The organism is Amycolatopsis circi (assembly GCF_003385235.1).
Taxonomy (GTDB): domain Bacteria; phylum Actinomycetota; class Actinomycetes; order Mycobacteriales; family Pseudonocardiaceae; genus Amycolatopsis; species Amycolatopsis circi.
On record NZ_PQIA01000057.1, the window covers coordinates 1 to 52023 of the forward strand.

General features: G+C 70.0%; 39 protein-coding genes and 1 pseudogene. 12 read left to right on the plus strand and 28 right to left on the minus strand.

What is annotated here, in order from left to right:
- Positions 1-577 precede the first annotated feature (577 nt).
- The 4 genes from lanKC (at position 578) to D0D37_RS23575 (ending at position 7513) form a co-directional block, all read left to right on the plus strand.
- A complete protein-coding gene (lanKC, locus tag D0D37_RS23560) occupies positions 578-3115 on the plus strand; it encodes a class III lanthionine synthetase LanKC (protein ID WP_116202741.1) in 2538 nt (845 codons plus the stop codon).
- A gap of 32 nt (positions 3116-3147) precedes the next feature.
- Positions 3148-3282, plus strand: a complete 135-nt coding sequence (locus D0D37_RS23565; protein WP_162834426.1) for a class III lanthipeptide — start codon at positions 3148-3150, stop codon at positions 3280-3282.
- Positions 3283-3945: 663 nt separating this feature from the next.
- Positions 3946-5598 (plus strand): ABC transporter ATP-binding protein, encoded by a 1653-nt coding sequence (locus D0D37_RS23570; protein ID WP_116202743.1) that lies wholly within the window; start codon positions 3946-3948, stop codon positions 5596-5598.
- A gap of 193 nt (positions 5599-5791) precedes the next feature.
- Complete coding sequence (locus tag D0D37_RS23575) at positions 5792-7513, plus strand: ATP-binding cassette domain-containing protein (protein ID WP_116202744.1); 1722 nt, start codon at positions 5792-5794, stop codon at positions 7511-7513.
- Between the two features lie 9 nt (positions 7514-7522).
- Here the strand turns inward: D0D37_RS23575 and D0D37_RS23580 are convergent, their stop codons facing one another.
- On the minus strand, positions 7523-8698 hold the full coding sequence (locus D0D37_RS23580) for an ROK family protein (protein ID WP_162834427.1): 1176 nt from the start codon (positions 8696-8698) through the stop codon (positions 7523-7525).
- A gap of 67 nt (positions 8699-8765) precedes the next feature.
- On the opposite strand from D0D37_RS23580, the gene D0D37_RS23585 reads away from it, so the two are divergent.
- On the plus strand, positions 8766-9401 hold the full coding sequence (locus D0D37_RS23585) for an HAD-IA family hydrolase (protein WP_116202773.1): 636 nt from the start codon (positions 8766-8768) through the stop codon (positions 9399-9401).
- Between the two features lie 51 nt (positions 9402-9452).
- Here D0D37_RS23585 and D0D37_RS23590 read toward each other — a convergent pair whose 3' ends face one another.
- Entirely contained in the window at positions 9453-9839 is a 387-nt protein-coding gene (locus D0D37_RS23590; RefSeq protein ID WP_116202745.1) for a hypothetical protein, read from the minus strand.
- A gap of 127 nt (positions 9840-9966) precedes the next feature.
- Here D0D37_RS23590 and D0D37_RS23595 point away from each other — a divergent pair, with 127 nt between their 5' ends.
- Together D0D37_RS23595 and D0D37_RS48095 are read left to right on the plus strand one after the other, a co-directional pair.
- Positions 9967-10650 carry a DsbA family oxidoreductase gene (locus D0D37_RS23595; protein ID WP_116202746.1) on the plus strand — a complete coding sequence of 228 codons (684 nt, stop codon included), beginning with the start codon at positions 9967-9969 and terminating at the stop codon, positions 10648-10650.
- Positions 10647-10814: a hypothetical protein gene (locus tag D0D37_RS48095; protein ID WP_162834425.1), complete on the plus strand. Its 168-nt coding sequence runs from the start codon at positions 10647-10649 to the stop codon at positions 10812-10814. The genes D0D37_RS23595 and D0D37_RS48095 overlap by 4 nt, the downstream gene beginning before the upstream one ends.
- 40 nt (positions 10815-10854) lie before the next feature.
- On the opposite strand, the pseudogene D0D37_RS48655 reads toward D0D37_RS48095, so the two are convergent.
- Positions 10855-11208 (minus strand): annotated as a pseudogene (locus D0D37_RS48655) (winged helix-turn-helix transcriptional regulator); the annotation flags it as partial.
- Here D0D37_RS48655 and D0D37_RS23605 point away from each other — a divergent pair.
- Positions 11199-12596: an FAD-dependent monooxygenase gene (locus D0D37_RS23605; protein WP_208720108.1), complete on the plus strand. Its 1398-nt coding sequence runs from the start codon at positions 11199-11201 to the stop codon at positions 12594-12596. The pseudogene D0D37_RS48655 and the gene D0D37_RS23605 overlap by 10 nt on opposite strands.
- 1010 nt (positions 12597-13606) lie before the next feature.
- Here the strand turns inward: D0D37_RS23605 and ligA are convergent.
- The gene (gene ligA / locus D0D37_RS23610) at positions 13607-15598 is read right to left on the minus strand and encodes an NAD-dependent DNA ligase LigA (RefSeq protein WP_116202747.1); all 1992 of its coding nucleotides are present in this window, start codon (positions 15596-15598) and stop codon (positions 13607-13609) included.
- Between the two features lie 277 nt (positions 15599-15875).
- Between ligA and D0D37_RS23615 the strand changes: the two genes are divergently transcribed.
- Both D0D37_RS23615 and D0D37_RS23625 read left to right on the plus strand, forming a co-directional pair.
- Positions 15876-16199 (plus strand): helix-turn-helix domain-containing protein, encoded by a 324-nt coding sequence (locus tag D0D37_RS23615; protein ID WP_244223643.1) that lies wholly within the window; start codon positions 15876-15878, stop codon positions 16197-16199.
- A gap of 554 nt (positions 16200-16753) precedes the next feature.
- Entirely contained in the window at positions 16754-18808 is a 2055-nt protein-coding gene (locus D0D37_RS23625; protein ID WP_116202748.1) for a HelD family protein, read from the plus strand.
- Positions 18809-19249: 441 nt separating this feature from the next.
- Here the strand turns inward: D0D37_RS23625 and cysC are convergent, their stop codons facing one another.
- From cysC to D0D37_RS46790, 22 genes are all read right to left on the minus strand, one after another.
- Positions 19250-21088 carry an adenylyl-sulfate kinase gene (cysC, locus tag D0D37_RS23630; protein WP_116202749.1) on the minus strand — a complete coding sequence of 613 codons (1839 nt, stop codon included), beginning with the start codon at positions 21086-21088 and terminating at the stop codon, positions 19250-19252.
- Entirely contained in the window at positions 21088-21999 is a 912-nt protein-coding gene (cysD, locus tag D0D37_RS23635) for a sulfate adenylyltransferase subunit CysD (protein WP_116202750.1), read from the minus strand. The genes cysC and cysD overlap by 1 nt, the downstream gene beginning before the upstream one ends.
- Positions 21996-23282, minus strand: coding sequence for a condensation domain-containing protein (locus tag D0D37_RS23640; protein ID WP_116202751.1), 1287 nt, complete (start codon positions 23280-23282; stop codon positions 21996-21998). The genes cysD and D0D37_RS23640 overlap by 4 nt, the downstream gene beginning before the upstream one ends.
- A complete protein-coding gene (locus tag D0D37_RS23645; RefSeq protein ID WP_162834429.1) occupies positions 23279-24739 on the minus strand; it encodes an amino acid adenylation domain-containing protein in 1461 nt (486 codons plus the stop codon). The genes D0D37_RS23640 and D0D37_RS23645 overlap by 4 nt, the downstream gene beginning before the upstream one ends.
- Positions 24736-25011: a phosphopantetheine-binding protein gene (locus D0D37_RS46785; protein WP_162834430.1), complete on the minus strand. Its 276-nt coding sequence runs from the start codon at positions 25009-25011 to the stop codon at positions 24736-24738. The genes D0D37_RS23645 and D0D37_RS46785 overlap by 4 nt, the downstream gene beginning before the upstream one ends.
- Positions 25012-25052: 41 nt before the next feature.
- A complete protein-coding gene (locus D0D37_RS23650; protein ID WP_116202753.1) occupies positions 25053-26321 on the minus strand; it encodes an MFS transporter in 1269 nt (422 codons plus the stop codon).
- On the minus strand, positions 26305-27075 hold the full coding sequence (locus tag D0D37_RS23655; RefSeq protein ID WP_116202754.1) for a sulfotransferase-like domain-containing protein: 771 nt from the start codon (positions 27073-27075) through the stop codon (positions 26305-26307). The genes D0D37_RS23650 and D0D37_RS23655 overlap by 17 nt, the downstream gene beginning before the upstream one ends.
- Positions 27072-28160: a M20/M25/M40 family metallo-hydrolase gene (locus D0D37_RS23660; protein WP_116202755.1), complete on the minus strand. Its 1089-nt coding sequence runs from the start codon at positions 28158-28160 to the stop codon at positions 27072-27074. The genes D0D37_RS23655 and D0D37_RS23660 overlap by 4 nt, the downstream gene beginning before the upstream one ends.
- Positions 28157-28978, minus strand: coding sequence for a [LysW]-aminoadipate kinase (locus D0D37_RS23665; RefSeq protein WP_162834431.1), 822 nt, complete (start codon positions 28976-28978; stop codon positions 28157-28159). The genes D0D37_RS23660 and D0D37_RS23665 overlap by 4 nt, the downstream gene beginning before the upstream one ends.
- A 5-nt stretch (positions 28979-28983) precedes the next feature.
- Positions 28984-29985, minus strand: a complete 1002-nt coding sequence (gene argC, locus D0D37_RS23670) for an N-acetyl-gamma-glutamyl-phosphate reductase (protein ID WP_116202757.1) — start codon at positions 29983-29985, stop codon at positions 28984-28986.
- Positions 29982-30851: a RimK family alpha-L-glutamate ligase gene (locus D0D37_RS23675; protein WP_162834432.1), complete on the minus strand. Its 870-nt coding sequence runs from the start codon at positions 30849-30851 to the stop codon at positions 29982-29984. Before D0D37_RS23675 ends, argC begins: the two co-directional genes overlap by 4 nt.
- Positions 30848-31963: a transketolase C-terminal domain-containing protein gene (locus D0D37_RS23680; RefSeq protein WP_116202759.1), complete on the minus strand. Its 1116-nt coding sequence runs from the start codon at positions 31961-31963 to the stop codon at positions 30848-30850. The genes D0D37_RS23675 and D0D37_RS23680 overlap by 4 nt, the downstream gene beginning before the upstream one ends.
- Entirely contained in the window at positions 31956-32798 is an 843-nt protein-coding gene (locus tag D0D37_RS23685; RefSeq protein ID WP_244223644.1) for a transketolase, read from the minus strand. The genes D0D37_RS23680 and D0D37_RS23685 overlap by 8 nt, the downstream gene beginning before the upstream one ends.
- On the minus strand, positions 32795-34045 hold the full coding sequence (locus tag D0D37_RS23690) for a DegT/DnrJ/EryC1/StrS family aminotransferase (protein WP_116202760.1): 1251 nt from the start codon (positions 34043-34045) through the stop codon (positions 32795-32797). The genes D0D37_RS23685 and D0D37_RS23690 overlap by 4 nt, the downstream gene beginning before the upstream one ends.
- Positions 34042-35088, minus strand: a complete 1047-nt coding sequence (locus D0D37_RS23695) for a BtrH N-terminal domain-containing protein (RefSeq protein WP_116202761.1) — start codon at positions 35086-35088, stop codon at positions 34042-34044. The genes D0D37_RS23690 and D0D37_RS23695 overlap by 4 nt, the downstream gene beginning before the upstream one ends.
- A 34-nt stretch (positions 35089-35122) precedes the next feature.
- Positions 35123-35668, minus strand: a complete 546-nt coding sequence (locus D0D37_RS23700; RefSeq protein WP_116202762.1) for a hypothetical protein — start codon at positions 35666-35668, stop codon at positions 35123-35125.
- Positions 35665-36243, minus strand: a complete 579-nt coding sequence (locus D0D37_RS23705) for a GNAT family N-acetyltransferase (protein WP_116202763.1) — start codon at positions 36241-36243, stop codon at positions 35665-35667. Before D0D37_RS23705 ends, D0D37_RS23700 begins: the two co-directional genes overlap by 4 nt.
- On the minus strand, positions 36243-37517 hold the full coding sequence (locus D0D37_RS23710; protein WP_116202764.1) for a cytochrome P450: 1275 nt from the start codon (positions 37515-37517) through the stop codon (positions 36243-36245). Before D0D37_RS23710 ends, D0D37_RS23705 begins: the two co-directional genes overlap by 1 nt.
- A 23-nt stretch (positions 37518-37540) precedes the next feature.
- Positions 37541-40114 (minus strand): thioesterase domain-containing protein, encoded by a 2574-nt coding sequence (locus D0D37_RS23715; protein WP_116202765.1) that lies wholly within the window; start codon positions 40112-40114, stop codon positions 37541-37543.
- Between the two features lie 33 nt (positions 40115-40147).
- On the minus strand, positions 40148-43405 hold the full coding sequence (locus D0D37_RS23720) for a non-ribosomal peptide synthetase (RefSeq protein ID WP_162834433.1): 3258 nt from the start codon (positions 43403-43405) through the stop codon (positions 40148-40150).
- Positions 43406-43477: 72 nt separating this feature from the next.
- Complete coding sequence (locus tag D0D37_RS23725) at positions 43478-45196, minus strand: prenyltransferase/squalene oxidase repeat-containing protein (protein ID WP_116202767.1); 1719 nt, start codon at positions 45194-45196, stop codon at positions 43478-43480.
- Complete coding sequence (locus D0D37_RS46790) at positions 45193-45363, minus strand: hypothetical protein (RefSeq protein ID WP_162834434.1); 171 nt, start codon at positions 45361-45363, stop codon at positions 45193-45195. The genes D0D37_RS23725 and D0D37_RS46790 overlap by 4 nt, the downstream gene beginning before the upstream one ends.
- A gap of 305 nt (positions 45364-45668) precedes the next feature.
- Here D0D37_RS46790 and D0D37_RS23730 point away from each other — a divergent pair, with 305 nt between their 5' ends.
- Positions 45669-48581: a helix-turn-helix transcriptional regulator gene (locus D0D37_RS23730; RefSeq protein ID WP_162834435.1), complete on the plus strand. Its 2913-nt coding sequence runs from the start codon at positions 45669-45671 to the stop codon at positions 48579-48581.
- 11 nt (positions 48582-48592) lie between these two features.
- A complete protein-coding gene (locus tag D0D37_RS23735) occupies positions 48593-49003 on the plus strand; it encodes a DUF302 domain-containing protein (protein ID WP_244223645.1) in 411 nt (136 codons plus the stop codon).
- Positions 49004-49154: 151 nt separating this feature from the next.
- On the opposite strand, the gene D0D37_RS23740 is transcribed toward D0D37_RS23735, so the two are convergent.
- A complete protein-coding gene (locus tag D0D37_RS23740) occupies positions 49155-49334 on the minus strand; it encodes a hypothetical protein (RefSeq protein ID WP_116202770.1) in 180 nt (59 codons plus the stop codon).
- Between the two features lie 27 nt (positions 49335-49361).
- Positions 49362-51950, minus strand: coding sequence for a type 2 lanthipeptide synthetase LanM family protein (locus tag D0D37_RS23745; RefSeq protein ID WP_116202771.1), 2589 nt, complete (start codon positions 51948-51950; stop codon positions 49362-49364).
- Between the last annotated feature and the right edge of the window lie 73 nt (positions 51951-52023).

The window sequence follows — 52023 nt, forward strand, 5'->3', positions numbered from 1 at the left end:
ACCGACCGGAGAACCCACAGTGGACACGCTGGTGCGACGCCAGCCACACCAACGCGTCCACCCAACGGGCACCACCCGCACACCCACCACCAAGATCAACAAAAACTCAACTCGGTGGATCCAGGTCTGATTCCCTCAAGGAGTCCTTCACGGAGCGGTAGACGGGGGGGCGCGCGGGTTGCTGACCCTTCTCCGGTAACGAATGCGCCACATTAGCGACGCGAATGCGCGGGCGCCTCCCCGAATGGACCAGTCCGGTCCGGGTCCGCCCCGGACGACGGGTGGAAGGCGGCTCACCGGAACGGGTTGATGACCTCCCGCCAATTTCTCCCACTCTTTCCGCGCCGACCTGGGCGGCCGACCGGTAAACCAACATCGTTACACCCCGATCGGGTAGGGATGACTCACGCGCAGTCCCCGTTATCGCGACCCGAACCCGCCCCTGTCACCCTGACGAGGAGCGGGGAACCCCCGGGTTGGCGGATTGGCCGGGGCACCCCCTCCGTGCGGGAATGGTGTCACCGTCCGACATCGGAGTCGCCCGGTTTTTCCCAGGGAAAGGGAAGGGTCCGTTTTCATGGATGTCCGGTACGAGGCTTTCTGCTTCGCCGATCCGCTGTTCTTCGACGAACCGCGGGAAACCCCGGGCGCGGCCGGCGACCTGGCCGCGAGCCTGCCGCTTCCGGGACCCGAGTGGACGGTCGAGAACCGCGGGATCTGGCATTCGCTGCGCCCGTCCGAGCGGAAACTTCCCGCCCAGGGCTGGAAAATCCACGTCTCCGCCGGTCTGGACAACGCCGGGGGCGTGCTGGCCAAGGTGCACCGGTACTGTGTGGAGCATCGGATCGCGTACAAGCACCTGCGCTCCCGGGCGATCCTGATCAGCCGCAATTCGAAATACGCTCCGCGCGAGGGAAGCGGCAAGCTCGTCACGATTTACCCGGAGTCCGAAGAGTCGCTCGCCCGGATACTGCGCGACCTTTCCGCCGAGCTGGAAGGCGAGCACGGAGCGTACATTCTGAGCGATCTCCGCTACCGCGAAGGCCCGCTTTACGTCCGGTACGGCGGATTCGCCGAACAGTGGACCGAACACGCCGGAACCCGGGTGCTGGCAATCCGCCGCCCGGACGGCGCGCTGATACCGGACCGGCGGGAACCGTCCTTTTCCACGCCGGACTGGGTGTCCATTCCGGCCTGTTTGTCCGACAGCCTCGCCGCGCGCAAGAACGGCGCCCGGTTCCCGTACCGGGTGACCGGTTCCCTGCACTTTTCCAACGGCGGCGGCGTTTATCTGGCCGAACGAGGGGACGACCGGAAAACCGTCGTGCTCAAGGAGGCGCGGCCGCACGCCGGGCTGGACCGGGACGGCACGGACGCGGTCGCCCGGCTGCACCACGAGCGCGAGGTGCTCGAACGGCTGGCGGACGTTCCGGGGATCCCCCGGGTGCACGAGCAGTTCACCGTGTGGGAGCACCATTACCTGGCGATGGAGCACCTGCCCGGCATCGCGCTGAGCAACTGGCTCGCCCGGCATTACCCGCTCACCAGCGGTTCCGGGGCCGAAGCCGACCTCGCGGGCTACCGCGACCGCGCGCTGGCCGTGCTGGCCCAGGTCGAGCGCATCCTGGCGGACATCCACCGGCACGGGATCGTCTTCGGCGACCTGCACGGGAAGAACATTCTGGTGGACGATCAGGACAGGGTGTCGCTGATCGACTTCGAACTGGCCGTCGAGGCCGATTCCGGCGACCGTCCGGGGCTCGGCGCCCCCGGGTTCCGCGCGCCTGCCGACCGGCACGGGTTCGAGATCGACGAGCACGCGCTGGCCGCGCTCCGGCTGTGGCTTTTCCTTCCGCTGGTGATGCTGCTCGAACTCGCGCCGAGCAAACTGCGCGGGATCGCCGACTTCGCCCAGCAGCGGTTCGACCTGCCGGACGGATACGCCGACCGCGTGGTCTCCGTGCTCGCCCCGCGCGGCAAGCCGCCCGCCGCGACGCACACCGCGCTCGACGAGCCGCGGCCGGACTGGTCGCTGGTGCGCAAGCAGATCGCGGAAGCCATCCTCGCGAGCGCCACGCCGGACCGCGTCGACCGGCTTTTCCCCGGCGACATCGAACAGTTCCGCTCCGGCGGCGCGGGTTTCGGCGTCGGAGCCGCAGGGGTATTGCATTCGTTGCATGTCGCCGGAGCCGGTCGTTATCCCGAGTACGAGCAGTGGCTGCTGGACTCGGTCCGACGGCAACCGCCCTCGCGGCCCGGATTCTTCGACGGCAGCCACGGCATCGCGTACGTCCTTGAAGAATTCGGGTACTCCGCGGAAGCCGACGAGTTGCTCGCCGCGACGCAGACGCTGGCCAGCCAGACGACCGACCACGGCCTGGAAAGCGGGCTGGCCGGGATCGGCCTCGCCCGCCTGCACTTCGCGACGACCCGCGGCGACAACGAATTCGGCCGCCAGGCCCTGGACGTCGCGGTCAAGCTCGCGACCGTGTTCGAGACCGCCGACCCGCCCGGCCGCTTCGCCCGGGCGGGGTTGCTGAGCGGCTGGTCCGGGCCGGCGCTGCTGTTCCTGCGCCTGTACGAACACACCGGCGAACCGTCCTGGCTCACCCTCGCCGACCGGGTGCTGGCCCGCGATCTGGAGGAATGCGCCCCGGCGTCCGACGGATCGCTGCAGGTCCGCGACGGCACGCTGCGCACCCTGCCGTACGCCGCGATCGGCAGCGCCGGAATCCTGATGGTCGCCGAGCAGGTCGTCCGGAGCCTCCCGGAGTCGGCGGCCGCCCAGAGCCTGCCCGGACTGCGCGCGGCGTGCCGCGGGGAGTTCGTGATCCACCCCGGCCTGCTGTACGGCCGGTGCGGGCTGGCCGCCGCGCTGTCCTTCGCCGACGAGCCGGACCGGGAGGCCATCGACCTGCACCTGGCGCGGCTGTCCTGGCACGGCATCCCGTACCGCGGCGGGCTGGCCTTCCCCGGCAACCAGCTGCTTCGCCTTTCGACCGACGTCAGCACCGGCAGCGCGGGGGTCCTCCGCACGCTCGCCGCACTACTGGACCGCGCGGAACTGCTGCCCTTCCTGGGCGCCGCGCCGTCCCCGCACACCTCCGGCCGATGAGCGCCGGCGGACCCCGAGAGAAGGGAACACCCATGGAAAACGTCCTGGAGCTGCAGGCGTTGGAGGCCCCGGAAGCCCTCGAAGGCCAGGGCTTGGACCACCACGGCCACAGCCACTACAGCGCGTACTGCGGCGACAGCACGCTCAGCCTGCTTCTCTGCTACTGATCGCGCTCGGGGCGGGAACGGCGCAGGCCAAGTGCGCCGTTCCCGCCCCGTCCATTCTGCACCGGCGGTCCGCACCCGATCGGGACGGGCCCGAAGACCGGGCGGCGGCGTGTTGCGGAGGTCGAGTTCGCTCGCTCGGGACCGGATGGTGGCGGTGCTGTGAGGCCGGATTCGCCGACGACCTGACAGAGCCGAAGCTGCCAAGTCACGTTCGCCGTCGGGAAGGGGACAGTGGCGGATCTGCGAGGCCAAGTTCACCGTCCGAGACCCGACAGCGGCCAAGCTGCGAAGCCGAGTTCACCGCCGACGACCGATCAAGCGCGGACCGGCGAGGCCGAGTTCGCCATAGACGACCTGACAGCGATGGTGCTGCGACGCCGGATTCGCCGACGACCTGGCAGGGCCCAAGCTGCCAAGTCGAGTTCGCCGCCGACGACCGGCCATTAGCGGCCCGGTGAGGCGAAGTTCATCGACCAAGACCCGACAGCGGCCGAGCTGCGAAGCCGAGTTCGCCGCCGATGGCCGACCAGTGGCGGACCGGCGAGGCCGAATTCGCCATGAACAGCCTGACAGCGACGGTGCTGCGAGACCGAGTCCACCGCCGAGGACCCGGCCGACCGTGCAGCGGTCCTGCGGCGCCGTCCACCACGCGAGGGGAGCGACATGGCCGGATCCGCCGATCGGCTGCTGACCTCGGCCGCGCTGCTGGACCGTCCCCGGCTGGCCGCGGTCGTCGTGACGTCGCTGATCTCCGCCGGCGCCGGACTGTTGCTGCCCGGCGCGCTCGCCGCCGCCACCGACGCGGTCCTCGGCGGGCGGAGCAGCACCGGCGCGGTGGTGTGGCTGCTGGTCGTGGGCGTCGCGGAGATCGCCGCGGACGCCGTCACCATGGTCCTTCCCGCCCGGCTGACCAGCAACGCGAGCGCCTGGCTCCGCCGCCGGATCACGGACCGGCTGCTCGCGCTGGGGACCGGCTCGCCGTTCGCTCCCGGCGACGCGGTCAGCCGGGTGACCGGCGACTGCGCGGCCGCCGGCGGCATCGCCGCGGTCGTGGTGCAGCTGATCGCGACCGGCCTCATGTCCTCCGGCGCGATAGTCCTGCTCGCGCTTTTGGACTGGCGGCTGGCGCTGGTCTTCCTCGGCAGCCTCCCCTTCGCTTTGCTGCTAGCGCGGTCTCACCTGCGGGGCACGGCGGCGGATGTCCTCGCGTACCAACGGGTTTCCGGCGAACTGTCCGCCCGGCTGCTCGACGCGGTCACCGGCCTGCGGACGATCGCCGCCTCCGGCACTGCCGACGCCGAAGCCGCCCGGGTACTGCGTCCGTTGCCACGGCTGAACCTCGCCGGGCAAGGCATGTGGCGGACCCAAGCCCGGATGGTGTGGCGGGCCGGTCTGCTGCTTCCCACGGTGGAAATCCTCACCCTCGCCGCCGCCGGTTTCGGTGTCCTGGCCGGACGGTTGAGCGCCGGAGACGTCCTCGCCGCGCTCGGCTACGTCGCGCTCGGCCTGGGCCTGGTCACGCAAATCCCGTTGCTCACCACGCTTTCCCGAATCCGTTCCGCTGCCTACCGGATCACCGAAGTCCTCGACACCGAGCCGCCTCCTCGCGGCGCCCTCGGACTGTTGCCCGGAAACGGCATGCTGGAACTCCGGGGGGCCACTGTGGACGGTGCGCTGGCCGACGTCGACCTCACCATTCCCGGTGGCTGTTTCGCCGCCGTGGTAGGGAGTTCCGGCTCAGGCAAGTCCACTGTGGTCTCGTTGCTGGCCGGTCTCCGCCGCCCCGACGCCGGACAGGCTCTGCTGGACGGTCGCGACCTCGCTGTGCTGCGCCCCGAGGAACTGCGGGCCGTCATCGGGTACGCGTCTGCTGAGCCCGCGCTGCTCGGCACCACTGTCGCCGATGCTGTTGCTTATGGTTCGTGGGCTAGCGTCCCGGCCGTCGATGCGGCCTGCCGGACCGCGCGGATCCACGACGTCCTCGCGCGGTTGCCGCAGGGATACGACACCTTGCTATCCGAAACTCCCTTATCCGGCGGGGAAAGTGCGCGGGTCGGCCTCGCGCGTGCGCTCGCGCGGAACCCGCGGGTGCTCCTGCTCGACGACGCCACCGCCAGCCTGGACACGATCACCGAACGCACCGTGACGGCCGAGCTGGGCCGCCGGACCCGGGTGATCGTGACGCACCGCGCCGCGATGGCCGCCCGGGCCGATCTAGTGGTGTGGCTGGCGGCGGGCCAGGTCCGGGCGGTCGGGCCGCATTCGCGGTTGTGGCAGCTGGCGGGGTATCGCGCGGTGTTCACGGAGGAGACGTGACCATGCTGGTGCGCTGGCGGAACACCGGGAGATGCCGCGATGAGGCGGGTCCGCGCGATCGGCCGCGGATGGAGCAAGAGCCACGACAAGCCGCCCACGCGCGCACCACGGCGGAAGCACCCAGGCACACGAACTCGACAGGCCACGCACTCTCCCCACCTCAGCGCCACCGAACCGCGCCCGTGGAGCGAGCATGAGCGTCGGCCGTCTCTACTGGAGCGCCCTCGCCGGGCAATGGCGCGGCGGACTGGTGCTCCTGGCCTGCTCCGTCCTCGAAGGGCTGCCCGCGTTCTTCTCCGGACGGCTCGTCGAACTGGCCGTCAACAGCGGGTTCGCCGCGGGCAAACCCGGCGTCGGCCTTGGCTGGCTCGGGGTGTTCGGCCTCACCGCGCTCGCTGGCGCGTTCGGGTCGCGGCTGGTGTGGCGGCAGCTCGGCAAGGTCGTCGAGCCGTTGCGGGACGCACTGGTGACCGCCGTCGTGCGCGGGGTCTTGCACGATCCCGCGCCGCCGCGGAGCGGTCCGGACGCTCGCGGGGTCGCGCGGATCACCCAGCACGTCGAGGTCGTGCGCGACGCCACCGGCGGGCTCTTGGTCCAGGCCCGCGGCATGATCGTCACCACCGCGGCGGCGATCGCCGGACTGATCACCGTCGCGGGGTCGCTGGCGTTGCCGGTCGTAGTCCCGGTGGTGCTCGCGCTGGCCGGATTCGCCGCGCTGCTGCCTTCCCTCGCGCGGCGGCAACGCGCGCTCACGCTGGCCGACGAGGGCACCGCGGGCACCACCGGGTCGATCTTCGCCGGGATGCGGGACGTCGTCGCCTGCGGAGCCGAACCGGTCGCCGCGCTGACCGCCGACCAGGCGGTGGACCGTCAGGCCGCCGCTGCGGTGCGGGTGGCTCGGTCGGGCGCGCTGCGGTCGCTGATCGTGGCGCTCGGCGGGTTCGTCCCGCTGGTTCTCGCGCTCGCCCTCGCCCCGTCGATGGTCGCCCGCGGTGAGCTGACCGCCGGGGCCGCGCTGGGTGCGCTCGTCTACCTGGCCACCACCCTCCAACCGGCGCTGCGGGGGCTCGCCGCCACCGCGTCCACGGTCGTCCTCCGGTTGCTCGTCGCGCTTCGCCGGCTCGCGGAAACCACCGCCGTGCCCGAACTTCCCGCAGCGACCGAGAGTCCCGCCGGACTCGCACTCACCGTGCGCGGCCTGACGTTCCGCTGGGGCGCGGCACCGGAACCGGTAGTCCGCGGCCTCAACCTCGACCTTCGCCCGGGTGACCATCTCGCGGTGGTCGGCCCGAGCGGAATCGGGAAATCGACTCTCTCCGGTCTGCTCACCGGTCTGCTCGCCCCTCAATACGGCGAAGTCCGGCTGGGCGGCGTGCGAGTCGGCGAACTGGCCGACCGGCCCCGGCACCTGGTGCTCGTCCCGCAACAGGCCTACGTCTTCGCCGGAACCCTGCGCGAAAACCTCTCCCTGTTCCACCCCGAAGCTTCCGACCGTCGCCTCGTCGCGGCCGCCGAAGCCGTCGGCGCCGCCCCGCTGCTGGCCCGTCTCGGCGGCCTCGACGCCGAACTCGGCCCCGGCGCGGAGGGCCTGTCCGCAGGGGAAGCCCAGCTCCTCGCGCTCGCGCGGGCCTACGCCTCGCCAGCCGGAGTCGTCGTCCTGGACGAGGCAACGTCCACTTTGGACCCAGCGGCCGAGGTCCACGCGGAACGCGCTTTCGCCGCCCGGGGAGGCACCCTGGTGGTGATCGCGCACCGGCTGTCGTCGGCGGTCCGGGCGCACCGCGTGCTGCTGATGGACGGACAGGACACGTTGTTCGGCCGGCACGACGAACTCCTCGCCACGGCCCCGCGGTATGCCGAGATGATGCGGGCTTGGCTGCCGGAACAGGCTCGGTCGCGGCTCGAAGCCAGTTGAACGGCGTCGCTAGACAGCCTCAGCCAGTAACCGCGGATAGGCCAGCAGCCGCTCGAACGCCCGCTCCGCCGCCCCGATCAACACCGGGCTCGCCACGCTCCCCGCCACCACCGTCGGACTCTGCGTCCTCGCCACCACTGACGCCGTCAATTCCGCGTGGATCCGGTCCGGCGCGATCCTCAGGTACTCCCCCAGCAATCCGCTCACCACAACGCGATCCGGGTCGAACAGGTTCGTCAAACTCGCCAGCGCTCGCCCCAGGTTCGCCGCCGCGGCGCCGATCCGGGCAACGGCTGACGGCTCACCCGCGGCGGCGCGGCGGAGCAGGTCCGAGACCTCTGCAGGGTCGCCCAGCGCACGGCCGTCGGCGGAAACCTCAAGGCAGCCGCGCATTCCACAAGAGCACGGCACGCCCGTCGGATCGACCACGATATGTCCCGCCTCGACCGCGTTCCCCGCTCCAGTGAACGGAATCCCTTGCTGCAGAACGGCTCCGCCGATTCCGACGTGTTCGCACGTCAGCATCAACAGGATCCGGGCCCCGCGACCAGCACCGCGATGGTGTTCCGCGAGCGCCGCGAACAATGCGTCCTTGCCGACCTCCACGCGGGGGATTTCCGGCAGCTCAGCGGCGAGGATTTCCTGCGCTGGGACTGATTTCCAGTCCAGGTGAAGGGCAGAATGGACCAGTCCGTCGGTCGCCCGGACCATGCCCGCCAACCCGACGGCCGCGCCCGCGCACGGTCTGCCGCTCTCGGCGACCGCCTCGCGCATCCATCCGGCCAACGCCGAGAACGTCCGTTTCGGGACTTTTCCCTTTGCAGTCAACGGGATTCGCCGCCGGTGGCCGACAGCGCCGCCTAAGCCGACCACCGCGAGTTCAGCCTCGCTCGAGTCCAGCCGCGCGGCGACGACGACCGGACCCGCCGGGTCCGGGTACAGCTGCGGGGACGGACGTCCGCGCGACGCACCGGCTTGTCGCGCGGGCGGACCTTGGGCGATCAGGCCCAGTTCGACCAACTCCCCTACCGCCTCGCTCGCGGTACTGCGCGGCAAAGCCAGCTGAGCGGTCGCCTCCGCCCGGGACACGCTGCCGGTCAGGTGGACCAGGTTGAGGAGCCGCGCGGCGGCGCTCTCGCTCGGTTGGGGGTATGCCGCCGCAGCCGGAACCCCTAATTTGTTCACCGAGCGAACATAACTGGAGGCGCCGGAATCTTCCAGTGCTTCACGGAGTTCGGCGTCTGGAGTGCGCGTGCCCATCACCCTGAACTTGCCCGACGGCGTGGTCCTGTCCTGCCGCGCCGTGCTGTTCGACCTCGACGGCGTGCTCGTGGACTCGATGCCGACGATCGTCCGGCAATTGCGGGTATGGGCGTCCGGGCGAGGGCTCGAACCGGACCGGGTCGTGGAACTGTCGCACGGACGCGGCAATCTCGACCTGCTCCGGCTCGTGGCGCCGGACCTCGACGCCGAGCGGGAGGCCCGGCTCATGGAGGACCGGGAGGTCGAGGACGTCGAAGGCATCACCGCGCGACCGGGCGCGCGGGCGGCGCTCGAAGCGTTGCCGCCGTCCGCGTGGGCGGTGGTGACTTCGGGCAACAACCGGGTCGCGCGGGCTCGGTTGCGGGTCACCGACCTGCCGGTGCCCGACGTGCTCGTCACGGCTGACGACGTCCGGAAGAGCAAGCCGGATCCCGAGGGATATCTCGCCGCCGCTGCTGGACTTCGGATGCGGCCGCGGGATTGCGTGGTGTTCGAGGACGCGCCCGCCGGGATCGCGGCCGCGCGGGCGGGCGGGATGCAGGTGGTCGGAGTGCTGGGAACGGTCAGCGAATTGGACGTCGAATACACGGTGCCGGACTTGGCCGCGGTCGGCGTGCAGCTATGACGGCGGCCAAGTCCGGCGGGAGTTCCCGAGGTTCCGCTGAGCGATTCCCGCTCAGACCTTGCGCGGCACCGACGCGATGAAGCTCTTGCTTCCGTTGCGGCCGAGGTAGATGTCCACCTTGCTGAACCCGCCAGACGGGCCGGGCTCGGTCCATCCGAACGTCTTCGCGTCGTCGGAGGCGGTGCGGGTCTGGACGTCGAGCAGGGTGCCCGCCTGCCGGAATTCGAAGGTGACCGTGGTGCTGCCCGCCGACGGGTCGTCGATGACGAACCCGGTGACGCCGACCGCGCGGTTGTACCAGGTCAGCGTGCCGCCGGTCCGGCCGCCGACGATGCTGCCGCCGAAGTCGGACGCCGGATAGCCCGCCGCGTCCGCGATCCCCGCGCCGCCGAGCGCGGCGACCGCGGACAGGACGAGGCCGATGGCGATGCGTTTCATGACATTCCCCCAATGTTGGTCGTTTCCGGGCGGAATCGTAGCTTGCCCACGCACTTGAAAGTGCCTTTTGCAAGCCTTCTTTCACTCACCCATGATGGTGTTACGCACTACTAGTGAGGTGAGGGAAATGGTCGAGCAGGGGGCACGATCCGAGGAGTCGCAGGTCGTCGTCGAGGTGTGGGCCGATCTGGGCTGCCCTTGGTGCTACCTCGGCAAGCACCGGCTCCAGGCCGCGATTTCGCGGCGGCCGGACGCGGGTCGGTTCAAGATCGTGATGCGCTCCTTCGAACTGGATCCGGGGGCGCCGCAGGAGCCGGAGAAGAACGAGGAGAGCTTCATCCGGACCCACGGCGGTGTCGCCGCTCAGGTCCTCCGGGCGGAGCGCCAGATGCAAGCGATGGCTCGGAAGGAGGGGCTCGAGTACTCGCTGGATCGCTTGAACGCCAACACGTTCGGCTTGCACCGCGTCGTGCAGTACGCCAACGATCAGGGCCTCGGGTTCGAGTTCTTCTCCGCCGTGCAGGACGGCTTTTTCGTTGGCGTGCTCAACCCCTTCGACGCGGACGCGCTGGCAGGCGTCGCGGAGTCGGTCGGGTTGGACGGGCGGCGAGTGCGCGAGGTCCTCGCGGGCAACGAGTACGCCGGCCGGGTGCGCGCCGACCGTCGCGAGGGCGTGGAGCTGGGCGCGACCGGCGTTCCCTTCGTTGTCCTCGACCGCCGGCTGGCCGCGCCGGGGGCGCAGAAGGTCGCTGTCTATGCCCAGTTGCTGGAGCGGGTGGCCGGGCCGGTGCCGAATGAGCGCGTGTCATGAGCGCGGCGAAGGACGGGCTTCAGATCGTGGCGGCTCCGGCGAGCGGGTGGTGCGAGCCCGACACCGGGGCGTGCCACCTCGGGCCTGCCGATGAGGCAGTGAACAACGAAGATGCCGAGGTGCTCGATGACGACCACCTGCGGGGCAGCCTTCCGAGGCACTGACGGCAGTTCGCTCGCTGGCGGCCCGCTCGCTGGCAGCCCAAGCAGCCATCGCCGTCACCGCGTCGATCAGTGACCGGCCCAGATCTGTCAGCTCGTAGTCCGCTCGCGGCGGGACCTCGGCGTACGCGGTCCGGGTGATCAGGCCGTCGCGTTCGAGGTATTTGAGCATCCGCTGGGAGATTCCCAGAATGCTCGCCTGGAGGTCGGAGTAGCGCACTTCGCGGATGAAGGCGCTGACGCCATCTCGATTCCTCTCCTCCGAGTGCATCCGCACTACCCGTAGGTAACGCCCGCTCTCGGACCACCGGAGCGCGGCTCTCACCCCACCCCGAAAGGAAACCCATCCATGTCTTGCCTGCTTGATTTCAGCGGAGAGTGCTGACCGTGAACGCATACGACACCGTGGTGGTCGGCGCGGGCCCGGCCGGGCTGTGGACGGCGGCGGAACTGGCCCTCGGCGGCGGGCGACCGCTGGTCCTGGAACGGGCCGAACAGCGCAGCCCGCACTCGAAGGCGCTGGTCATGCATCCGCGCACGATCGAGGTGCTCGCGATGCGCGGTCAGGAACAGGCCTTCCTCGACCGAGGGCTGCCCGTGCCGGAAGGGCACTTCGGCATGCTGCCTGCCCTCCTGGATTTCCGGGGATTGGACACGCCGTTCCCGTTCCTGCTCGCGCACCCGCAACTGCGCACCGAGGAGCTGATCGAACAACACGCGCTGACCCTCGGGGCGGTGATCCGGCGCGGGCACCAGGTGACCGGGCTGAGCCAGGACGAACAAGGCGTGACGCTGCAGGTCAGCGGGCCGGACGGCGAGTACGAGATCACCGCGGACCACGTGGTCGGGACGGACGGCGCGGGCAGCACCGTGCGCAAGGCGGCGGGCATCGAGTTCCCCGGCACCGACTCGACCGTCTTCGGCTTCCTCGGCGACGTCGAGCTGACCGACCCGCCGGAGCGTCCGGGCTACTGGCACAACGAACACGGCGGGCTGATCGTGGTCCCGCTCCCCGGCGGGCGTTACCGCGTCACCGGGTACTCCCCGTCCGCCCTTACTCCGACGCTGGAATCCCTGCGGGAGACGGCGAAACTGATCGCGGGCACGGACTTCGGCCCGCACTCCCCCGTGTGGCTGTCCCGCTTCGGCAACGCCACGCGGCTCGCGACGGAGTACCGGAAGGGCCGCGTGTTCCTGGCCGGAGACGCCGCGCACATGCATTTCCCGGCTGGTGGCGTCGGGCTGAACGTCGGACTGCAGGACGCGATGAACCTAGGCTGGAAGCTGGCCGCGGTCCAGCGAGGCCGGGCGGACGCAGCGCTGCTGGACACCTATCACGCGGAGCGTCACCCCGTCGGCGTGGCGCTGGGCGAACACACCAAGGCTCAGACCGCCCTGATCACCGCGACCACCGAGGAGGGCCAGTCCCTGCGGCGGTTCATGGCGGACCTGCTGCGCGCCCATCCCGACGTGGCGACCGCGTTGGCTAACACGGTGACCGCGCTGGACGTTCGCTATCCGGGTGTCCATCCTCTGGCAGGTCAGCGGCTCCCGGCTACGCGCGAGCAACTGCATCTGCTGCGCGACGGTCGGCCGGTGTTGCTGGCACAGGAGGGCAGTCCGGAGTTGAAGGAGCTGGCTGCTAGTACGGATCTTCAGTTGTACGAGACCGAACTGCCCTGGTCCGCGGCTGCGGTGCTGATGCGCCCGGACGGGCATGTGTGGGCTGCCGGGGACACGGCCGGGCAGTTGGCGGAGGCCATGGCGGAACTGCCTCTGGCGTGAGGTCGCGCGGCGGCCCCGGGAGATCCGCCGATACGGGGCTCGACGGCTGGGTTCCTCGGGGCCGCTGCGGGACCTTACTTCGCTCCGGAAAGGACGGAGTGAGCCGGGTTTCGGTGCTGCACCTGTCTGTTGGTGGTTGCGGATTGCCCTGCGGGACAAGAACATTCGCCTGCGGTCGTCTCGGCAGGGGTCAGGTTTGGGCTGCTGGCGCCTCGACTGTTTGCTGCGTCGGTGCCGACCACTCATGCGAGCCCGGCACCTTGCCACGGCGGCTTAGCGCGGGCTCGGGTTCCGGTTCGGCTGAAGTGGTGGCGGGCTCGGACCGCTTGGAGCGTGCGCGGCGAGGCGGGCACCGCGCGGATGGACTTAGCCAGCCCGGTGCCTGGTTTGGTGGTTCATTCGCGGGGTTCCCTCTTGGCGCGGGTTCGGCGGCCGGGCACCAGCAGTTCCGGGTAACGCGGCAACTCGCAACGCCGGGCACCGGCCGTTCCCGCCAACCAGCAACCCGCCCCGCCCAGCCGATCGCGCGAGCCCGGCGCGGCCAGCCGCGCCGGACGCCAACCGACCACGTAAACCCGGCGGCCAGTCGCGCCGGGCACCGACCGTTCCCGCGAACCCAGCAACCCGCCCCGCCAAGCACAACCGACCACGCAACCCGGCGCCCAGACACGCCAGGCACCACCGACCAGGCAAACCCGGCCGCCAGTCGCGCCGGGTGCTAACCGATCACGCGAATCCGGCGGCCAGTCGCCCCGGGCACCGTCCGGTCACGCGGACCCGGCAAAGACGCCACGTCGGGGCACCGGCCGAGCACGCGAGCCTCGCACCTCGCCCCGCTGGGCACCGATCGCTCCAACGCTCCCCTTGCCGCGCAACGGGTTCTCGGTCGTTCCCCGCGTCAGCACGGATCCGTCGCCTGCACACGGCGGCCTGCCTGCCGGAACCGCCGCGTTGGCGGTGGTGCGACCTCGCTGGCCGTCGCTTCCGCGAAACAGGGCCCGGCGGCGGGGTCAGACGACTCCGGCCGCGATCAACTGTTCCCAGATCACCCCCTGGTCCACTACCTCGACGCCGAATTTCTCGGCCTTCGTGAGCTTGCTCGCGCCGACGTCGGCACCGGTGATGAGCAGGTCGGTGCTTGCCGAGACTGACGACGCGGTGGTCGCGCCCGCTGTCTCGCACAGACGCTGGAAGGTGGGTCGCGGCACTTTCTCCCCGGATCGCGGGTCGCTGATCGCGCCGGTGACCACGACCGTCTTGCCCTCCAGCGGTGCGCCCGCGACGACCGCTGGCGGGAGGTCTTCCTCCAGCACGTCCAGGGAGACCCCGCGTTCTCGCAGGCGCTCGAGCTCCGGGCTCAGCCGGGTGAGGTGTTCCACCAGCGAGGCGGCGACCTTCGGTCCGATGTCCTCCACCGCGACCAGCCCGTCGACGCCTGCGTCCAGGACCGCTTCCAGGGAGGGGAAACCGGCGCGGCACAGGCGGGCGGCGGTGCCTTCCGACGCCATCGGGATCGCCAGCCCGATCAGGGCCCGGCGCAGGCCGACCTGGCGGCTGGCGTCGATGGACTCGATCATCCGCGTCGCGGAGACCTCGCCGATGCGGTCGAATTCCAGCAGGCGTTCCTTGGTCAGCGTGTAGAAGTCCGACGGGTGTTCCAGGATCCCGGCCTCGGCCAGCCGTTCGATCCACACGCCGCCGATCGCGTCGATGTCCGCGGCCGCCCTGGACGCCCAGTGGATCAGCCGCCGCACGGTCTGGGCGGGGCAGGAGACGTTGGTGCAGAACAGTTCCCGGCTGTTGCCCTGTTCGGTGAGCGGCTGCTCGCACGACGGGCACGTCGAGGGCGGCACGATCTCCTGCTCCGCGCCGGTCCGTTTCGACTCGTCGAGCACCCCGGCGACGAACGGGATCACGTCGCCGGCCCGGCGCACCAGCACGGTGTCGCCGATCTTGATGCCGCGGGCGCGGATGACCTCCTGGTTGGCCAGCGTCGCGCGGGTGACCGTGGTCCCGCCGACGAACACCGGCTCCAGCCACGCGACCGGCGCGATCTTGCCGGTCTTGCCGACGTCCCAGACCACATCGGACAGTACGGTCGTCTTCTCCTCGGCCGCGAACTTGTACGCCAGCGCCCCGCGCGGCGAACTCGAGCGGGTGCCCGCGGCGGCGTAGGCGGTGCGGTCGGCGAGGCGCAGGACGGCGCCGTCGATGTCGTAGTCCAGGTCGTTGCGCTGCTGTTCGATCGTGGTGATCACGGCCTGCGCGGAGGCCGCGTCGGCGCAGCGGCGCATGTCCGCCGCGGTGAACCCGAGCGCCAGCAGGCTGCTGCCCAAGTCCGTTTCCGCGCTGCCGGGCTCGGTGTCCAGGTCGAAGGCGAAGAACCGCAGCCGGCGCTCGGCGACGGCAGCCGGGTCTTTCGCGCGCAGGGTGCCCGCCGCGGCGTTGCGGGGGTTGATCAGCGGTTTGTCCGGGTGCGCGGTGTTGTAGGCGGCGAACGTCGAGCGCAGCATCACCGCCTCGCCGCGCACCTCGACCCGTCCTGGGGCGCCGACCTGGTGCGGGATGCCGTCCGCCAGCGCCCGGACCAGCATGGTCACATCGTCGCCGGTCGTCCCGTCGCCGCGGGTGACCGCCCGGGCCAGACGGCCGTCCTCGTACACCAGCGCCAGCGACAGCCCGTCGAGCTTGGGCATCACGACCACCGACTGGCCGGGGAACCGGTCGAAGAACGCCTCGACCTGCTCCGGCCGCGTCGCCTTCTCCAGCGACAGCATCGGCCGCGAATGCCGGATCGGCGCGTGCAGCACCGCGGGCCCGCCCACCTGGTCCAGCGGATTCGGGTCCGGCGCCAGCTCCGGGCTCGCCTCGATCAACCCGCGCAGCTCGTCCTCGATCGCGTCGTACTCCGCGTCCGCCACCACCGGCGAACCCCGGTAGTACGCGTCGCGCAGCACTACGACCTGATCGGCCAGCTCCTGAATACGTTCCCGAACGTCCACGACCCGGAACGCTACCTGGCCCCACCGACAAAACCCGGCTGCGACGCAACCGGCCGGTCAGGACGGCGGCCGGTTCGGCTGCGCCGCCATCGCCCGGATCTCGCCGGGCGGCCCGCCCCGCCGTCGGCGGCACTGCGACTGCGTCAGTGCGGCAAAGGAATATTCTCCGCACCATTTCCGGATTTCTCGATGCCCGTTCTCGCCGTCGACGATCTTGTTTCGGGAAACGTGTCACGAAAAGTTCCGGCTCGGCAATTAAACCGCGGGAAGACGGCGCGTGTTCTGGAATCCGGAGGGGATTGCCGATGGAACGCAAATCTGGCCGAAGCATGCTAGAGGGTGCTTTTCTGCGGCCGGAGGATCTGGCGCGAAACGGCGAGGCAGGGCCGACCGGCTGGCGGCCGCGACCGGGCTGCACAAGGCGACCGCGCACCGGTTGCTCGATCAGCTGGTCGGTGCCGGGGTGGTCCAGCGGATCGGCGGGTGTTACCGCGTCGGGTCGCGGTCGGGCCGCCGCTGCGACCCGTCGGACGAGCGTGAGCGTCGGCGTGCCTGCCGCCGATTCCGGACGGGTCCTGATCGGTTCCGGAATCCCCGGTGAAGCTCACGAGATCTGCGCAATGCGCGCAGTCCCTAAGGTCGGCGACGGAAATGTCCCTTACCGCTGCCAGGCCGCGTTTGAACCGCCGGAAAAATATTCTTGGCGAGAAAGGAAAAGCTGCCCGCCGAGGCTCGGGAACGGGGCATGGTGTTCGATTACCGCGACGGGGTATCGCCGTTGTGCTGCGCGGCCGCCCCAGCGCGGTCGGCCTCGGGCGAGGTCGTCGCGGCGGTGGGCGCCGTCGCGCCGGAGCAGCGGAGGCTGCCGTCGCTGGCGGAAGCGGTGCGGCGGGCTGCGAACCTACGGATCCGCTCGGTCTTGAGGGGACTGCTTGGCAGCAGCAGCGGAATCTTCCCGGGCTGTCCGGGCCGAAACCCCTCGGGCCTTGACAAGGTTTCCCGCAGCGCCCGCGCGGCAGTCAACCCGGCGGATTGGCGGCGCTTCTCGGCAAAAAGCCACTCGGCTGACGTCGCCGGGAAAGACAAGACTGTTCTTTCCCCGGATTGCCGCGCACCCTCGGTGCCATCGATCACCCGACAGCGGGGAGTCCAGGGGTGCCGACCGAAAATGATGTCGAGCGTGAGCTTGTTCTCGAGCAGGAGTACGTCAACGCCTTGTACGGCAGGCTCGACGCGTTGCGTGAGCAGGCGGCGAGAGGTTGTGAGAGCGAGGATCCGGAGGCGGCGGCGCGCTGGCAGGCGGAGTTGGCACGACTGCAAGCCGTCGAGGACGGGCTTTGTTTCGGGCGGCTGGAGATGCACGACGGGAGCCGGACGTACATCGGCCGGTTGGGGTTGTTCCAGGACGGGGCGGACGAGCCGTTGCTGCTGGATTGGCGGGCTCCGGCGGCGCAGCCGTTCTACACCGCGACCATGGCGGAGGCGCACGGGGTTCGAGAGCGGCGGCGGATCACCACCCGGGGACGGGTCGTGACAGCGCTCGACGACGAGCTGCTTGATCCCGACGTCGCTGATGCCGGGACCCTCGTCGGGGAGGCCGCGTTGATGGCGGCGCTCACGGCGGACCGGACCGGGCGGATGGGCGACATCGTCACGACGTTGCAGGTCGAGCAGGACCGGATCGTCCGCGACGGGTACTCGGGGGTGCTGGTGGTGCAGGGCGGGCCCGGGACCGGGAAGACGGCGGTGGCGCTGCATCGGCTGGCGTATCTGATGTACACGCGTCCGCAGTTGCGCACGCGGGGTGTGCTGGTGATCGGGCCTAGCGACGTCTTTCTCGACTACATCGGACAGGTGCTGCCCGGGTTGGGCGAGCAGGCTGTAGTGACCGCGACGGTTGCCCGGTTGCGGCCGGACGTCGAGGTCAGCCGGGTGGATCCGGTCGAGGTCGCGGAGGCCAAGGGGCGGGCGGAGGCGGCGGAACGAATCGCGGCTGCGGTGTGGGGCCGGGCGGGTGCGTCCGGCGAGGCGGTCGAGGTGGAGTTCGAGCAGCAGCGGGTGCGGCTGGAGTCAAGCGAGTGGCGGGGTGCGGTGGAGTCGGCGGTCGGCACGGGGTTGCCGTATCAGCAGGCACGGTTGGTATTTCAGCAGCGGATGGTGGAGCTTTTCGCGCAGCGGTTGGCCGATCAGATGGAGAACGTGGTGTTCACCGAGAGCGGTGCGGCCATCGACGGCGGGAGCGCGGACGGGCGGCTCGGTGCGGCGGATCTGCGGGCGCTGGCCGCGGCGGGGGTGGTGCTCGGGCCGGAGCAGGACGACGGGCCTCGGCGGTTGCTGGACGAGGTTGATCTTGCTGACCTGCGCAAGGCGTTGCTGGCCGACGTCGCCGTGTGCGGAGTGCTGGATGAGCTGTGGCCAGCGCTGACTGCGGAGGCGGTGGTGGCTGAGGTGTTCGGCGAGACCGGCGCGGCGGCGAAGATCGATTACGCACCGCGAACGGCCGCGTCGTTCGGCGAGGGCTGGAGTGCGGCGGACATTCCGTTGCTGGACGAGGCCGCCGCAGTGCTCGGCGAACCCACCGGGACGTTCGGGCACGTGGTGGTCGACGAGGCGCAGGAGCTGTCAGTGATGGCGTGGCGGATGGTGATGCGGCGCTGTCCGGCCAAGTCGATGACGGTGGTGGGTGATCTCGCGCAGACCAGCGATCCGGCGGGAGCCGCGTCGTGGGAGCAGGTGCTGGGGCCGCATGTGGCGGATCGCTGGCGGCTGGCGGAGTTGACCGTCAATTACCGGACTCCGGTGGAGATCATGGCGGCGGCGAGCGAGTTGTTCGGTGCGCAGCACCCTGATCTCCAACCGCCGCGGTCGGTACGGGCTGCTGGCGAATCGCCGTGGCGTCAGCAGGGCACGCTTGCTGAGGTCGGTGCTATTGCTGGTGAGCACCGTCGTGGGCAACTGGCGATCATTGCTCCGGCGTCTCATCTCGCCGAGTTGCGGGAGGGTTGCGCCGCGACGGTGCTGACGCCTGGGGAGGCGAAGGGGCTGGAGTTCGATTCGGTGCTGATCGTCGATCCGGCCCGGATTCTCGACGCTCCACTGGGCCGCAATGATCTCTACGTCGCGATGACGCGCGCGACCCGGCGGCTGGGGATCGTCCATTGTGGACCGGTGCCGGACGAGCTGGCGGGGATCCGGGAACGCGGGCAGTAGTTCAGAGAGCAGTGCCGCTATCGACTTCCTTGAGGGCACGGGCGGGTGAGGGGATTTTCTCCGGTAGGTTGGCGGACGGCGGGCCGCATTCCGCCGACGTGGGGGTTGTGCGGAGAAGTCGACGAGACTGGAGGTTCGTGGGCAGACGGCCGCTGCGCGGTGATCCGGCAAGACTTCCGACTGCGCCGAGGATCCGCCGTCAGCTCGGCGGAGGCGGACGTCCGGAAACCGAATCCGGCTGACCCGCGCCGAGCCAGCCGGTGCGGCAGGATTTCCGTCGGCGGGGACGACCCGCCGCCGCCCCGGCGGAGCAAGACACCCGGGAACCAGAACCGGCAGACCCGCACAACTCACCGGCATGGCCGAGCGGGCGGGATCTCCGTCCGCGCCGAGGATCCGCCGCCAGCCCGGCGGCCCAGGCCTCCGGGAAGCGAGCACCGCTCACCGTTCCAGCCAGTCCAGCAGGATCTCCGCCTGTGCGGAAGGCTCCCCGTCGTCCGGGCGCAGGACGACGTCCGGGCTGCGGGGCACCTCGTACGGGTCGTCCACCCCGGTGAAGCCGACGATTTCGCCCCGACGCGCCTTCGCGTACAGGCCCTTCGGGTCGCGGGCCGCGCAGGTCTCCAGCGGAGTGTCGACGAAGACCTCGACGAACCGCAGCCCGGCTTCCTCGTGGCTGCGGCGGACGGCGTCGCGGTCGGCGCGGTACGGGCTGATCAGCGTCACGACGGCCACGGTGCCCGCGTCGGCGAACAGTTTGGCGATTTCACCGGTTCGGCGGACGTTTTCCTGGCGGTCTTCGGCGGAGAAGCCCAGTCCGGCGTTGACGCCGTGGCGCAGGTTGTCCCCGTCCAGCAGGTAGGCGGGACGACCGGCGGCGACCAGCCGACGTTCCAGCTCGGCGCCCACAGTGGACTTTCCCGACGCGGACAAGCCGGTCAGCCACACGGTCATTCCCGACGTCGCGCGCCGGTTGCGGGTGACGGCCGGTTCGTGCCAGACGACCGTCGGCGCGATTTCCGCGGGGCCGATGATCATCCCGGCGGCGACCGTTTTCTTGCTGACCTCGTCGACGAGCACGAAGCTGCCGGTGTCGCGGTTGCGGCGGTACGGGTCGAAGTGCAGCGGCTGGTGCGTCCGCAGGCGGATCCGGCCGATTTCGTTCAGGGCCAGCGAATCAGCGGTCTGGTCGCGGTGCAGGGTGTTGATGTCCAGCCGATAGTCCAGCTGGCCGACGGTCGCGGCGACCTCGCGGGTCGTGTGGTGGACGGTGTAGCGGGCGCCGACCGACAGCGAGCTGTGTTCGGTCAGCCAGCAGACCATCGCGTCGACCTCGGCGGCGACGTGCGGGCGGTTGTTCGGGCGGCAGATCAGGTCGCCGCGGACGATATCGATCTCGTCGGACAGTTCGACGGTCACGGCTTGTCCGGCGAAGGCTTCTTCGATCGCGGTGCCGCCGGGGCCGCGGACGGCGGCGATCGTGGTGCCGAATCCAGACGGCAGGACGGTGACCTCGTCGCCCGGTTTGAAGACGCCGCCCGCGATCGTGCCCGCGTAGCCGCGAAAGCCTTGCCCCTCAGCGAATCCGTGGGCACGGATGACGTACTGCACGGGAAGCCGGGCGTCGATGAGGTTGCGGTCTGACGCGACGTGCACTTCTTCGAGGCGGTGCAGCAGCGCGGGGCCTTCGTACCACGGCATTTCCGCGCTGCGGTTGACGATGTTGTCGCCGTGCAGCGCGGAAACCGGCACGAAAGCCAGGTCGTGCACGTCCAGTTTCGCGGCGAAGCGGCGGAATTCCTCGACGATCTCGGCGAAGCGTTCCTGCTCGTAGCCGACCAGGTCCATTTTGTTCACGCACACGATCAAGTGCGGGACGCCGAGCAGGCTGGCGATGAAAGCGTGCCGGCGCGACTGTTCCAGCACGCCTTTTTCCGCGTCTACCAGGATGAGCGCGACATCGGCGGTGGAGGCGCCGGTGACCATGTTGCGCGTGTATTGGAGGTGGCCGGGAGTGTCGGCGATGATGAATTTCCGCCGTGGCGTGGCGAAATAGCGGTAGGCGACGTCGATGGTGATGCCCTGTTCGCGTTCGGCGCGCAGGCCGTCGGTGAGCAGGGCCAGGTCGGTTTGGACGTCGCCGCGTTGCGCGCTGGTGCGCTCGACGGCGGCGAGCTGGTCTTCGAAGATCGCTTTCGAGTCATACAGCAGCCGCCCGATCAGCGTCGACTTTCCGTCGTCGACGCTGCCCGCGGTGGCCAGCCGGACAAGGTGGCTCATCAGAAGTACCCCTCCTTCTTTCGGTCCTCCATGCCGGTTTCGGAAATCCGGTCGTCCGCGCGGGTGGCGCCGCGTTCGGTGACGCGGGTGGCGGCGACCTCGGCGACGACCTCGGCCGGGGTGGCGGCGGTGGATTCGACGCAGCCGGTGCAGGTGGCGTCGCCGACGGTGCGGAAGCGGACGGTCGCGGTGAACGGTTCCTCGTCGTCGGGGCGGCGGTGCAGGAAGCGGGTGTCGGCGAGCAGCATCCCGTCGCGGCGGACGACGGGGCGGCGGTGTGCGTAGTAGAGCGGCGGCAGGTCGATGGCCTCGGCCGCGAGGTAGGTCCAGATGTCCAGTTCGGTCCAGTTCGACAGCGGGAACACCCGGATGTGCTCGCCCTTGCGGTGGCGGCCGTTGTACAGCCGCCAGAGTTCCGGTTGCTGATTGCGTGGGTCCCATTGGCCGAATTCGTCGCGGAAGCTGAACACGCGTTCCTTGGCGCGGGCTTTTTCCTCGTCGCGCCGCGCTCCCCCGAAAACCGCGTCCAGGCCGTGTTCGTTGATTGTCCGCAGCAAAGTCACCGTCTGGAGCCGATTTCGGCCTGCTCGCAGGTCTTCCGTGACGCGGCCGCGGTCGATGTCGTCCTGGACGCGGCCGACGACGAGCCGCACGCCTAGCTTCGCGACGACCTCGTCCCGGTATTCGATCACCTCGTCGAAGTTGTGGCCGGTGTCGATGTGCACGAGCGGGAACGGGACCGGCGCGGGCCAGAAAGCCTTGCGCGCCAGGTGAAGCATGACGACGGAGTCCTTGCCGCCGGAGAACAGCAGCGCCGGGCGGGCGAAGGTGGCCGCGACCTCGCGGAAGATGTACACGGCTTCGGCTTCGAGGGCTTGCGGGTGGGTCAGTTCGTACGACGGCGCGGTCATCTGCGGGCCTCCAGCCGGTCGAGCAGGGTGCGCACGGGAAGGTCGAGGTCGCCCGAGACGAGCGACAGCGCGGTCAGCCACTGCTGCAGGACGGCGTACGCTTCGTCGGGGGTGAAGTAGTCGGTGGCGTAGTCGGCGCGGACCTGCCAGCTCTTGCCGTCCGCGACCACGTATTGCAGCCAGTCGAACTTCGCCGCCGCACCCGCGACGTACACCCGTTCGCAACGCAAGCCCGGAAGCTGCAATTGGCTAGGCGCTTCATCGAGGACCAAGCAGATCCGGCCCAGGTGCGAGCCGGACAGCACGCCGCGCTCCCGCGTGACGCCTCCGCCGAGCAGCGCGTACGGCACGTTTCGGTGCCGCAGGACCGCCAGGGACGTGCGTTTCGCGGCAGCGCAGACCTCGCCTGCCGTGGCAGTGGAGGGCACCTGATATCTCACCGGCAGCAGATCGGTCAGGCAGCCGATGACGTCGTCGAGGTCCGGATCGCCGCGGCGAGACATCGGGGTGCCGAGGACGATGTCGTCGTCGTTCACCGCGGCAGCGACAAAGGCCAGGCAGGCGCTCATCAGCACGTTCGCGGTGGTGCGCAGCGAGCGGGCAGCCGCGCGGACCGCGTCGCCCAGCTCGGCGGAGACAGTGCCGCGGACGCATGCGCACTCGGTTCCCCGTCGTTCGGACAGCGGACGCGGGTGCGGCGGCAACTGGGACATCGCCCGCGCGCCGTTGAGATATGAGGACCAGAAGGTGAGATCTTCTTCCGCGATCCCGGCCGCTCGCTGACGGACGGCGTGCTCGCCCAGGGTCGACGCCGGACCATCGGCGGCCTTCTCCGCGTACAGCGCGGACAACTCGCGGTCGATCAGCACCAGCGAGGCGTCGTCCACGATGACGTGGTGAATCTGCAGCAGCAGGACATATTCATCCGGCCCGTAGTCGTACAGCGTCATCCGCGCCGGTGCCGACGTGAGGTCCAGCGGTCGTTGCCCGGCACGGCGCAACACCTCGTGCAGGTCTCCGCCGGGCCACGGCAGCCGTTCGAAAGGCAAGGTACCGACCGGATCGATGAGCTGGATCGGGCCAGTCTCGTCAAGGGTGAACCTTGTGCGGAACGCGGCGTTTCGGTCCACCAGCGCCTGAAGCGCGCGTTCCAGCGCCGGGACGTCGAGCGGGCCGGAGATGCGCTGGGCCCACGTTTCGAGAAATGGCGAGGGGTTGCCCGCGAACTGGTCAGCGATCCAGATCGCTTCCTGTTCGAAGGTCTGCGGAAAGACGGCCGTCATCGGTTCTCCAGCGCCGACAGGTCGACTTTGCCGTTCTCCCGGCGAGGAAGTTCTTCGACCAGTTCGAATCTCGTCGGGACCGCATAGGCGGGCAGCAGCGCGGCGAACTCCTTGCGCGCTTCCTGCGGGGACAACTGCGCGCCGTCGGCCAGCGTGTAGACCAAGGCGATCTGCGCGACCCGGCCGTCCGCGTCGGTCCGGCCGACCGCGGCGCACGTGCGGATCTGCGGGACCGCAGCCGCGGCGGCCTCGATGTCGCCGAGTTCGATCCGGTTCCCGTTGAGCTTGATCTGCCGGTCCCGTCGGCCGCGATAGTGCAGGATTCCTTCGGCGTCCAGCAATCCGACGTCACCGGTCCGGTAAACCTGGCGGTGCTCCCCCAGCGTCGGGAAACGCTCGCGCGACAGCCGCTCGTCACCGAGGTAGCCCAGTGCCACACCCGAGCCGAGCGCGACGATCTCGCCTGTTTCCCCGGTCGATGCGGGGGAACCGTCTTCGCGCAGGATGACGACCTCGGTGCCCGGAACCGGCACCCCGGCCGGAATTCCGCCGGGCACTTCGACATCGGACGGCGTCATCCGGTGCACGGTCGTCAGCATTCCGTTCTCCGCCGGACCGAAACCGTTCCAGAGCGGGATTTCCGGAAATCGGCCGAGAAAGATGCCGACGTGCCGGGGCGATTGTTTTTCGCCGCCGACGTAAAGCGTCTGAACGCCTTTGAAAGCGTCGAGATCCTCGTCGACGATCAGGTTGAACAGCGAGGTCGTCAGCCAGACCGTGTCCACGCCCTCCTCGGCGACGAGTTCGCGCAGCCGGCTCGGCATCAGGTGGCTTTCCTCGACCACGACACACCTGCCGCCGGTTGTCAGCTGACCCCACAGCTCGAACGCGTACATGTCCCACGAACCCGGTGCGACCTGCGGCGTGACATGCCCGGGCCCGAAACCGGGCAACCCGTCCAGGCCGAACATCCTGGTCACCGCGCGATGCGGCACCAGGACGCCTTTGGGGACACCGGTGCTGCCGGAGGTGAAGAACACCATCGCGATGTCTTCCGGCCCGGACAGAACCGGCGCGGCCTGAGCGCCCGAGGCGATCTCGGCCAGCGGCACCGGATCGAGCGGGCAGGTGACGCCCAAACCGGCACCCGGACGGCCGACGACGACCGGATCGTCCAATTGGGACAGAATCGACGCGATCCGGCTCTCGGGCCAGCGCGGGTCGAGCACCGCGTAGGCGGCGCCCGCCATCAGCACGCCGAGCTGGACCGCGATCAGCTGCGCACTGCGCGGCAGCACCAGCGGAACGATGTCACCCGGCCGTACTCCCTCCGCGGACAGCCGGTGCGCCAAGGCTTTCCCCGCCGCGACGAGAGTCCGGTAGCTGACCCGTTCGCCGCCGTGGACCAGCGCGGTCTCGTCGCCGGAGTGCCGGGCCACCGCGGCGTGGACGCTCACGGCGTGCCCTGCCGGATCTGCTCGACGAAATCGGCCAGCTCGTCGTGTTCGAGCAGCACCGTCGGGTCGAGCCGACAGCCGATCCTGCCCGCGATGCGCGCGCAGATCCGGATCGCCGCGAGCGATCCGCCGCCGAGGTCGTAGAAACTGTCGCGCCTGCCGACCAGGTCGACGTCCAGCACCGTCGCCATGATCGCGGCGACGCGCTCCTCCAGTTCGTCGGCGGGACGTTCGTACTCCGCGGGCGACAGGGCAACACGGCTTTCGGGCACGGGAACTCCTCTTCACAGCATTTTCGGGGCAAAAGCAGAACTCAGTCCGTTCCGGGGATCGGTTCCAGCGGGGCGGTCTTCGGGGTGTGACCGGCCTCCTCGGCTTCCTTCAGCCCGCGGGTCGTCACGCGCGACGCGAACACGAACGCGGCGAGCGTCAGCCCGATCGCGGCGGCGACGAAGGTGGCGGCCGTCCCCTGCCAGCGCGCCAAAGCACCGCCCAGCAGCGCGCCCACCGGCACGACGCCGAGCACGATCAGCCGGTACGCGGCGGTGACCCGGCCCAGCAGTTCGTCCGGCACCGCGGCCTGGCGGAGCGTGCTCACCACGATCTGGTTCAGCGCCGTCGCGATCGCGCTCAGGAACATCAGGATCTCGACCAGGACGACACTGTGGGTCAGGCCGAGCGCCGCGTAACTGGCGGCGGGCACGAGGGCGGCGAGCCAGGTCACCGGTCCGCCGCCGAGCAGCGGCACCGCCTTGGACGCGATCAGCGAACCGAGGATCGCGCCCGCCGCGGGCACCGCGATGAAGAACCCGTACCAGGACGTCGTCACGCCGAGCGGACCTGTCGCGAGCAGCACGAGCAGGCTGGCCGTGGCGGAGGAGAAGAAGTTGATCGAGGCGGAGATGAACGCGACCCGGCGCAGCAGCCGGTGTTCCCAGAAGTACGACCAGCCTTCCTTGATGCTGCGCACGACGTCGCCCGCCGAATGCGTGCTGCCGCTGGTGTCGTGCGCGGTCGGCAGCATCCGCGGCAGGGTCACCAAGGCCAGCGCGGCGAGCGCGAAAAGCCCGGCGCTGGTGGAAAAGACGAGCACTGCCGACATCGCGAACAGCGCCGCGCCCGCAGGCGGTCCGATGAAGCTGTGGATCGCCGACTGGGTGGCGAACAGCCGGCCGTTCGCCCGCTCCAGGTCCTTGCGTTCGACTAGCCGCGGCGGGACCGTCAGCGCGGCGTTGTCCACCAGGGTTTCGGCGGTGCCGGTCAGGAAGACCGCCAGGTAGAGGATCGCGATGCTGTGCAGCTGCGCGACCAGCATCACCACCAGCAGCAGGAAACCGGCCGCCCGGACCGCGTTGCCCCAGACCATGATGAACCGCCGGTCGACCCGGTCGGCGAGCGCTCCGGCGGGCAGGGTGAAGACCAGCCACGGCAGGAACTGCGCCACGGTGAGCCCGCCGATCAGCAGCGGGTCCCTGGTCACCAGCACGGCGAGCAGGGGCACGGCGGCGATCACCAGGCCGTCGCCCAAGTTCGACAGGACCTGCGACATCCACAGACGGGTGAAGCTACGCCCCAAGCTCATGTGCACTCCTCTGCGATCCTTGCCCGCTGGCTGGTTCCCTCTGCTCCGGATTCAGCGCCGCCCTGATCCGGTCGTGATACGGCAGCTGGTCGCGTTCGTATCTCTCCGCGACGAGCTGAAGTTCGGCGGGCAGTTCCTCCCGGGTGCGGGACGCGACGCCCAGCGCAGTCGACGCGCTCGCCCCGGCGTGCCAGCGTCCGGTGGTCCCCCAGCTCGGCGGCGGCTCCTTCCGGAACGCGAGCGAGCCGGGCACGAACGGGATGCCCATCGCCGCGCAGTACGCCGTCATCTCCTGCTCCGGGTCGCGGACCATCCGGTCGCCGTCGACCAGGTGCATCGGCATTCCGGCGGCGCGGACGGTGGCCACGATGTCCCACAGGTTCCGGAATCCCATCGCCCGCGATGTCGCGTCGGCCTGCATCACGAGGTGCGAGCGCACGGTGTCGCGCGGGTTCCGGATCATCGCCGCGTGCTGGCAGCGGCGCACGAAAGCCGGGTTCGCGCCGAGCCGGTCGAGGGGAAAGTCCGTGGTGTCCTTGAAGAACACCGGCCGCGTCGCCGCGGTTTCGAGGAGCGCGGCCATCACCTCGTCCTGGCTCGCGCAGGTCTGGTCGGCTACCTCCGCGGTGCCGAAATCGCACACGCGCGAGAACGGTTCGTGGACCACCAGGAAATCGCCGCGCTCGTACATCGCGCGTTCGAACGCGGTCGACCGCGACCGCGGCACGCACCACAAGGCCAGCAGTTCGGTCACGACTTCGCCTCCAGCAGCGAGTTGTCCAGTTCCCGCAGGGCCGTCCGCAGGATCCGGACGCCCGCGAGGTATTCCGCGATCGCGATGTGCTCCCCGTCGGTGTGGTTCTGATACGGGTCGCCGGGGCCGTAGGTGGCCATCGGAACGGTCCAGGTGCGGCTCAGCGTGTTCATGTCGCTGGTGCCGGTTTTGAGGCTGTACCGGGGTTTTCGCCCTTCGATGGCGATGGCGCGGGACAGCGCGCGCACGCACGGGGAACTTCGCGGTACGGCAACCGGCGGGACCTCGTATCTCAACGTCACCGCTATGTGCTCGCCCAAAATCGTCGAGACTTGCTGCCGCAGTTCCTCGGGCGACGTGTGCGGCGGAGTCCGGAAGGACAGCGAGCAACTGCTGGAGAACGGCTCGAAGCTGCCGTTCTTGACGACCATTCCCACGTCGGCGAAGTTCGCGTTACCGCGTGTCGAGAAGACATCGAGAAGCCGGGCCAGCGCTCCGATGAGCGTCTCGCTCGACTTCAACTCGGGCGTCGCGGTGTGCGTCCGCGTGACCTCGCACCGTACGTCGAGCTGGACCATTCCCTTGTAGCCCACCGTTACCGTCGACGACCCGCTCGGCTCCCCCACCAATACGGCGTCCGGCACCGGCACGGTCTCACGGACGTGCTCGGCACCGCGCGAGGACAATGCTTCTTCCTCGACCACGCCGATCCAGTGGACGCGCAGGCCGAGGTCGCGGCTGGTGAGCGCAGCGACCAGCATCGCGATCAGCGGCCCCTTGGCGTCAACAGCGCCGCGGCCGCGAATGTGGGTGTCGCCGTGCTCGAAGGGCACCTCGCCGGGAACGGTGTCAAGGTGGCTCAGCAACACGACCGTCCGCGCGCCGCACCCGACGATCGCGTGCACATTTCCGACGTCGTCAAGGAAACTCTCCGCGCCGAATCCAGTCGCGACGTCGCGCAACCGCTCGGCCAGCTGCCGCTCCTCGCCGGAGACGGACGGGATCGACACCGCCTCGGCCAGCAGCGCGACCGCCGCGCTGTCGACCAGCTCGCCCTCCCGCGTGCTGAAATCCTGAATCGTCATGCCGGGCCCAGCCCCTTCCCGATCAAGGTTCCGCTTCCGCCGAGTGCTTCCGTCAGCGGTGCTTCCCCGCGTCCGTCGCAGATCTGCACCGCCTGCAGCCCCTTGCCGAGCGCTTCCGTCGCCGCGGCGATCTTCATCCGCATGCCCCCGCTCAGCGTCGGGATCAGCTCCTCGGCGTCGGCCACGCTCAACTCCGCGACGGTGGACGACGGATCGTCCGGTGAGGCCAGCAATCCGGCGGTGTCGGTGAACAACAGCAGCCGGTCCGCGCGCCAGGCGGCGGCGATCTCGCAGGCCAGCCGGTCGGCGTCCACATTGGTCGGTTGCCCGTCGGCGGTCATGCCCGGCGGGCAGACAACCGGCACCATCTCCAGGGCGTGGACGGCGTCCAGCAGGCGAGGGTCCACGCTCACGACCCGGCCAGCCAGGTTGTCGCGCACCACCCGGGTGCGGCCGTCGGCCACCGCTCGGATCGCCGCTTTGCGCTCGGTGCGGACGAGTCCTCCGTCCATTCCGGACAGTCCGACCGCCGGGACGCCGCGCTCTTGCAGCGCCGAGAGCAGCCGCGCTTGCGTACGGCCGCGCAAGGCCATCATCACCGCGGTGAGGGTGGCCGCGTCGGTGTATCTCGTCTGCATTCCGTCCGGGGACTGCAGGGTGCGGCGCGGCAGGCCGAGTTCGCCGATGGTCTGGTCGATGTCCCGGGATCCGCCGTGCACCACGGTGATCCGGTGCGTGCGCCACAGCGCCGCGAGGTCGTCGGCGATGCCGGTCCCGCGCTCCTGGAGGCTGCCGCCCCACTTCACGACAATTCTCATCGCGCTCACACCGGGTGCAATCCGGGGAAGGCCAGCCCGCTGCTCTCGGGGAGGCCGAGCAGGAGATTCATGCATTGCACGGCGCCGCCGGCCGCGCCCTTCACGAGGTTGTCGAGGCTGGCCATCACGAGCGCGCTGCCCCGGTTGTCGACCGCGATGCCGATGTCGCAGTAGTTCGAGCCGAGCAGCACCTTCGGATCCGGATAGCGGAACGCGCCGCGCGAGCTGGTGAGCAGGCGGACGAACGGTTCCGAGCCGTAGTCCTCGCGGTACAGCCCGATCAGCTCGCGTTCGCTCAGGTCGACTGCCACGCGCGCCAGCGTCTGGACGCCACGGACCTGCGGTGTCGCGGTGACCGTCATCGAGGACTCCACGCCGAGCGCCTCGGTCACTTCCGCTTCGTGCCGGTGGCCGAACGGTGCGAACACCCGCAATACGCCGCTGCGCAGCGCGTGGGAGTTCGACGTATCGGTGGATGCGCCGGAACCGCTGCTGCCTGTTCGGGCATCGACCTGAACCGAGCGGAGGAGACCGCGCTGCGCCAGCGGTGCGAGGCTGAGAATCGCGCAGGTGGCCATGCAGCCGGGAACAGCCACCCGGTCCGCGTCCACGATCTGCTTGCGGTGCAACTCCGGCAGCCCCCGGACGAACGCGGGGTCGCCTTCGCGGTTCCAGCCGTAGTAGCGCTGCATGAGCGCGGCGTCCTCGATCCGGAAGTCCGCGGTCAGGTCGACGATCTTCGGGGCGTACGCGCTGACCTCGTCGAGAATCTTGCTCGTGGAACCGTGCACGCCCGCCAGGAACACGAGGTCCACCGGCTCCAGGTCGGCGCGCTGCCGGTACCGCAGGCCGCTCCCGCGCAGCGGCGGGTGCGCGGTCTCGACGGCCCGGCCCGCGTGCGTGTCCGAGGTGACGGCGACGACCTCGACTCCGGGGTGGTGGACGAGCAGCCGGAGCAGTTCGCCGCCCACGAACCCCCGGCCGCCCACCACCGCTATCCGCTTCATGCCGATTCCTTCTCTGCGAGTACGCCGCCCGCGCACAGGTCGACAATCCGAGCCGCGACGTCGACGCCGGTCGCGCTCTCGAAACCGCGGAACTCCGGCCGGGAATTCACTTCGAGCACCAATCGACGCCCGTCTGCGCCTTCGACCAGGTCCACGCTCGCCACCTGAGCGCCCACGGCTGCCGTCGCTTCGAGGCACAACCGGCGCACTTCGTCGTCGGGAGCGAGCAACTCGACCGCAGCGCCCCGCGCCACGTTGTTGCGCCAGTCCGTGCCCGAGCGGACGATCGCGCCGAGAAAGTCGCCGTCGACCACGATGCCCCGGAAATCCGGCGAACCGGGCCGGACCGCCTCCTGGACGATCGCGGTCCGCATCGCCGCCGACGGCAGTTCCGCGCAGTGTTCCAGCACGGCCTCGGCGGCGTAACGGTCGGTGATCAGGCTGACCCGCTTGCCCCACGACGAACCGAGCGGCTTGACGACCACCGGGTAGCCGATCGCTTCGATCGCCAGCAATCCCGCTTCGGGGGTCTGCGCGAGCAGCGTCGTCGGCGTCGGGATCCCGGATTGGCGGAGCCGCAGGTAGGTCGACCATTTGCTGCCGCAGATCCGGCTCGACGCGGCGTCGTTGACCGGGTACGCGCCGAACGCTTCGAGCGTCTCGGCCATCAGCAGCGCGCGCTGCGCGGAGATCTCGCGGTTGAGCACCGTGAGACCCGGCAGCCGGTCGAGCTGCTCCGGCGCGAACGACACGGCGCGGGGATCGATCCGGTGCACCGGAAGGCCGCGATTGTCCATTTCGGACAGCAGGCGGCGCTCCTCGTACCGGACGACCGACAGCACGATCCCCAGCGCTGCGGCGTTCATTCGCCCCAATCCTCTTCGGACTCGGGCGCGATCGCGAGCTTCAGCGGAGCGGTCGAGAAGATTTCCAGCTCCGCCGAGCATTTCGGGCAGCTGACGATCTCGCCCGGGTAGCTGTCCGCCTGGATCTGGACGTCCCCGGCGCAGCTGAGGCATTCGGTGGTCATGTGCGTCCCCTTCCCTGTCGGTTGAAGTTCTCCGGTGAAAGCCAGCACCCGGCGGAGAACGGAGCCGGCGTCGAGCCTGCCCGCCGCGAGCAGGTCCGCGTGCGAGCCGGGGGCCAGGAAGCCGTCGAGGCCGATCGGCAGCCAGCGGATCCCGCGTGCGCCGGCCGCCGCGGCGACCTGCGCGCCCATGCCGCCGGAGGGCCAGGCTTCTTCCAAAGTGACCAGCCATCGGCATGCGTCGGCGATGAGGTCGTCGACCGCGGCGGCCGATTCCGGATCGACCGTGTGCACGTTGATCACCTGTGCGCGGCAGCCCTCCGCCGTCAGCCCGCGCGCGACTTCCAGCGCCGTCAGCAGCATCTCGGGTCCGGTGGCGACCAGCGCGACGTCCTGCCCGGCGCGGACCTCTTGCGGCACACCGAGTTCGGGTTCGGGCAAGCCGCTGAAAACCGGCGAGTCCTTGCGTCCGAGCCGGAGGTAGGTCGGGCCGTCGTACTCCAGGCACTGCTCCAGCAGCGAGACTGTCTGGCGCGCGTCGGCCGGGACGACGACGCGCATGTTCGGCAGCGCGTTCATCAGCGCGAGGTCTTCGGCGCAGTGGTGCGTCGGACCGAGCCAGCCGCCGCTGACGCCGCCGTGCGTGCCGACGATGCACACCCGACGCCGCGGATAGGCGATGTCGAGCTTGATGAACTCGAAGGCCCGGCTCGCCGAGAACGCGGCGAAGGTGCACACGAGCGCGCGCCAGCCGAGGTGCTCCGCGCCCGCGGCGAGGCCGATGGCGGCGGATTCCGCGATGCCGACGTTGAGATATTCCATCTCGGGAGTTGGCGTGACAGATCCGGTGTCCGTGTCGACCACGAGCACGTTGTGCCGTATCGCCAGTTCCGGCAACGCGGTGGTGAAGGCGGCCCGGGTGCTTTTGCTCTCCGTTTTGGTGTCAACCACGGCCCGCGCCTCCCCGCCGCATCCCGGCTTCGACGCGTCGGCGCTTCGCCGCGTCGAGCCGGACGAAATGCGACACTGCCCGGCCCGCGAGGAGCCCTGCGCCGTTGCCCTTCACCGTCCGGCACACCACTGCCGTCGGCTCCCCCGTCGCCGCCGCGTCTTCCAATGCCGCACAAAGCGCAGACAGGTCGTGGCCGTCTGTTTCGACGGTGTGCCAACCGAAGCCGGACCACCGCTGGGCAGCCGGTGCGCCGTCGCTCACGTCGTGCACGGAGCCGGTCTGCTGGAAATCGTTCGCGTCCACGACCACGACGAGGTTGCCCGCGTCGACCGCCCGGCTCACCTGCGCCGCCTCCCAGACCGAACCCTCCTGCAGTTCGCCGTCGCCGACAAGGACGAAAGTCTTCGCGGAGCCAGCCTTGCGCTGCGCCCACGCCACGCCGTTCGCCAGCGCGAGTCCGTGACCGAGCGAGCCGGTGGCGAATTCGACGCCGGGGACCGCGACGTTGCCGTGAGTCGCCAGGCGGCTGCCGGGGTGGCAGAAGGTGGGGATCTCTTCCGGCGGGAAGAACCCGCGTTCGGCGAGTGTCGCGTACAACGCCATCGCCGAATGTCCCTTGCTCAGGACGAAAACGTCGCGGTCTTTCGCTTCGGCGTCGGCAGGATTGTTGTTCAGGACGTGGAAGAACAGCGCGACCAGGATCTCCACCGAGGACATCGAACCGCCGAGATGCCCGCCCTCGGGTCCGGAGCACATCTCGACGATGTGCTCGCGGATGCGGTCCGCGCGGGCTTCCAGAGCCTCGACGTCCGGCTTGCGCACGGCTGTGGTCACGAGGCCGCGCCTTTCTCCAGAACAGCGAGGTTCGACCAGACCTTCTCGACGGCGTCGGCGAACCTCTGCAGCAACGGCCCGGCGTCCGGCGGCAAATGCCGTTGCTGGATGGTGAAACTCCGGTCGATGACGTCCTGGGTGACCGGCCAGGCTGGCTCCTGCCGGCAGAGGGACCGCAACGCGGGCTGGTCGGCCAGCGGCATCATCTGGTACCGGGTCGCGGGCACGCCCTCCGCGCGCAGCGCCCGGATCAGCAGCGTCCGCGCCGCCGCCGTGCTCAGGTCCGGGAAAAGCCGGTCCAGGTCGACGACGAAGCGCAGGATGTGCCAAGCGTGCTCGTACCCGTCCGGCTCACTCGGGCATACCAAACCGGGCAGATTCCCCAGCCGGGCAAGGAAAGCCGCGACGTTCTTCCGCCGCGCCGCGTGATACTCCGGGAATCGCTCCAGCTGACTGCCGGTGTACGCGGCTTGGACGTTGCTCAGTTTCGCGTTGAAACCCAAGCGGTGGCTGACATACCGCCGCGGCTGGTCCGGCCGGATCAGCTCGCCGAACTGCCGCAACTGGACGAGACTGTCCGCGACGCTGTCGTCGTTGGTGACGACGAGACCGCCTTCGCCGCAGGTCGGGAGGTTCTTCGTCATCTGCAGGCTGAACGTGGCCGTGTTGCCGAACGCGCCGCTCAAGACGCCGTGGTACCTGGCTCCGTGCGCCTGTGCGGCGTCCTCGATCACCGCACAGCCGTGGCTGCGGGCGAGGTCGGTGATGGCGGCGAGGTCGGCGCTGAGCCCATGCAGATGAACGGGGATGACCGCCCTCGTGCGCTCAGTGAACACCGCGCTCAGGCTGCGCGGTGACATCGTGAAGGTGACCGGATCGACGTCCGCGTACACCGGCGTCGCGCCGACATGCGTCACTGCCATTGCCGTCCCGACGAACGTCAGCGCCGGGACCACGACCTCGTCGCCCGGGCCCACACCGTGGGCGAGGAGCGCGAGTTCGATCGCCGTGGTCCCGTTGCTGACGCCGACACAGCGGCGCACGCCCAGGAACTCGGCCCACGACCGTTCCAGCCGCTCGACCGCGGTCAGTCCCGCACGGTCGGACACGAGGACGTTCGACTCCAGCACCGCGAGCACCGCGGCCCGGTCCGCGTCGGTCGTCCTCGGCCAGTCCACCGGCGCGAGCGACGGCAGGACCGGTTCCCCGCCGACGAGCGCCAGCTCGCCACCGCCTCCGGCATTCATCTGGCCTCAGCCCACCCTCTCGACAACGCGAGCCGCCATTCGACGGCCAACTGCTCGTACGCGTGCACCAATTCGTCGCCGCGCCGCAGAATCAATTCCGGCACCCGCGCGAGTTCGGCCGCGTGCGCGCTCAGCAACCGCAGGTTCGACCATGCCGACATCACGCTGTCCGCCGCCGCGGCGATTCCGGACAGATACGGCAGACCGACCCGGCGAGCGAACTCCTGCGTCAGCCGTCCGTGCAGGAAAGCTTGTGCCTGCATCGCCCAGCCGAACGTGTAAGCGGGCCGCAATTCCGCCGGATCGCCGCTGTGTTCCTGCAATCGCTGCACGAATCGGCGCACCCCGGCCCGGCCGGTCCACACGCGATCCGTTTCGCCTGCCGCGCCGGCGTTCCAGCGCTCGAGATTGCCCTCGATCGCCCGGCCGAACCCGTCGGCGGTCAACTCCCCCGGCTCCGAGCCCACGCGAGCGGTCAGCAACCGGCCGGCGATCTCGCTGCTGGAGAAGAACACGTCCTGATGGTCGGCCGGATTGCCGGAGGTCCACGCGTTCATCAGGTGCCCGGCGGGCAGCCACCCCTGGAAACGGGGCGGCTGCGCGTCGGACACGTAGAACTCGGTTTCCCCGCCGACCTTCCGCCAGGCCGGAACCACGACCAGGTGTGCGGCATGGACGTCGTGATAAGCGGGACGGAACGGGAGGTGGTAATTGTCCACCGCCACGATCACGCTCGCATGCTTTTCGATCAGCTCGATCAGCTCGTCGGCATTCGTCCCCGAAGTCCATTCCGATTCCACGTCGTGATACGGACACAGATCGGCCGCCACGCCCCGGCTGCTCTGCGCGGGCCGGTAGAACTCCTCGCACATGATGTCCCGCGGCGCGAAAGCGAATTCGCACGCGAGGCCGAGCACCTCGACCGGGCGCAGGCCGTGTTCCAGCAGAATGCTGCCCACCGTGGTCTGGAGACAGCTCAACGGATCCTCGTACCATTGCGGATAGGTGCCGGTCGCACCGTCCCAGCCGCGTTGTCGTGGCATGCCGAAACCTTTCCGAGCTTTTCGGGAATGTCGTTCAGCGGCCCAGCAGCGTCATCGCGAACAAATGGACCGCCGGGTTCTCCGGCAGCGAAAGCGCGCACAGCGGCTGCCTGCGGGTGACCGGAACACGCTGGCACCACAGGGTGATGCCGATGCGTTCCTGCACATGCTGCGGATAGTGGATGGTGTCGGTGCGCAGCGCGAATTCCTCGCCGTAGTCCGAGCGGCCCTCCCACAGATCCGACAGCTCGAACCGGTCGCGGCTCGCCGATCCGTCGGCGAAATGCCAGGTCACGTAGTCCCGGACGCGCCGCTCGCCGCAGCCGATCACGTACAGCCAGTCCCAGCGCCGCCTCGGGACCTCGATCCATTGCCCCGAGCAGACCAGGTTGTCCGGCCCGTTGCCGTCCAGCCGCGTGCTGCGCAGCGGGACGCCGTCGACCACCCGCTCCAGCGGCCCGGGCTGCGCCGGGATCGAATTGCGCCAGACGTTCAGCCGGCCGTCGGCGAGGTTCGCCGGCGTGGTCGCCGCCTGGTTGTTGAGGAACGGTTCGAGCGGGAGCATTTCGTGGACTGTCACCGGAACTCCTTTCGCACCAGTGCTCTGCGCTGCAGCCGCGGCTCGACGACGGTGAAGCCGCACGCCTCGAAGGTGCTGACCCGGCCGTGGAAGCTGTAGGGGTCGAAGCCGGACGCCGGATCGCGGTCGTCCTCGGGATACGCCTCGATCAGGTCTGCCTTCTCCTCCCGCGCCCACTCGGCCGCCCGGTCGATCAGCTGCCGGAGCAGGCCGCGGTGCCGGTGCTCGCGCGCCAGGTAGACGCAGACGATCGACCAGATCCGCTCCGGGTCGTCGCCCGGAAGCAGTTTCGCCGCTCGCGAGCGCTGCAGCCGCGGGAAACCCAGCCGCGGACCCGCGCCGAGCCAGCCGACCGGAACGCCGTCGACCTTGCCGAGCACGCCGACCCGTTCCCCTTCCTGGACCAGATCGCCGAGCATCGTCTTGCGCGCGGCCGGGCGGCACGCGGAATAGTCCTTCGAGCCCAGCCGGAAATACATGCACCAGCAGTATTCGACGAGCCCTTTCGGCCCGAAGAACTCGTCGATCGCGGGCCAGTCGCCCGGTCCGACCACGCTCGTCGCCAGTTCGCTCATCAGTTCCTCCTTTTCGCGGCATCCCTGTCTCCGGCCTGGTTCCAGCCGACCGCGAGAGGCAGGCGCACGACGCCGTTCAAGAAGTTCGAGACGAGATGCCGCGGCGGTCCCGCGAGCGACAAGGACCGCACGTTTTCCCGCCACAGATCGAAAAACGTCTTCAACCCGGCGACGGCCACGTGCTGGCCGATACACCGGTGCACGCCGAGCCCGAAGGCGAGATGCTGGTTCGGGGAACGGTCGGGGACGAACCTGAACGGTTCCGGGAATACCTCCTCGTCCCGGTTGGCCGAGGCGGGCCAGGCGGTGACCAATTCCCCCGCCCGGACCTCGGTTCCGGCGAGCGTAGTGTTCGCGACCGCGCGCCGCAAAACGTGGTTGATCGGGCTCGCCCAGCGCAGCGCCTCGTCCACGAACCGCTGGTCCGTGCGCTCCTGGCGGACGAACCACGACCAGAGGTCGCTGTCTTCGGCCAGCAGGATGAGGGTCTGGTTGATGGTCTGCGGCACCGTCGGATTGGCCCCCATCAGGAACGCGTACGCGTTCAGCAGCGCGACGTCGCGGTCCGGGTCCCCGACCACGTCGGCGGCGAGCGGGCACCGGCCGCTCACCGTGTCCTCGGAAGGACCGGATTCCAGCACCTCGCCGAGCACGGTCATGATCGTCGTGTGCGCCTCGAAAAGGGCGAACCGGCGCTGCCGCTCGGATTCCGGGATGTCCGCTCCGCCCATCGCGCGGACCGTCGCCCGGCCGGTGACCGGCCATTCGCTCTCCGGAATGCCCATCAGCGGTCCGGTGATCGTCATCGGCAGGGTGATCATCTCTTCGCAGAAGTCGAAGGTCTCCTTGCCCCGGACGGCGTCGAACAGTTCGCGCATGCGCGCCTCGATGCCCACCTGGAGCCGCTGGGTCGCCTGCACGGTCATCAGCGGCGTGAAAATGCGTTTCAGTTCGGGATGCAGCGGCGGGTCGGTGAGGTGGATCGCCGCCCCGGCCGCGACATCGCCGTCGCCGCGCACGCTGAGCATGGTGCTGTAGGCCGAGGAGAACGTCTTGTGGTCGCCCAGAACCGCCTTGACGTCGGTGTGCCGCATCGCCGCGAGGAACTGCTGCCCGTCCGGAGTCCGCTGCCGGTGCAGGCCGCCCTCGGCTCGCATCCGTTGCCAGACCGCGTGCATGTCCTGGGCGGAGTACAGCGATTCGTCGTAGATCTCCGGCGAAGCCCCGTCCGGAACCTCGGAAGCGGCCTCGGAAACTTCGAGGGCGACCCGCATGAAACGTCTCCTTTGCGTGAAAGTCAGGCAGAAAGCCCGAGGTTCTCCGCGCACCGCAGGTAAAACCGCGAGGCGACCGACCACTCCGTGATGCCCTGTGCCCCCAGCACCTGCATCGACGCGCGCACCGCGCGCACCATGGCGTCCTGTTCGACCAGTTCGAACCGGCGCAGCGCCGCGTCGTCCAAGTCGGGCAGGGTGTTCGCGATCTCCTGGAGCCGGGTGCTCACCGCGCGCAGCTCGGCGTAGGACCGGATGAGCGGGAACATCAGCGCGTCGATGTCGACGAGCTTCCGGCCGAACTGCTCGCGACCGGCGGCGTGTTCCCAGGCGGTGCGGAACAGTCCGAGACCAAGACCCAGCACGTAGGCCGCGTGTCGCACCCGTCCTTCGCGGGATCCGGGCTCGGCCGAGGACTGGTAAGCGTTCTCGAACCCGAGGTATCCCAGGCTCAAGGTGATCGAGCAGCCGACGGCGAGGCCGAGACCGAGTCCGCCGTCGTCTTCGGGGGTTTCCACCTGGTCGAAGCCCAGCTCCGCCAACGTTTCCGCCAGCGCGCCGCGACGATCGGCGGAGTAACTGAACAACGGTTTCGCCTTGATCCCGGCCCCGACCGGTTCGAGCACCTCGACCACCGCGTCGGCGAGTTCGCCGCCGAACCGGTGCAGGATGTCGCGGCATCGGGTGGAGTAGTCCTCCTTGAGGTCCACCGAAAGCGTCGACAGCATGATCTCCGACGAACCGGCCGACAGCGTGAGTCCGGGCGATTCCGTGAGCCCGGACAACAGTTCCTCGCGGACCAGACCGTCGTGCGACTCGGTCCGGAGCGTCCGCCAGCGGCGCAGCACCTCGTGCCCCACCTGCTGACACGTCTCGCTGGTGTACAGCTTGGCCACCGCGGTGTCGGTCGCTGTCGCATCGGGGCGAAGGAACACCTCCGTAGCCGCGCGTGCCACTGTCGTCGCGCATTCGACTTGGCCTTCGAGCAGCTGCAGCTCATCCGGGCCGACCGCCGCCGCACGCAGGGCTTTCAACCAGCGCGCCGCTCGGACGACGTGGTCGATCCCGGTGCGTTCGATGGCCAGGGCACCGTCGAGCAAGGCCCAGCCGCGACCCTCTTCCCCGATCCGCCGCCAGCTCTCGACTTCGACGTCCTTCAGCCGGACGCGGCACATCTGCTCGGGCTGAATGGTCTCGACCAGCTCGACCGTCACGCCCGCCGAGGCGAGGTCGATGACGAAAAGCGTGATGCCGTCGTATTTATGGCCGTCATCCCCAGTTCGGGCGGCGACCAGCGCCGAGCCCGAGATGTGGCTGTAGATGCTGAACACCTTGACGCCGTTGAGGACATAACGGTCGCCTCGGCGGTCCGCCCGGGCGCGCAGCGACGCGAGATCGCTGCCCGCTCGCGGCTCGCTGTAGAGCACGGTGGCGAATTCCTCGCCCCGGCTGAGCCGCGGAAGCAGGTCTTGTTTCAGCCGGTCCGAGCCGGATTTCAGCACGAAGTAGCCGACGATCTGCACGGTGAGCGCGTACACGAGGTCCGGCAGCCCGGTGGCGATGAACTGCTCGAACAGCTCGATGCCGACCTTCGTCGACAAGCCCGCGCCGCCGAATTCGACCGGCCAGTCCGGCGTGAGCAGCCCGCGCCGGCCGAGTTCCCGGTAGGCCTCGGCGATCGCTTCCGGCTCCATTTTCCGGGCTCGCAGCACCAGATCGTGCCAGTGCGGCGTGTCGACCAGCTCTTTCAACGACGCGCGCAGATCGGGCTCGGCACCGGTGCTGACCACCGGCGTGCTCGTCGGAAGATCCAGGGCGCTCCGGATGATCTTCTCGATGGTGGCGAGGGTGTCGGCGTTCTGCAACAGGCCGTAGTGCTCGCCGGGCAACTCCTGGACATCGACCTCGCCCGAGGTCACCGTGCGCCAGTCCCGTTTGAAGGACTCCGCCGCGCGCACCACGACGACGTCCAGGTCGCCCGGCGTCGGCTTCCATTTGCGGAGAAGACGGCTGTTGTGGCCGAAGATCCGGAGACGTTCGGAGAAGGTCTCCTCGTCCATGCCGACGATCTCGGCCGCTTCGGCCTCGGTGCCCGCCGGGAACTCGCCGTCGTGCCCGCCGGACCGCAACGCGTCGCGGACGAACCACTCCAGTTCCTCGGCGTGCGTCGACTCCTCGTACGCGATGGTCGACCACGTCGAGTCGAGCAGCACCACCTTCGGCCGCTTGCCGCGAGCCGCCCGCAGATTGGCGATTTCCCAGGCCAGCGCGCCGCCGAAAGACCAGCCGCACACCAAATCGAGGTCCGGGCAATGCTCCGCGAGAACTTCCGCGTAGCGGCGGGCGAGATCCTGCATCGACTCCGTCGGCTCGCCGTCGTCGAGCACCGCCCGCGACGATTCCAGCCCCCAGCAGCGGTATTCCGGGAATCTCCGGACCAGCGGCTGATAGGCCAGCAGGCTGCCGCCGACCGGATGCGCGAACAGCAGGGCCTTCGCGCCGGGGGCCGACCGGCTCAGCTCGACCAGCCCCGGCACGCCCGGTGCCGCCGACCTCGCGCTGAGATAGCTGCTCAGGCGTTTGCCGTCACCGTCCATCTCTCCTCCTTTCCGGATGCGCTCCGCGTCCGCTCACTCGCCGGCCAGCAGCCGGGCGACGTCCTCTTCGGTCATCCCGGCGATGGCCTTCTCCAGTTCCTCGGCCGACAGCGAGGCCAGCCGCGCCCGTTCGACCTCCAGCGCCATGCTCTGCACGCTCGAATCGTTGAAGAACGCGGCGAGCGAGATCGTCGCCGAGAACAGCTTCTTGATCTTCGAAACCAGTTGCGCGGCTTGCAGACTCGTGCCGCCGAGGTCGAAGAAGCTCGCCGTTTTGGGGAAATCGGTGCGGCCGAGGATCGGGCCGAACGCGTCGGTCAGCATCGCCCGTTCGAGATCGGTGAGTTCCTCCGCGGGCGCGGCCTCGACGGTGAAATCGGCGTCCGGCAGCGCGCGTTCGTCGATCTTCCCGCTGCCGTTGATCGGCAGTTCGTCCAGCAGCACGAACGTCGACGGCTGCATCGTGGACACCAGCCGCTTGCGGCAGTAGTCCCGCAGCGAGCTTTCGCTCGCCTGCTTCGCTCCCCCGGTCGCGCAGTAAGCGACGATCCGCTTCTGCTCGCCGTCCTGGCGGATCTGGACGTACACGTTGCGGAGCCCCTCGGCGGCGCGGAGCACGCTCTCGATCTCGCCGACCTCGATCCGCACGCCGTTGATCTTGACCTGCCGGTCGCGCCGTCCGACGTACACCAGCCGGCCGTCTCCGTTGTGCCGCACCAGATCCCCGGTCAGATACACCCGCGCGGACGGATCGGGCCCGACCGGATCCTGGACGAACTTCTCCCGGTTGTCCTCGTCGCGGCGCCAGTAGCCCGGCGTCAGCCCGACCCCGCCGAGCGCCAGCTGCCCGATGACGCCTTGGGGCACCGGCCGGTTGCGCTCGTCCAGCACGTAGGCGACGTGGTTGTCCATCGGGCCGCCGATCGGCAGCCCGGCCGGCGGCAGCGGCTCTTCCAGTTCCTCGACGACGCTGGTCACGGTGCATTCGGTGACGCCGTAGCCGTTGAAAATGCGCCTGCCCTTGCCCCATGCGCGCACCAGCTCGTGCGAGAACGCCTCGCCGCCGACGAACACGATGCGCAGTTCGTTCAGCGGACCCGGGTCGAGCAGCTTCATCACCGACGGCGGCAGGTCGGTCACGGTGACCCGGTGGTCCTCCAGGAACTGCTGGACCTCCGCCATGCTCAGCCGCATCGCCGACGGCACGACGTGCAGCGACGCCCCGCTCAGCAGCGCACCGAACATCTCGAACACCGACACGTCGAACCCGCAGGACGCGTAGCCCAGCACGCGGTCGGCCGGGCTGAGTTCGAACAGCGTCCGGACGTTCCGGATGAAGCCGAGGATGTTGTCGTGGGTGATCAGCACGCCCTTCGGCTTGCCGGTGCTTCCCGAGGTGTACATCAGGTACGCGACGTCGTTGCCGCCGCGCGCCGGTTCGGGCAGGCTCGCCGGAACCGGGGCCTCGACCGGCAAGCGGCATTCCGCGCCGGGCGCTATGCCGGCTGTCGTCGCGTCGCAGACCACGCAGCGCAGGTCTGCGTCCTCGATGATCGCCTCGATCCGGCCGCGCGGGTTCATCGCGTCGATCGGCACGTACACCGCGCCTATCGCCAGCAGCGCCAGGACGGTCGCGGAGAAGTCGGCCGACGGTTCCAGCGCGACGCCGACCCGATCGCCCGCGCGGACTCCGGCTTCGGCCAAATAGCCGCGAAGCGCGTCCACCCGTTGGCGCAATTCCTGGTAGGTCAGGTCTTTTCCGGGACTGCTGACGGCCAGCCGGTCCGCGTGCTCGTCGGCGACCTGGCAGAAGTGCGCGTAGACGTTGCCGGTCGGCACCGGTGTCTGCGTGCCGATGCCGAGCCGGGCCTGGATCCGGCGGGATTCAGTGTCGTGGGCCCACAGTTCGCGCAGGCTGATGCCCGGTTCGGCGATCGCGCTGCGCAGCAGCCAGACGAACACCCGCTGCATGGTTTCGATCGTCGCCTGGTCGAAGATGTCGGTGTTGTAGGCGGTGTGCACCTCGAGGTCCGGGCCGCTGCGCGCGATCGTCCACTGCTGGAAGAACTTCGCCCGCGTCGTGGGGACCTCGACCTCCGTCGCGGACACGCCGTCGAGGCGCATCGGCTCGGTCCACTCGTTCATCGTCAGCGTGTACTGGAACAACGTGGACCGCGACGGGTCGCGCCGGACCTGCGCGCTCGCGATGATCTGCTCCAGCGGCAGGTACCCGTGCGCCTGCGCGCCGCGCAGCCGCTGCTGGACCCGTTTGATCGACTCCTGGAAGGTCTCCTCCGGGTCGAGCTGGAACCGCAGCGGCAGCATGTTGATGAAGAAGCCGAGGGTCCGCTCGGTTTCGACCTCGGCGCGGTTCGCGCTGGGCATGCCGAAGACGACGTCGCCGGACCCGGAATACCGGTGGTACAGGCAAGCCATCACCGTGGCGTAAACGGTGATCGGGGTGGTCGCGAGCGACGAGGCGAGCCGGTTGGCCTGGGTCGCGAGACCTTCGCAGGTCTGGACCACTGCGTAGCCGGGATAGGTCACCGCGGGCGGCAGCGGGCGGTCGCCGGGGATGTCCATCACCTCTACGTCGCGCAGCGCTTCCGCCCAATGGTCCGCGCTGGCCTGCCAGGCCCCGGCGCGCATCTGCTTGCGCTGCCATTCGCTGAAGTCGGCGAACTGGACGGCGGGCGGTTCCACGAGCGGCGTGGTGCCGGCCCGGCGCGCGTTGTATTCCTTCTCGAGTTCGTCGAAGAAGATGGCCGTCGACACCCCGTCGAAGACGATGTGGTGCACGACCAGGCCGAAGTAGTGCAGGTCGGGGCGGACCCGCATCAGATCCGCGCGCCACAGCGGGAACTCCGTCAGCGTCATCCCGACTTCGGCGAGTTCGTCCAGCATCCGGCGGGCTTCGGCCTCCGACGGCGCGGTCGACCGCGGGACGACGATCTCGGGATCCTCGACGATCCCCTGGAAGAATTCGTCGTTCTCCTCGAGCACGTAGGTCCGCAGTGCTTCGTGGCGGCGGACGATGCTGGCGAAGGACTCGGTGAGCGCGTCGGCGTCCAGGTCGCCTTCGAGGCGGAAGAGGAACGCGACGTTATAGGTCGATTTTCCGGTGGCGAGCTGGTCCACCACCCACAAGGTGTCCTGCGAATACGACAGCGGCACGTTGCCGCGGTCCTGGCGGGGCCGCGGTCCGTCGGTGATCTTGGCGCGTGCACGGGCCAACATGTCGGCAAGCGATTTCTTCTTGCCCTCCGCGGTACTGTCGTGCACTGTACTCACCCGTTGCTCCCTTCGCGGTGCTGAGCGGAATGCGGTTCCCGGCCGGCGCGCGCCGGCTCGGTTTGCCTTCTTTCACCAGTTCAAGGGCGGCAGCAGGGCCGCCGGATCGGTCAGCCACGCGCGCAGGAGTGCGCCGAGGCAGTCGGCGAGCGGCCCGGCCGCCGTGCGCGAACGCGGGCTCCAGGCGTAGTGCCCGTCGCCCAGTTCGACCCGGAAGAGAAAGCGGGCGACGCAGGCGCGGTCGGACTCGCGGCCGAGGCATTGGTCGGTGCGCACCACCTGGTAAGTGGTGGCGAGGTCGGGAAGCCCGAGCGCGGACGCGGCGTATCCGCCGGTCGCCCGGGCGTAGCAGGCCAGCCCGGCGTGCAGGTTCGCCGCGGCCAGCCGGGCGCCGAGCAGGTGCAGCACTCGGGCGGCTTGCGCGGCGGCACTGGCGGCGGCCGTACCGGCTGAGGCCGGATCGACCAGGCCGCCGTCGCGGCAGAGGGTCACGAAAGCGACCGCTCGTGCGCCGTCGAGGATCGTGGTGGGACGACCGCCGGTGAGCCGGTCGGCCAACTCGACTGCGGCGGCGGTGGAGACGAGGTCGGAGCCGCGGCCGAGCAGGTGCGCGAAACCGCCGTCCGGGTTCTGCAGCCGCGCGATCCAGCGGCGCAGGCGACGTTCGTCGAGACGGTGTCCGCTCGCCCGCAACGCTTCGAAGGCCCATTGCGTGCAACGGACTTCCGCCCCTTGGCCGGGCATGTAGACCACGCCGTCTTCCGCGGGCAGCTGCGCGTTCTGCAACCAGCGGACCAATCCCGGCGCGGAAGAACCGGACCGCGCCGACGTGAGCAGACCGGCCGCGGTGGCGAGGCTGTCCCCCGCGGCGTCCGGGCTTCGGTAGGTGTAGCCGCTGCCCGTCAGCCGGCAGCGGGCCACCGCTTCGGCGATCGCGTCCGCTTCCTCCGTCGGAAGGTCGTAGCCGAGCGCGGTGAGTGCGCCGACCGCGGAGAAGCACGCCCAGATGTCGGAACGGCCGTAGCCGGGCCAGCGTTCGTAGCCGCCTCCGGGGAGTCGCCGGTCGCCGATCCACGCGAGCGCCCCCGCTGGGTCGGGCGGTTGTGCCCCGAGGACGCGCAACGTCAGCACCGCGCGGAACGTCGCCCACAGGCAGACGGCCGAGCCGGGCGCGAACCGGAATCCGCCTTCGACGGTTTGCTGCTCGCACAGCCACGAGACCAGTGGTCCGGTCCGCCACGGCAATGGCGCGGTCGTTACTGCTCGCCACGCGCGCACGCCGTAGTAGCAGGCACGGGCGTCCGACGAGTTCGAGCCGGGCTGCCAGGCGAGGCCGCCGTCCGGGCGCTGCAACGCCGCCAGCCACCCGGCGTGCCGTGCCGGCTCTGGAGTGGCGGTGCCGGTGATCTCGACCAAAGTCTTTGTCGCGCACCAGGTCGCCCACACGTCCGGCGGCTGGCCCGCGGCCATCGCGAAGCCGCCTTCGACGGTGCCGGTGCCGGACACCCATTCGGCGACGCGGGCGGGTTCGTCGATTTCCTCGCCGAGGTCCCGCAGGACACGGGTGCAGCAGTAGGTGGCCCAGCCGTCCGACGGGAGGCCGCGTTGCCAGGTGTAGCCGCCGTCGCTGTTGCGGCGGGACCGCAGGAACCTCGCGATACCAGCGGGTTCGGCCGGGGTACGGCCCAGCCGGCGCAGGGTGCGGACCGCGGCGTAGCTGCAGGACAGGTCGGCTTCGCCTTGGCTGAGTCCGCCGTCGGCCAGAACCGCGGGGGCGGTGGTCGCGGTCATCGCTTGACCGCCGTAGTCCGGGTGCGCGGCAGATCCGCTTCGCCTTGCCCGCCGTCCGCCAGCACCACGGGAGCCTTTGTCGCGGCCAATCGGCCGCCCGCCGCATTAGTCTGATTAATCCGGATCCCCGGTGCAGTCTCGGTGAAGGACAGCCGGTTCGGCGTCATGGCGAAACGACCTCCTTCCCCGCCCGGGTCGTTCCCGTCCGCTCCACTCTTTCCCGGCGGGGGCGGCGGACGCATGGGTGCTGCGCACCCAAAGAGTCGCCGTCCGTCCACTCCGGGCGACGAAGAATGTTTCCGGCTGTGACTAAACGATTTCGGGCCGTGCGCACAATTGCGCCACAAGGTGGAACGGCGGTATTTCTGCCCCCACGAAAGCGGGCGCCTGCGTATAGCATTTCGCGGCGGGGGAGCAGACCGGCTGCGGGCGAAAGCCGTCGACCGCGAGCCGTTCGGCTGAAGGGGTGGAAATGCTCATCGGACGGGAGAGCGAACTGGCCGGGCTGGCCGGGTTCCTGAGCGCGGCCCGAGCCTCCTGCGGAGCCATGGTCGTGCTCACCGGCGAACCGGGGATCGGCAAGACCTCCGTCGCGGAAGCGGCCGCGGAACAAGCGCGGGCGGCGGGCATGGTGGCGGTGCGCGGGCGGGCCAGTTCGACGGGTCCGGCGATCCCGTTCCGGCCGCTGGCCGAGGCGCTGCTTTCGCTGGCGCGCACCGAGCGCCGCCCGGACGACGAACTGCTCGCGCCCTACCTTCCCGCGCTCGGGCGGCTGGTGCCGGACTGGGCGCGGCCGGAGCCGCGGGAGACGTCGCTGCTCGTGCTCGCCGAGGCGATCCTGCGGCTGACGTCGTGGTTCGGCCGCGACCGCGGATGCCTGCTGGTCGTCGACGACCTGCACTGGGCGGACCGGGAAACGCTGGCAGTGCTGGATTATCTCGCGTCGAACCTGCGCGGGCAGCCGGTGCTCGTGCTGGGCACCGTCCGGGTCGGCACGTCCGCCGCCGCGGACCTGGTGAAGACCCTGGCCCAGCGCGGCGACGCGACCCCGGTCGAACTCGACCGCCTCGACCGCGCCGGCGTGACCGGACTCGTCGCCTCGATCCTCGGCTGCCCGCCCGGCGAGATCAGCACGTCGGCCGCCGAGCACCTGTACTCGCAAAGCCGCGGGAATCCGTTCGCTGCCGCGGAACTCACCCGGCACGCGGTGTCCACGAAGGATCTCGTGCGCCGTCCCGCCGGCTGGCAACTCGTGGGCGGGAAGCGAAAACGGGTGCCGCTCAGCCTCGTGCAAGCGGTCGAACAGCGGGCCTCGCAACTCGGCCCGGACGGGATGCGGCTGCTGTCGGTCGCGGCGATCGTCGGCCGGACTTTCCCCTTGCCGGTCGTGCAACGCTGCCTCGGACTCGACGACCGCACCCTGCTGGCCCACGTCCGCGCCGCCGTCGCCGAACGCCTGCTGACCCGCGGCGACGGCACCCCCGGCTGGTACTCCTTCGAACATCCGCTGACCGAAGAAGCCCTGCTGTCCCTGACCACCCCGGCCGATCAGGTCACCCTCTCCGGCCGGGTAGCGCAAGCGATCGCCGAGCTGTACCCCGGACTGCCCGGCTCCTGGTGCCACCTCGCCGCCGACCTGCACCGGCGCGGCGGCGACCTGCCCGCCGCCGCCCGGCTGTACCTGGAAACGGCCCGCCGCGCATTGCACGCGGGCGGCCCGTCCACCGCGGTCGCCGTGCTCGACAACGCCCTCGACATGCTGTCCGAGGAGAACAGCTGGTGCCAGCTGCGCGGAGAACTCCTCGAAGCCCTGCTCACCGCGCTCGCTGAGGACGGCCAGTTCGACCGCGCCGCCGAGGTCGCCGCCGAGCTGCGGCTGGGAAATCCCTTGTGGAACACCGAAAGCCAGATCCGCCGGCAGGTCCGGATGGCGTGGGCCGCGCAGGTCGCCGGGCGCTGGGAGGACGGCGTGCGCCAGGTCGCCGCCGCTCGCGCCCTGTTGCCGCCGGAGGCGTCCGAAGCCGACACCGCGGTGATCGACGTAGTCGACGCTTACCTCACCTCGTGCCGCACCGGCGCGGACGCCGACCACGTCAGCCGCAGCGAAGCGCTGGCCCGGCGGGCGATCCGCGGCATCGATCCAGCCGACGATCCCGAGACGGCGTGCAAGGCTTGGTACGCAATCGGTTTCAGCACCCGCGGCCGTTCGCTGGCCGAGTCGGACGAAGGCTACCGGCGCACGCTGGCACTCGGCACCGAACACCAGCTGACCACCTGGCGCAACCACGGCCTCATCGGCCTGGGCGCCAACGCCTGGCTCGCCGAGGGCGAAGCTTCCGCCCTCGAGTACGCCTACCGCGAGACGTTGCGGTCCGGCTGTATCACGTTGGCCAGCAACGTATACGCGAACCTCGCCTACGCCGCGGTGCTGCGCGCGGACTACGACCAGGCCGAGCGGATCCTTACCGCCAGCCTGGCGGAATGCGGACGGCTGCGGCTGCACTCGGTGATCCGGTACGCCCTGATGCTGCGCGCCGTGCTCGCCGCGCACCGGGGCCGCTGCCAGGAGATGCGCACCGCCCTGCGGGAATTCCGCGCGGCCGGCGGCGAAAACTCCCGCGAGGCGCCGTTGACCAAAGGATTGGCCGAACTGTTCTGCGCGCTGCTTACCGAAGATCGCGAAGGCGCTCGGGCCTTGTCCGCCGAATTGATGGCAGAATACGGCGGACTGGAAGCCTATTTCCACTTTTCCGGTACTTTCGGATTGGTCCATTTGCTCAATGCGGTCGACGGCACCGGCGATCCGGCGGAAGTAGAACAGGCGGCCGGCGCCCAAGTCGGCCGGATGCGCTGGAACCGGCAATTCCTGGGCTTCGCCCGCGCGGTGCACCACGGCCGCGCCGGCCGACCCGATGCCGCCGAGCGGGAGATGGACACCGCCGTCGCCGCCTCGTCGGTCTTCCCGACCGCGCGGCACCTCGCCCTGCGCCTGGTGTCCGAAGCCGCCCTCGCCGACAGCTGGGGCAAGCCCGGCCAATGGCTGGCCGACGCGGAGAACCACTTCCACGGAAGCATCGACGTCCTGGCCGGCGCCTGCCGGTCGCTGCTGCGGCGGACGGGCACCCCGGTGCGCTACCACAGCTCCGGCACCGAACGCATCCCGCCGAAACTGCGCGGCATCGGCGTGACGCGGCGGGAGTTCGAGGTACTGCAGCTGATGCCGGAGCGGCTGGGGAACCGGGCGCTGTCGCAGCGGATGCACATCTCGGTGCGGACGGTGGAGAAGCACGTGGCGAGCTTGCTGGCCAAGACGCAGGCCCCGGACCGGACGACGCTGTGCGAGTACGCGACGGCGGTACTGGGCGATTCGGGGCCGGGCCGATGACCGGGCCCGGCATGATCACGACTGCCAGCGCCTGGCCGGTCCGGGAGACGATCGACCGGCTGGAGGCCGCGGTCGCCGAGGCGGGACTGCTCGTGTTCGCGCGGATCGACCACGCGGCCAACGCGGTCAACGCCGGAATGGCGCTCCGGCCGACGGAACTGCTGATCTTCGGCCACCCCCGGGGCGGCACGCCGTTGATGCAGGACCGGCAGACGAGCGGTCTCGACCTGCCGATGAAGGCTCTCGCGTGGCAGGATTCGTCGGGCCGGACCTGGCTGACCCGCGACGACGCCGAATGGCTGGCGTCGCGGCACGACCTGGGCGCCGAGAGCGCGGCCGCGGTCGAGGCCATTTCGGCGGGCATGGCGCGACTCGTCGGCGCGGTCGTCGCCCGGGAAGCGGACCCCAACAGTCCACAGTAGACACTCGGGATCCTCTCCCCCGGGCCGCGACGCGCCAGCCCGCCGCTCCCGTCACCGGCACGGTGAGATGGCCGAGTGTCCACAACAGACACCCGGCCACCCACCGAACCCCCGCCCGGTCTTCGCTCCCCCGCTGCCGGAGCCGTCCGCCTCAGCTGAGCCCGGCGACCGTGCTCGGGTCGCCGGCGATTGCGGCCACCGCGACCGCGCCGACGGTCATCCCGGTCAGCACCGCCGCGCGCACCCACTGCCGCTGCCAGGCAGGCAGCACCCGTTCGGCCTCCGCGGCGGTCTCCTCCGCGCCCGGGGCGGGCTGGACGTCCTCGTGCATTTCCGGTTCTCCTTCCGATGGGTTTTCCTAGTGGTGGTCGGGAACCGGCACCATCCCGGGTGCCGGTTCCAAGAGGGAAAGCGCCGGGACCCGGTCGGCGAACCCGAGCCGCAGCAGGCCGTGGCCGATCCCGGCCAGTCCGTGCAGCAGACCCGGCGCCGGGACCGCGCCCGGGGTTCCGCAGGCGAGTTCTCCGCGCGGGAGCCGGACCGGCGCGCCGACCGACCTCGCCGCGTCCAGGACGCCGAGTTCTCCGTGGCACAGCGAATGGTCCGGCGACGGATGCCGTTGCTCCAGCTCGGTCCGGAACCGGGCGACCAGACTGGGACGTGGATCAGCGAGGACGAGACCGGCCAGACCGGAGCACCAGCCGAGCCCCGTCACCTGCCCTTCGGATCCGGACGGGACGCGACCGGCCAGCCGCAGAGCGTGCGTCACCCCGGCCCGGCCGAAGAGGAATCCGGCCGTACGCAATGGAGAAAGCGCGGCCAGCCGCTCCCCCAACTCCTCGACCAACGCACCCGCGTCCGACGAACCATTCTCGACCGCCACCGCCGAGACAGCGAGCAGGGCCCCGGCCAGGCCATCGGCGACATCCGCCGCCTCGGCAGCCCGGGCCGCGGCCGCGGTCGCGCGCAACGCCGCGGGAATCAAGCTCTCGAACGTCGAATCCGCCAGCAAACCGGCCAGCCGCGTAACGGTGTAGGCAATCCCGCCCAACCCGCTGAACGCGCCGGGCCCGACGCCCACCGCCAGCGACGCGTAGCTGTCCAGCAACTCGATCAGTCCTGGCAGGGGCCGGACTGTCCTTGCCGCGGCGTCGAGGAAACGGTCCCGTCCGCTGATCTTTCCTAACTCCGCGAGGAACAGCGCCACTCCGCAGTACCCGCTGCCCAACGAAGCGCCCAGCTGCCGGACGCACCAGTCCCCGTCCTCGGCGATTTCCAGCGACGGCCAGTTGATCCGCACCGCATCGGCATTGCCCCGCCGCAGCAGGTCGTCGCCGATGCCCACTGCCAGGTCGAGCAATCGCGCCGGATCGGGGGTCTCCTGGGAAACCGCGGAGCCCGGAAGCAGGCGGTGACCGGCGAAGGGCGTCATCGTCGCCAACGCTGCCTCGGCGAACCACAGCTGGGCGCTAAGGTCCCGCTCCCCCAGGCTGGCGATCCGCGCTCGCGCCGCGGTCAGGCCGTCGGTTTCCAGCACCTCCGGAAGCCGTGCCCCAGAAGCAGTCCGGACCTCGCGTCCATCAACCGAAGCAGCGAAATACGGGATGTCCCCCGCCAGCAGGTCCGCCCGGGAAGCGTCGGCGAAGCGGGCGAAGTGCGGGTAAGCGGTGACCTCGTCGAGCGCGGCGAACGCCTTCGCCCGGCCGTCGATCTCGCGCAAGAACACCGGTTCGGTGGACTCGCGGAGCAAGTCGGCGTACCACTCGCTCGCACGCGGCACGATCCGCAGCTCGGCACCCGCGAACCGGTCCAGGCCGTGGAGCACGGTATCCCGGCCCGCGGCGAGCGAACGGTAAGCGGTGCGTAGGCCGTCCAGGAAAGCACCAGCGTAGGCGGCCGGATCGACTGACGGTGCCGGGAGATTCTGTCCGCCTGCGTACGGGGCGGGGCCGCGGACCAGGCGCATCCGGTCGGTGCCCGCCTCGGCCCAGACGGGCAGGTCGTGCGGGAACTGGCCGGGGCGGCCGCCGAATGCGGACAGGTCCAAGCGGCCGTGCGGGCCGAACACCGGTCGCGGCAGGACAAAAGTGTTCAGGACGGAGGTTTCCAGCGCCGTCAAGGCAGGATCGGAACCGCCGTCGGTGTGCGGGGTCCAGCGGGGCTGGAAGAGCGTTTCGACGTCCACCACGATCGGATGGTCGCCAGCCGCCACGACGTTCTCCGCGTGGATGTCGGTGGCGCCGAGGACGTGCAGCAGCGCGAGTTGCGCGCCCAGCCTGTGGTAGAACTGGCCGACGTCGGCGGCGGGCCGGGCGTGGACGTACTCGACCCAGCCGTATCCGGGGCGTTCCAGAACCGCCGCACCGGACGGGGCGAGGTCGCCGAGAAGCGGGGCGAGGTCGGCGAGCAGGTCGTTCCAGCGCGCGTGCAAGCCGACCGGGCGCGGGCGGTAGATCAGCCGGGCACCGGAGGCGAAGCCGAGTTCGCTGACGGTCCGGCCGCCGCAATGCGCGTCGCCGCGGCCGAACGCCACGGTCATTACCCGGCCGGGGTCGCTGCCGAGGAATCCGGCTATCAGAGCGCGGTCCTGGTCGAAGCGGGCCAGCAATTCCACGGCGGCGGCGATGGCGTTGCGCGTGAGAGCGGCGAGAAGCTCGGCTAGGCCCGGGTGCTGTGCCAGGACGTCCGGGAGCGGATCGCCGGCCAGCAAGGAGGCGAAAGACTCGGTCTTGAGGCGGGCGACGAGCGTCCGAGCCGCGGCGGCGCACAGGCGGTCGCTGAGCCAGTCCGCCATTCCCAGGCTGACGGCGGCGAGTTCGGCCGCGTCAGATTCGGGCAAGGCGGCGCGCAACTGTCTCGACGCGGCGTTGACCAGCGGCTGCGCGGCTGGCCGGAAGCACCGGGGCCCCCCGTACGCGCCGGACGGTTCGGAACCCGCTCGCGACATGGGTCGCAGCTTGGCACGCGGCGGGGGCGTGGCGCATGGGTACGGTGTACCCAGAAAGGGGACTGGCTGGGGG

What these genes read in the sequence shown, in the direction of transcription:
- D0D37_RS23735 (WP_244223645.1), top strand. Translation starts at nt 48,593, where the DNA reads ATGATCACGACTGCCAGCGCCTGGCCGGTCCGGGAGACGATCGACCGG.
- D0D37_RS23695 (WP_116202761.1), bottom strand. Translation starts at nt 35,088, where the DNA reads ATGCCACGACAACGCGGCTGGGACGGTGCGACCGGCACCTATCCGCAA.
- D0D37_RS23640 (WP_116202751.1), bottom strand. Translation starts at nt 23,282, where the DNA reads ATGACGGCCGTCTTTCCGCAGACCTTCGAACAGGAAGCGATCTGGATC.
- D0D37_RS23590 (WP_116202745.1), bottom strand. Translation starts at nt 9,839, where the DNA reads ATGAAACGCATCGCCATCGGCCTCGTCCTGTCCGCGGTCGCCGCGCTC.
- D0D37_RS23690 (WP_116202760.1), bottom strand. Translation starts at nt 34,045, where the DNA reads ATGAATGCCGGAGGCGGTGGCGAGCTGGCGCTCGTCGGCGGGGAACCG.
- D0D37_RS23725 (WP_116202767.1), bottom strand. Translation starts at nt 45,196, where the DNA reads ATGACCGCGACCACCGCCCCCGCGGTTCTGGCCGACGGCGGACTCAGC.
- cysC (WP_116202749.1), bottom strand. Translation starts at nt 21,088, where the DNA reads ATGAGCCACCTTGTCCGGCTGGCCACCGCGGGCAGCGTCGACGACGGA.
- D0D37_RS23730 (WP_162834435.1), top strand. Translation starts at nt 45,669, where the DNA reads ATGCTCATCGGACGGGAGAGCGAACTGGCCGGGCTGGCCGGGTTCCTG.
- D0D37_RS23705 (WP_116202763.1), bottom strand. Translation starts at nt 36,243, where the DNA reads ATGAGCGAACTGGCGACGAGCGTGGTCGGACCGGGCGACTGGCCCGCG.
- lanKC (WP_116202741.1), top strand. Translation starts at nt 578, where the DNA reads ATGGATGTCCGGTACGAGGCTTTCTGCTTCGCCGATCCGCTGTTCTTC.
- D0D37_RS23710 (WP_116202764.1), bottom strand. Translation starts at nt 37,517, where the DNA reads ATGCGGGTCGCCCTCGAAGTTTCCGAGGCCGCTTCCGAGGTTCCGGAC.
- argC (WP_116202757.1), bottom strand. Translation starts at nt 29,985, where the DNA reads ATGAAGCGGATAGCGGTGGTGGGCGGCCGGGGGTTCGTGGGCGGCGAA.
- D0D37_RS23745 (WP_116202771.1), bottom strand. Translation starts at nt 51,950, where the DNA reads ATGTCGCGAGCGGGTTCCGAACCGTCCGGCGCGTACGGGGGGCCCCGG.
- D0D37_RS23650 (WP_116202753.1), bottom strand. Translation starts at nt 26,321, where the DNA reads ATGAGCTTGGGGCGTAGCTTCACCCGTCTGTGGATGTCGCAGGTCCTG.
- cysD (WP_116202750.1), bottom strand. Translation starts at nt 21,999, where the DNA reads ATGACCGCGCCGTCGTACGAACTGACCCACCCGCAAGCCCTCGAAGCC.
- D0D37_RS23570 (WP_116202743.1), top strand. Translation starts at nt 3,946, where the DNA reads ATGGCCGGATCCGCCGATCGGCTGCTGACCTCGGCCGCGCTGCTGGAC.
- D0D37_RS23675 (WP_162834432.1), bottom strand. Translation starts at nt 30,851, where the DNA reads ATGAACGCCGCAGCGCTGGGGATCGTGCTGTCGGTCGTCCGGTACGAG.
- D0D37_RS23565 (WP_162834426.1), top strand. Translation starts at nt 3,148, where the DNA reads ATGGAAAACGTCCTGGAGCTGCAGGCGTTGGAGGCCCCGGAAGCCCTC.
- D0D37_RS23595 (WP_116202746.1), top strand. Translation starts at nt 9,967, where the DNA reads ATGGTCGAGCAGGGGGCACGATCCGAGGAGTCGCAGGTCGTCGTCGAG.
- D0D37_RS23575 (WP_116202744.1), top strand. Translation starts at nt 5,792, where the DNA reads ATGAGCGTCGGCCGTCTCTACTGGAGCGCCCTCGCCGGGCAATGGCGC.
- D0D37_RS23660 (WP_116202755.1), bottom strand. Translation starts at nt 28,160, where the DNA reads ATGACGATTCAGGATTTCAGCACGCGGGAGGGCGAGCTGGTCGACAGC.
- D0D37_RS23715 (WP_116202765.1), bottom strand. Translation starts at nt 40,114, where the DNA reads ATGGACGGTGACGGCAAACGCCTGAGCAGCTATCTCAGCGCGAGGTCG.
- D0D37_RS46790 (WP_162834434.1), bottom strand. Translation starts at nt 45,363, where the DNA reads ATGACGCCGAACCGGCTGTCCTTCACCGAGACTGCACCGGGGATCCGG.
- D0D37_RS23665 (WP_162834431.1), bottom strand. Translation starts at nt 28,978, where the DNA reads ATGAGAATTGTCGTGAAGTGGGGCGGCAGCCTCCAGGAGCGCGGGACC.
- D0D37_RS23740 (WP_116202770.1), bottom strand. Translation starts at nt 49,334, where the DNA reads ATGCACGAGGACGTCCAGCCCGCCCCGGGCGCGGAGGAGACCGCCGCG.
- D0D37_RS48095 (WP_162834425.1), top strand. Translation starts at nt 10,647, where the DNA reads ATGAGCGCGGCGAAGGACGGGCTTCAGATCGTGGCGGCTCCGGCGAGC.